At 52.5% G+C, this 57,671-nt stretch carries 47 protein-coding genes (1 of these 47 running past the window's edge); 34 read left to right on the forward strand and 13 right to left on the reverse strand.

Annotated elements, in window-relative coordinates; all coding sequences use genetic code 11:
- The first annotated feature begins 343 nt into the window (after window positions 1-343).
- Window positions 344-1,903: a D-aminopeptidase gene (locus tag BKD14_RS10430; RefSeq protein WP_075656342.1), complete on the forward strand. Its 1,560-nt coding sequence runs from the start codon at window positions 344-346 to the stop codon at window positions 1,901-1,903.
- 43 nt (window positions 1,904-1,946) lie between these two features.
- On the opposite strand, the gene BKD14_RS10435 is transcribed toward BKD14_RS10430, so the two are convergent.
- On the reverse strand, window positions 1,947-2,831 hold the full coding sequence (locus tag BKD14_RS10435) for a LysR substrate-binding domain-containing protein (protein ID WP_075655878.1): 885 nt from the start codon (window positions 2,829-2,831) through the stop codon (window positions 1,947-1,949).
- A gap of 224 nt (window positions 2,832-3,055) precedes the next feature.
- Between BKD14_RS10435 and BKD14_RS10440 the strand changes: the two genes are divergently transcribed.
- The 7 genes from BKD14_RS10440 to BKD14_RS10470 all read left to right on the forward strand — a co-directional run bounded on the left by BKD14_RS10440 (window position 3,056) and on the right by BKD14_RS10470 (window position 13,178).
- Window positions 3,056-4,249, forward strand: coding sequence for a 2-aminoethylphosphonate--pyruvate transaminase (locus tag BKD14_RS10440; RefSeq protein ID WP_075656344.1), 1,194 nt, complete (start codon window positions 3,056-3,058; stop codon window positions 4,247-4,249).
- 54 nt (window positions 4,250-4,303) lie between these two features.
- Window positions 4,304-5,563, forward strand: a complete 1,260-nt coding sequence (gene phnA / locus BKD14_RS10445) for a phosphonoacetate hydrolase (RefSeq protein ID WP_075656346.1) — start codon at window positions 4,304-4,306, stop codon at window positions 5,561-5,563.
- Between the two features lie 92 nt (window positions 5,564-5,655).
- Window positions 5,656-7,113 carry a phosphonoacetaldehyde dehydrogenase gene (phnY, locus tag BKD14_RS10450; RefSeq protein ID WP_075655880.1) on the forward strand — a complete coding sequence of 486 codons (1,458 nt, stop codon included), beginning with the start codon at window positions 5,656-5,658 and terminating at the stop codon, window positions 7,111-7,113.
- A 116-nt stretch (window positions 7,114-7,229) separates the two neighbouring features.
- Complete coding sequence (locus tag BKD14_RS10455; RefSeq protein WP_075655882.1) at window positions 7,230-8,582, forward strand: aspartate aminotransferase family protein; 1,353 nt, start codon at window positions 7,230-7,232, stop codon at window positions 8,580-8,582.
- A 201-nt stretch (window positions 8,583-8,783) separates the two neighbouring features.
- Window positions 8,784-9,806 carry a putative 2-aminoethylphosphonate ABC transporter substrate-binding protein gene (locus tag BKD14_RS10460; protein ID WP_022711017.1) on the forward strand — a complete coding sequence of 341 codons (1,023 nt, stop codon included), beginning with the start codon at window positions 8,784-8,786 and terminating at the stop codon, window positions 9,804-9,806.
- Window positions 9,807-9,993: 187 nt separating this feature from the next.
- Window positions 9,994-11,157, forward strand: coding sequence for a putative 2-aminoethylphosphonate ABC transporter ATP-binding protein (locus BKD14_RS10465; protein WP_075656348.1), 1,164 nt, complete (start codon window positions 9,994-9,996; stop codon window positions 11,155-11,157).
- Entirely contained in the window at window positions 11,154-13,178 is a 2,025-nt protein-coding gene (locus BKD14_RS10470; RefSeq protein WP_075655884.1) for a putative 2-aminoethylphosphonate ABC transporter permease subunit, read from the forward strand. The genes BKD14_RS10465 and BKD14_RS10470 overlap by 4 nt, the downstream gene beginning before the upstream one ends.
- Before the next feature lie 36 nt (window positions 13,179-13,214).
- Here the strand turns inward: BKD14_RS10470 and BKD14_RS10475 are convergent, their stop codons facing one another.
- Complete coding sequence (locus BKD14_RS10475; protein WP_075655886.1) at window positions 13,215-14,720, reverse strand: glycosyl transferase family protein; 1,506 nt, start codon at window positions 14,718-14,720, stop codon at window positions 13,215-13,217.
- Between the two features lie 233 nt (window positions 14,721-14,953).
- Here BKD14_RS10475 and BKD14_RS10480 point away from each other — a divergent pair, with 233 nt between their 5' ends.
- From BKD14_RS10480 to BKD14_RS10490, 4 genes are all read left to right on the forward strand, one after another.
- Window positions 14,954-17,146 (forward strand): TonB-dependent receptor, encoded by a 2,193-nt coding sequence (locus BKD14_RS10480; protein WP_075655888.1) that lies wholly within the window; start codon window positions 14,954-14,956, stop codon window positions 17,144-17,146.
- A 63-nt stretch (window positions 17,147-17,209) separates the two neighbouring features.
- The gene (locus tag BKD14_RS19105; protein ID WP_139316396.1) at window positions 17,210-17,560 is read left to right on the forward strand and encodes a hypothetical protein; all 351 of its coding nucleotides are present in this window, start codon (window positions 17,210-17,212) and stop codon (window positions 17,558-17,560) included.
- Window positions 17,561-17,791: 231 nt separating this feature from the next.
- On the forward strand, window positions 17,792-19,123 hold the full coding sequence (locus tag BKD14_RS10485; RefSeq protein ID WP_075655890.1) for an MFS transporter: 1,332 nt from the start codon (window positions 17,792-17,794) through the stop codon (window positions 19,121-19,123).
- Between the two features lie 143 nt (window positions 19,124-19,266).
- A complete protein-coding gene (locus tag BKD14_RS10490; protein ID WP_075656350.1) occupies window positions 19,267-19,809 on the forward strand; it encodes a DUF924 family protein in 543 nt (180 codons plus the stop codon).
- A 5-nt stretch (window positions 19,810-19,814) separates the two neighbouring features.
- Here the strand turns inward: BKD14_RS10490 and BKD14_RS10495 are convergent, their stop codons facing one another.
- Together BKD14_RS10495 and BKD14_RS10500 are read right to left on the reverse strand one after the other, a co-directional pair.
- Window positions 19,815-20,879, reverse strand: a complete 1,065-nt coding sequence (locus BKD14_RS10495) for a trifunctional transcriptional activator/DNA repair protein Ada/methylated-DNA--[protein]-cysteine S-methyltransferase (RefSeq protein ID WP_075655892.1) — start codon at window positions 20,877-20,879, stop codon at window positions 19,815-19,817.
- A gap of 70 nt (window positions 20,880-20,949) precedes the next feature.
- Window positions 20,950-21,663 carry an extensin family protein gene (locus BKD14_RS10500; protein ID WP_075655894.1) on the reverse strand — a complete coding sequence of 238 codons (714 nt, stop codon included), beginning with the start codon at window positions 21,661-21,663 and terminating at the stop codon, window positions 20,950-20,952.
- 204 nt (window positions 21,664-21,867) lie between these two features.
- Between BKD14_RS10500 and BKD14_RS10505 the strand changes: the two genes are divergently transcribed.
- Window positions 21,868-22,533, forward strand: a complete 666-nt coding sequence (locus tag BKD14_RS10505; RefSeq protein WP_075655897.1) for a pseudouridine synthase — start codon at window positions 21,868-21,870, stop codon at window positions 22,531-22,533.
- 8 nt (window positions 22,534-22,541) lie between these two features.
- A complete protein-coding gene (locus BKD14_RS10510) occupies window positions 22,542-23,156 on the forward strand; it encodes a class I SAM-dependent methyltransferase (protein WP_075655899.1) in 615 nt (204 codons plus the stop codon).
- Here the strand turns inward: BKD14_RS10510 and BKD14_RS10515 are convergent.
- A complete protein-coding gene (locus BKD14_RS10515; protein WP_139316411.1) occupies window positions 23,153-24,361 on the reverse strand; it encodes a TIGR03862 family flavoprotein in 1,209 nt (402 codons plus the stop codon). The genes BKD14_RS10510 and BKD14_RS10515 overlap by 4 nt on opposite strands.
- Before the next feature lie 97 nt (window positions 24,362-24,458).
- On the opposite strand from BKD14_RS10515, the gene BKD14_RS10520 reads away from it, so the two are divergent.
- Entirely contained in the window at window positions 24,459-24,794 is a 336-nt protein-coding gene (locus BKD14_RS10520) for a DUF4377 domain-containing protein (protein WP_075655903.1), read from the forward strand.
- A 382-nt stretch (window positions 24,795-25,176) separates the two neighbouring features.
- Entirely contained in the window at window positions 25,177-25,890 is a 714-nt protein-coding gene (locus BKD14_RS10525) for an autoinducer binding domain-containing protein (RefSeq protein WP_075655905.1), read from the forward strand.
- Window positions 25,891-25,944: 54 nt separating this feature from the next.
- On the opposite strand, the gene BKD14_RS10530 is transcribed toward BKD14_RS10525, so the two are convergent.
- Window positions 25,945-27,201, reverse strand: a complete 1,257-nt coding sequence (locus tag BKD14_RS10530) for a D-amino acid dehydrogenase (RefSeq protein ID WP_022712270.1) — start codon at window positions 27,199-27,201, stop codon at window positions 25,945-25,947.
- 54 nt (window positions 27,202-27,255) lie between these two features.
- Window positions 27,256-28,428, reverse strand: a complete 1,173-nt coding sequence (alr, locus tag BKD14_RS10535) for an alanine racemase (protein ID WP_075655907.1) — start codon at window positions 28,426-28,428, stop codon at window positions 27,256-27,258.
- A gap of 300 nt (window positions 28,429-28,728) precedes the next feature.
- Here alr and BKD14_RS10540 point away from each other — a divergent pair, with 300 nt between their 5' ends.
- Complete coding sequence (locus BKD14_RS10540; protein ID WP_075655909.1) at window positions 28,729-29,217, forward strand: Lrp/AsnC family transcriptional regulator; 489 nt, start codon at window positions 28,729-28,731, stop codon at window positions 29,215-29,217.
- 85 nt (window positions 29,218-29,302) lie between these two features.
- On the opposite strand, the gene BKD14_RS10545 is transcribed toward BKD14_RS10540, so the two are convergent.
- A complete protein-coding gene (locus tag BKD14_RS10545; RefSeq protein WP_022712267.1) occupies window positions 29,303-30,442 on the reverse strand; it encodes an alpha-hydroxy acid oxidase in 1,140 nt (379 codons plus the stop codon).
- 191 nt (window positions 30,443-30,633) lie between these two features.
- On the opposite strand from BKD14_RS10545, the gene BKD14_RS10550 reads away from it, so the two are divergent.
- The 8 genes from BKD14_RS10550 (at window position 30,634) to purU (ending at window position 40,984) form a co-directional block, all read left to right on the forward strand.
- Window positions 30,634-31,737 (forward strand): efflux RND transporter periplasmic adaptor subunit, encoded by a 1,104-nt coding sequence (locus tag BKD14_RS10550; protein WP_175576090.1) that lies wholly within the window; start codon window positions 30,634-30,636, stop codon window positions 31,735-31,737.
- Between the two features lie 68 nt (window positions 31,738-31,805).
- Window positions 31,806-32,840, forward strand: a complete 1,035-nt coding sequence (locus tag BKD14_RS10555; RefSeq protein WP_245293623.1) for an efflux RND transporter periplasmic adaptor subunit — start codon at window positions 31,806-31,808, stop codon at window positions 32,838-32,840.
- Window positions 32,840-35,938 (forward strand): efflux RND transporter permease subunit, encoded by a 3,099-nt coding sequence (locus tag BKD14_RS10560; RefSeq protein WP_075655915.1) that lies wholly within the window; start codon window positions 32,840-32,842, stop codon window positions 35,936-35,938. The genes BKD14_RS10555 and BKD14_RS10560 overlap by 1 nt, the downstream gene beginning before the upstream one ends.
- A gap of 212 nt (window positions 35,939-36,150) precedes the next feature.
- The gene (locus BKD14_RS10565; protein ID WP_022709351.1) at window positions 36,151-36,966 is read left to right on the forward strand and encodes a GntR family transcriptional regulator; all 816 of its coding nucleotides are present in this window, start codon (window positions 36,151-36,153) and stop codon (window positions 36,964-36,966) included.
- Complete coding sequence (locus BKD14_RS10570; protein WP_075655917.1) at window positions 36,963-37,994, forward strand: SIS domain-containing protein; 1,032 nt, start codon at window positions 36,963-36,965, stop codon at window positions 37,992-37,994. The genes BKD14_RS10565 and BKD14_RS10570 overlap by 4 nt, the downstream gene beginning before the upstream one ends.
- The gene (gene nagA, locus BKD14_RS10575) at window positions 37,994-39,166 is read left to right on the forward strand and encodes an N-acetylglucosamine-6-phosphate deacetylase (RefSeq protein ID WP_075655919.1); all 1,173 of its coding nucleotides are present in this window, start codon (window positions 37,994-37,996) and stop codon (window positions 39,164-39,166) included. The genes BKD14_RS10570 and nagA overlap by 1 nt, the downstream gene beginning before the upstream one ends.
- On the forward strand, window positions 39,163-39,891 hold the full coding sequence (locus BKD14_RS10580; protein ID WP_075655921.1) for an SIS domain-containing protein: 729 nt from the start codon (window positions 39,163-39,165) through the stop codon (window positions 39,889-39,891). Before nagA ends, BKD14_RS10580 begins: the two co-directional genes overlap by 4 nt.
- Window positions 39,892-40,099: 208 nt before the next feature.
- The gene (purU, locus tag BKD14_RS10585; RefSeq protein ID WP_075655923.1) at window positions 40,100-40,984 is read left to right on the forward strand and encodes a formyltetrahydrofolate deformylase; all 885 of its coding nucleotides are present in this window, start codon (window positions 40,100-40,102) and stop codon (window positions 40,982-40,984) included.
- A 159-nt stretch (window positions 40,985-41,143) separates the two neighbouring features.
- Here purU and BKD14_RS10590 read toward each other — a convergent pair whose 3' ends face one another.
- The 3 genes from BKD14_RS10590 to BKD14_RS10600 all read right to left on the reverse strand — a co-directional run bounded on the left by BKD14_RS10590 (window position 41,144) and on the right by BKD14_RS10600 (window position 44,794).
- The gene (locus tag BKD14_RS10590) at window positions 41,144-41,545 is read right to left on the reverse strand and encodes a hypothetical protein (protein ID WP_139316398.1); all 402 of its coding nucleotides are present in this window, start codon (window positions 41,543-41,545) and stop codon (window positions 41,144-41,146) included.
- Between the two features lie 50 nt (window positions 41,546-41,595).
- Window positions 41,596-43,131 carry an aldehyde dehydrogenase family protein gene (locus tag BKD14_RS10595; protein ID WP_075655927.1) on the reverse strand — a complete coding sequence of 512 codons (1,536 nt, stop codon included), beginning with the start codon at window positions 43,129-43,131 and terminating at the stop codon, window positions 41,596-41,598.
- 271 nt (window positions 43,132-43,402) lie between these two features.
- Window positions 43,403-44,794 (reverse strand): VOC family protein, encoded by a 1,392-nt coding sequence (locus tag BKD14_RS10600; RefSeq protein WP_075655929.1) that lies wholly within the window; start codon window positions 44,792-44,794, stop codon window positions 43,403-43,405.
- A gap of 391 nt (window positions 44,795-45,185) precedes the next feature.
- On the opposite strand from BKD14_RS10600, the gene BKD14_RS10605 reads away from it, so the two are divergent.
- The 7 genes from BKD14_RS10605 to BKD14_RS10635 all read left to right on the forward strand — a co-directional run bounded on the left by BKD14_RS10605 (window position 45,186) and on the right by BKD14_RS10635 (window position 53,791).
- Window positions 45,186-46,118: a LysR family transcriptional regulator gene (locus BKD14_RS10605; RefSeq protein WP_022709344.1), complete on the forward strand. Its 933-nt coding sequence runs from the start codon at window positions 45,186-45,188 to the stop codon at window positions 46,116-46,118.
- A gap of 365 nt (window positions 46,119-46,483) precedes the next feature.
- Window positions 46,484-47,767 (forward strand): FAD-binding oxidoreductase, encoded by a 1,284-nt coding sequence (locus tag BKD14_RS10610; RefSeq protein WP_075655931.1) that lies wholly within the window; start codon window positions 46,484-46,486, stop codon window positions 47,765-47,767.
- Between the two features lie 299 nt (window positions 47,768-48,066).
- Window positions 48,067-48,999, forward strand: a complete 933-nt coding sequence (locus tag BKD14_RS10615; RefSeq protein WP_075656352.1) for an ABC transporter substrate-binding protein — start codon at window positions 48,067-48,069, stop codon at window positions 48,997-48,999.
- 11 nt (window positions 49,000-49,010) lie between these two features.
- Window positions 49,011-50,711, forward strand: a complete 1,701-nt coding sequence (locus BKD14_RS10620) for an iron ABC transporter permease (protein WP_075655933.1) — start codon at window positions 49,011-49,013, stop codon at window positions 50,709-50,711.
- Window positions 50,699-51,772 (forward strand): ABC transporter ATP-binding protein, encoded by a 1,074-nt coding sequence (locus BKD14_RS10625; protein WP_075655935.1) that lies wholly within the window; start codon window positions 50,699-50,701, stop codon window positions 51,770-51,772. Before BKD14_RS10620 ends, BKD14_RS10625 begins: the two co-directional genes overlap by 13 nt.
- A complete protein-coding gene (locus BKD14_RS10630) occupies window positions 51,769-52,950 on the forward strand; it encodes an MBL fold metallo-hydrolase (RefSeq protein WP_075655937.1) in 1,182 nt (393 codons plus the stop codon). The genes BKD14_RS10625 and BKD14_RS10630 overlap by 4 nt, the downstream gene beginning before the upstream one ends.
- 82 nt (window positions 52,951-53,032) lie before the next feature.
- A complete protein-coding gene (locus BKD14_RS10635; RefSeq protein ID WP_075655939.1) occupies window positions 53,033-53,791 on the forward strand; it encodes a 5'/3'-nucleotidase SurE in 759 nt (252 codons plus the stop codon).
- Window positions 53,792-53,979: 188 nt separating this feature from the next.
- Here the strand turns inward: BKD14_RS10635 and BKD14_RS10640 are convergent, their stop codons facing one another.
- Window positions 53,980-56,289 (reverse strand): Tex family protein, encoded by a 2,310-nt coding sequence (locus tag BKD14_RS10640; RefSeq protein ID WP_075655941.1) that lies wholly within the window; start codon window positions 56,287-56,289, stop codon window positions 53,980-53,982.
- A gap of 7 nt (window positions 56,290-56,296) precedes the next feature.
- The gene (locus BKD14_RS19110; RefSeq protein ID WP_139316399.1) at window positions 56,297-56,515 is read right to left on the reverse strand and encodes a hypothetical protein; all 219 of its coding nucleotides are present in this window, start codon (window positions 56,513-56,515) and stop codon (window positions 56,297-56,299) included.
- Between the two features lie 126 nt (window positions 56,516-56,641).
- On the opposite strand from BKD14_RS19110, the gene BKD14_RS10645 reads away from it, so the two are divergent.
- Both BKD14_RS10645 and BKD14_RS10650 read left to right on the forward strand, forming a co-directional pair.
- A complete protein-coding gene (locus BKD14_RS10645) occupies window positions 56,642-57,145 on the forward strand; it encodes a hypothetical protein (protein ID WP_075655943.1) in 504 nt (167 codons plus the stop codon).
- Window positions 57,145-57,671, forward strand: partial view of an HlyD family secretion protein gene (locus tag BKD14_RS10650; protein ID WP_075655945.1) — the 5' portion only. Its footprint extends 706 nt past the window's final position; the window shows 527 of its 1,233 coding nt (coding positions 1-527); the start codon lies at window positions 57,145-57,147; its stop codon lies off the right edge, out of view. The genes BKD14_RS10645 and BKD14_RS10650 overlap by 1 nt, the downstream gene beginning before the upstream one ends.

The raw sequence follows: 57,671 nt of genomic DNA on the forward strand, positions 1-57,671 counted from the left end.
CAATCGATTTCTATACGCTCTCACCTCATCAGCCCCATAACCTGAAGGCGGAGGAGGAAAAGCAAGCGATACAATATCGATTGCACGACGAACGGTTCAAAGCCTGCCCCCGAAACTAAATCTCCCAATAAAACATCCCAAGCCATGGCAGAAATGCGCGGGGCTTTTTTGTGTTTAAAACATGCAAGAGGAGGGGAGGCGTGGGTAGTATTTTTAGCTGCTTTGCCTGCCGTTTAACAGTCATGTCTGATCCTGCGGCATTACAGGCAGATAATCCCTCTTGAGCTGTGAAGGTGAGTGGCTTATGCCTGAGTGCAAAGACACATAAGCGGGAATGAAATTTATGCAAGCCGTTGATAAATCAGCAATTGATACCGTGCTGCTGAGCCTCTCCGAACAATATAAAGGACCGGGGGGCGTCGCTGCGGTTCTTAAAGATGGTGAGGTTATAGCGAAGCGGGTTTGGGGTTATTCTGATCTGGAGAAAAGGGTGCCGATGAGTGCGGCGACCATGATGCCGATCTGTTCTGTCAGCAAAGAATTTACCTGCGCAGCCTTGCTGGATATCTTTGGTGAAGCCTCTGTTCTTGATGATGCGCTGGCTAGCTATCTGCCTGACTTTGAAGGTAAACGCCCTGCAATTGCTGATCTATGCAACAATCAGTCCGGCCTGCGGGATTACTGGGCGCTGACTGTAGTTAATGGCGCTGATCCGGAAGGTGTTTTTACGGCAGATAATGCTCGTCAGCTTCTTGGAAAAATCCGAACAACCCATTTTGAAACCGGTACACATTATTCCTATAATAACGGTAATTTCCGTCTGTTGTCTTTTTTGATTGAAGAGAAAACGGGTCGTTCACTGGATGAACTTCTGCGTGAGCGTATTTTCCTGCCTGCGAGTATGAAAACTGCCGGACTTTTCCCTGACACATCTATAACGCCTGGCGATGCAGTCGGTTATGAGGGCAATATTGTCTCCGGATTTACACCTGCTGTGAATAATATTCACTGGAGCGGGGATGCGGGGGTCTGTGCCTCTCTGGATGATATGATTGCGTGGGATCAGTTTATTGATGCAACGCGTGGTGATGAAAACGGTATTTATAACCGTTTGTCCCGTCCGCAATTTTACACGGACGGTAAACCGGCTTGTTACGGCTATGGCCTTAACCATGTCAATTTTGACAATGTTAAAATTACTGGCCATGGCGGTGCGCTGCGCGGCTGGCGTTGTCAGCGGTTCCATGCGGCTGATGCACGTGTGTCTGTTATTGTGATGTTTAATCATCAGGCCAGCGCCTATGGCGCAGCTGAGCAGTTGATGCGTGCTGCTTTGGGCATTCCTAAAGCAAAAACTGAAGCCCTGCCGGTCGATGCAGGTTGGTATGGAAATTATTTTGATCCGGCCACGAAACTGAGCCTTAGCCTTACACCGGCTGTCGGTGGGCAGGTTCATGCGCGGTTTGGTACATCACCTGAAATGATGGATATGCAGGCCGATGGCAGTCTGCAATCTTCGGGAATGGTTTTGCAGCGTAAAGGTGATGAGATTGCTCTTCGTCGCGATGGCGAAAACCTCTCCGCAAAATTACATCGTGTTTCCGGAAACGGGCGGCAAGATATTGCCGGACGCTATCATTGTGCGGAAATGGATGCTGATTTTGTCTGTGAAATTGCAGGAAGCGCTGTCTATGCAGCATTTGAAGGCTTTTTAGGTAAAGGCCCAATGCAGCCACTTTATGCGATTGCCGAAGATATCTGGCTTTTGCCATGTCAGCGCGGAATGGATGCTCCGGCACCGGGTGACTGGACTGTGGTGGCCGAACGCGATGCGTCCGGTGCGATCTCGGGGCTGACAATCGGCTGCTGGCTTGCCCGCGGCATAATCTATAAAAAAGTCTGATATTAAAACCCCGCCGGATCATTCCGGCGGGGTTTTTTACTTGTTAATTCTTGATAATATTATGCGTATCACTTTCGGAGGCAATTTTAAAAAATGCATTGATAAGTGTGCCATTGCTACGCTCTTGCAGGCAGATCAGTGTTTCATCCATCAGCTCTTCACGCGTATTGATCGAAAGCGGATGCAAGCGGCTGTCATTGCTGAATTCGGCTAATGAAACAAAGCCGATACCGGCACCGCCTGCAACAATCTCACGAACGGCCTCGCGTCCTTCTGCCTCAATAGCAGGTTTCAGCACGACATTCTTCTCAAGCGCGAGATCTTCCAGTTTCTGACGTGTTTTCGAGCCTTTTTCACGGAAGACCAGCGGCCATTGCAGCAGTTCTGCGAGATCAATATTAGAAAAACGGCTGAGCGGATGATCTCTGGCGACAAAGGCGATGATCGGCGAAGAGTTCAGCTTATGAATGAGAAAGTCCCGTGCTTTGGGTACTTCGCCCAGCACGCCGATGTCTGCTTCATAGCGATAGAGGCTGGAGATAACTTCCTCACTATTGCCGGTTTGCACGCTGATTTGCACGGAGGGATATTTCTCCCTGAAGGCTCCGAGAATACCAAGAATATGATGTGCTGCATCAGCCATAATACGCAATTTACCCGCACGCAGCACCCGCGATTCTGACAGGAAATCCAGTGCCTGCTGCTCCACTTCGAATAGCCGGTGCGTGATCTCCAGCAGTTTTACACCGGCATCGGTCAGGCTGACTTGTTTCTTATGACGGTTGAACAGCAGAACATCATATTCTTCCTCCAGCTTGCGCACCTGATCGGAAATAGCAGGTTGTGTCAGACATAAAGCTTCCGCCGCGCGGGAAAATCCGCCGGAAATTGCCACATAATGAAACGCCCGTAACTGAACATAGCGCATGGATTTCTCCTGATGCCGAGTGTTTTCTGACTGTAAAACGAACTCTAACACAGAGGAATTCCGGCACAAGTTATATCTGCAAAACTTATAGTTTGATTTGAAATAACGATTTTACAAATAATTACCTTTGCCCGAGGATGAAGCAAATCCGCATTTATGCAAGCTATCCGGAGGGACAGGAAATGCAATCAGCCGGTGAAAAACGACCGCAGTCAGGAGCAGATATGCTTCCGCACTGGAACGCCAATCAGTTTCTGGCACCGGCATTGGGAGAACCCTATTTGTTGACACCGGGGCCATTGACCACCGATTATGCGGTGAAGCAGGCGATGTTGCGGGACTGGGGCTCATGGGACGGTGATTTTCGGGCAATGACAGCCGAAATGCGTGAGCGTTTGCTGCGTGTTGCCGGTGATGACAAGCATGAATTTGATTGTGTGCCGATACAGGGCAGCGGCTCCTTTGCGGTTGAAGCCATGCTCGGGACATTTCTGCCGAAAGACAGCAAAATTCTGGTGCTGATGAACGGTGCCTACGGGCAGCGCATTGTGCAGACACTGAATTATCTGGGGCGTGCGCATAGTAAAATTGACAAGGGAGACTATCTCCCGCCGCGTGCGGATGAGGTTGCGCAGGCGCTGGATGCCGATCCGGCAATCACCCATGTGATTGTGGTGCATTGCGAAACCAGCTCCGGCATTCTCAATCCGGTCGCGGAAATCTCCGAAGTTGTTTATGCCAAGGGGCGCAAGCTGCTTGTCGACAGTATGAGTGCTTTCGGCGCGGTTGATCTGAGTGTGAATAAAATCCGCTATGAAGCCATGGTCTCCTCGGCCAATAAATGCATCGAAGGTGTGCCTGGTTTCGGCTTTGTGATTGCCCGCAAAAGCGTGCTGGAAGCCGCTAAGGGCAACTGCCATTCTCTGAGCCTCGACATATATGAGCAATGGGTAACGATGAATAAAACCGGTCAGTGGCGCTACACGCCGCCGACCCATGTGGTTGCTGCGTTTCTGGTTGCCTTGCGGATGCATGAAGCCGAAGGCGGTGCCGAAGGACGCTTGGCACGCTATACTAATAATCGTGATGTGATGGTGGAGGGGATGCGTCAGCTGGGTTTTGAAACACTGCTGCGTGATCGCTGGCTGTCGCCGATCATCGTAACCTTCTTCAATCCTGCTCATCCGAAATTCGAGTTTTCCCGCTTCTATGATCTGATGAAGGATAAGGGCTTCATCATCTATCCGGGCAAGCTGACCGTTGTCGACAGTTTCCGTGTCGGCTGCATCGGGCGGATGGACGCCAATATCATGCGACAGGTCGTTGCTGCCGCCGCAGACAGCCTGACAGAAATGGGTGTGGACACAGCTGCCCCGCCAGCCGCAGCACTGGATGAACGTGCCAAGCTCGCAGCCTGAGTTTTAAATTTAAAACAGCAGGTTAGCGTAATGCCGCCTGCGGAGGATAATGAAGTGAACAAGATGACCAAGGTAACCGTAACCGTGAACGGCCGTGATTATAACTGGCCGAATGTCCCCGCTATCGCGATCTGCCTTGACGGGTGCGAACCGGCTTATCTGGATGAGGCAATTGCTGCGGGGCTGATGCCGACACTGAAACGCATTAAAGAGACCGGAACGGTACGCACCGCCCATAGTGTTATTCCGAGTTTTACCAATCCGAATAATCTTTCCATCGCCACAGGGCGCCCGCCTGCAGTCCACGGCATTTGCGGTAACTATCTCTATGACCGTGAAACCGGTACGGAAGTGATGATGAATGATGTGCGCTTTCTGCGTGCGCCGACCATTTTCAAAGGCTTCTATGATGCCGGTGCGAAAGTCGCGGTTGTGACTGCTAAAGACAAGCTGCGGGCTTTGCTGGGGGCAGGCCTGCAATTCGGAGATAATCGCGCGATTTGTTTTTCGGCAGAGCGTTCCGATACGACAACGAAAGCGGAAAACGGCATTGATAATGCATCACAATGGCTGGGTATGCCGGTGCCTGAGGTCTATTCCGCAGAGCTTTCAGAATTTGTGTTCGCTGCCGGTGTGAAGCTGCTCAAAACTTTCCGGCCTGATGTGATGTATCTGACCACAACAGACTATGTGCAGCATAAATATGCACCGGGTGTGCCGCAGGCCAATGCGTTTTATGAAATGTTCGACAAATATCTGGCCGAGCTGGATGCTTTAGGTGCGGCCATTGTGGTGACTGCAGATCACGGCATGAAGCCGAAACATAAGGCTGATGGCTCACCGGATGTTGTCTATGTGCAGGATGTGCTCGACGACTGGCTGGGCAAGGATGCCGCGCGGGTTATTCTGCCGATCACTGATCCTTATGTAGTGCACCACGGCGCGCTTGGTTCTTTTGCAACGGCCTATCTGCCGGATGGTACGGATATCAGCGATATTATGAAGCGGCTGGCGGCCATTGAAGGCATTGATGTGGTGCTGAACAATGCTGATGCTGCTGAGCGTTTTGAACTGCCTCAAGACCGTATCGGCGATATTGTTCTGGTGTCATCGGAGAATAAAGCCATCGGCACCAGTGAGCATCGCCATGATCTTGCAGCATTGAATGAGCCTCTGCGCTCGCATGGCGGGCTGACAGAACAGGCCGTGCCTTTCATTGTGAACCGTCAGATGCCGGACCTGCCGGAAGCACCGGTTCTGCGTAATTTTGATGCGTTTTTCTATGCGGTTACAGCTGCGGTAGCTCAGTCGTAAATTGAGGAAAACATTCCCCCGTGCCGGTAAACCGGTCTCTGATTTTAAAATCAGACCGGTTTCCGGTGGGGTGAATTGAAGGGAGAGCCTTTGTGGTGAAGCCGGAAACAATCATTAAAACCAGACATGAGCCTATGCGGATCGCCGGTAAAAAGGTCGATGCGGATGCCGTTTTTGATGTGCATTATCCTTACACAAATGCGGTCATCGGCACGGTTCCGGCAGGGCGAGCTGAACATGCCCGCGAGGCTTTCAGAATTGCCGCAGCCTATAAGCCGAAGCTGACACGCTATGAACGGCAAAAAATCCTGCTGCGCACAGCTGAATTGCTGGTGGCGCGCAAAGAGGAAATGGCTGATCTGATTACTTCGGAACTGGGCATCTCCAAGATGGATTCCTATTACGAAGTCGGCCGTGCCTATGACGTATTTACGCTTGCAGGGCAGATGTGCCTGCATGATGACGGTGAGATATTCTCCTGTGATCTGACACCGCACGGCAAAGCCCGCAAGATTTTCACGTTTCGTGAGCCATTACGTGCGATTTCGGCAATCACGCCATTCAATCATCCGCTGAATATGGTTTCGCATAAAGTGGCACCGGCGATTGCCACCAATAACTGCGTGGTGGTAAAGCCGACCGAACTGACACCAATGACCGCATTGCTGCTGTGCGATATTATGTATGAAGCCGGATTGCCGCCGGAAATGCTGTCGGTGGTAACTGGCCTGCCGAAAGATATCGGCTCGGAAATGATTACCAATCCGGATATTGATCTGATTACCTTTACCGGCGGTGTTCCTGTGGGCAAAATGATTGCCAATACTGCGGGCTATAAACGCACAGTACTGGAACTCGGCGGTAATGATCCGCTGATTATTCTCAATGATCTGAGTGATGATGATCTGGCAAAAGCGGCCGATCTTGCTGTGGCGGGGGCGACGAAAAACTCCGGCCAGCGCTGCACGGCCGTGAAACGTATCCTGTGTCAGGAAAGCGTGGCCGACCGTTTTGTACCAATGGTGCTGGAACGGGCAAAGAAAATACGCTTTGGTGATCCGATGGATCCGAAAACAGAACTCGGTACCGTCGTCCATGAACAGGCTGCCGCACGGTTTGAAAAACTGGTCTATATGGCAGCCGAGCAGGGGGCAAAAATTCTCTATGATCCGGGTCGTCAGGGCGCTTTACTGCCACCGATTGTGGTTGACGAAGTGCCGCACAGCTCGGAGCTGGTGATGCAGGAAACTTTCGGGCCGGTCATTCCGATTATTCGTGCACCGGATGATGATGATGCGCTGATTGCGCTGTCTAACTCGACAGATTTCGGCTTGTCATCCGGTGTCTGCACCAATGATTACCGGCGTATGCAGAAATATATTCGCGGACTCAATGTCGGTACGGTCAATATCTGGGAAGTGCCGGGTTACCGTATCGAGATGTCGCCTTTCGGCGGGATTAAAGATTCCGGCAATGGTTATAAAGAAGGTGTGATTGAAGCGATGAAAAGCTTCACCAATGTCAAAACCTTCTCACTGCCATGGGAGTGAGACGCGGGAGAAGGGCTTAAAACAAGGTTCGCGATACGTAGAATGCAATAAAGTATAACAAGCATGCGTATCGCAACCGCCACATTATCTGAAAACCGTTCGGGGAGGCGGCGAGTATGAAACTGGCAGTGCACACAGAGGGCGAGTCCAACCGCTCCGAGGCAAGGCAGCGATGGCAGGCGCAGCAAAACAGTTCTCACATGGAGGAAGTGCTGCGCCGTGATGCGGATGTTTTTCTGCATCAGAGCCTTTCCAGCCCTTGTCTCACAGCGATTGTTAAGGCGCAGGGCATCTGGATTGAGGATGCGAACGGACGCCGTTTTATGGACTTTCACGGCAATAGCGCCCATCATATCGGTTATGCCCATCCCAGACTGATTGCTGCTGTGAAGCAACAAATGGATGATCTGAGTTTTGCACCACGCCGGTTTACCTGTGAACCGGCAATTGAACTGGCTGAAAAACTGGCAGAAATAGCACCGGGCAACTTGGGAAAAACTCTGTTTACCACCGGCGGCTCAGATGCAATTGAGGTGGCGCTGAAAGTGGCGCGGGCAGCCACAGGACGATTTAAAACCCTGTCTTTCTGGGATGCCTTTCACGGGGCAGGGTTTGGCGCATCATCTGTGGGCGGAGAAGCAACATTCCGTTCGGGTATTGCAGGGCCATTATTGTCCGGTGCCGAACATGTGCCGCCTTTTGCCTGTTATCGTTGTCATTACAAGCATAAAGGGCCTGAAAGCTGCGGTATTGCCTGTGCGGATATTGTGTCTTTTGTGCTGGAGCGTGAGGGTGATATTGCCGCTGTGGTGGCAGAGCCGATGCGTGCCACACCCTATCCGCCGCCGCCCGGTTTCTGGCAAAAAGTGCGTGAGGCTTGTGATCGTCACGGAACTTTGCTGATTTTTGATGAAATTCCGACCGGACTTGGCAAGACGGGCAAGTTTTTTGCGTCCGATCATGATGGTGTGACACCGGATATGATTGTGCTCGGTAAGTCGCTGGGTGGCGGTATGCTGCCGATCGCGGCGGCAATTGTGCGCCGTGATCTGGATGTATGTGGTGATTATGCGATCGGGCATTATACCCATGAGAAAAATCCGGTAACGACGCGCGCCGCGCTCACCACAATTCAGATTATTGAGGAAGAAGGGCTGGTTCAGCGTGCGGCCGAGCTTGGCCAATATGCGATGAACCGTCTTCGGGAATTGCAATTGCGCTCACCGCATGTGGGAGATGTGCGTGGTCGTGGCTTGCTGTTCGGCGTGGAGCTGGTGCGCGACCGGCACAGCCGTGAGCCGGATAATGCACTGGCTGAGGCGGTTTATTATCGCTGTCTGGAGGGCGGCGTCAGTTTTAAGATCAGTCAGGGCAATGTGCTGACGTTGTCGCCGCCACTCATCATTACTCAGCAGGAGCTTGAACAGGCACTGTCCGTTGTCGAAAGAGCGATATTGGAAGGCGCATAGATTTTTCTGTCCGGAGGAAACGCTCTCTAACCTATAAGTTTTGGAGGGCGATGTATAAAATAAATAGATTTTACTTATTGAACTGCGGTTCGCACTATGAGGAGCCATAAGAGGGAACAGCCTGCAAAAGCAGGTATAAAAATAAGCAATCAGCTATCAAACACATAACAAAAAGCTGATATAACAATGGGGAAATATGAAATGAAAAAGCATCGCGCTTTTATTCTGTCCCTTGCTGCCGGTATTGCTTTGGCATCAAGTGCTTATGCACAAACAGAACTGACTGTTTATACTGCTTTTGAAGCTGTTGATCTGCAACGCTTTGCAGAAGCTTTTAATAAAGATCATCCGGATATTAAAGTGAACTGGGTACGTGACTCCACAGGGGTCATGACCGCCAAGCTGCTGGCCGAGAAAAATAATCCGAAGGCAGATATTGTCTGGGGTATTGCGGCCACATCGCTGCTGATCCTTAAAAATGAAGGCATGCTAGAGCCTTATACGCCGAAAGATGTCGACAAGCTGGATCCGCGTTTTGTGGATAAGGATCGTCCGACCAGCTGGATCGGGCTTGATGCCTATGTGGCCGCGGTCTGTTTCAATACGGTTGAAGCAGAGAAACTTGGCCTGAAACCGCCGGCAAGCTGGAAAGACCTGACCAAGCCTGAATATAAAGGTCATGTGGTCATGCCTAATCCGGCATCGTCCGGCACCGGCTTCCTCGATGTTTCGTCATGGTTGCAGATGTTCGGCGAAAAGGGCGGCTGGGACTATATGGATGCCCTGCATGAGAATATCGCCAATTACACGCATTCCGGCTCCAAACCGTGCAAAATGGCCGGTGCGGGTGAAATACCGATCGGTGTTTCCTTTGAGTTTCCGGCCTCTCAGGTAAAGAGTGCCGGTGCGCCGGTGGATATTATCTTCCCTGAGGAAGGCTCCGGCTGGGAGTCCGAGGCCGTGGCGATTATGGCCGGTACAGCGAATATGGATGCCGCCAAAACCCTGATGGACTGGACACTGACACCGAATGCCATGGAAGCGCTCAATAAGAGTTTTGCCGTGGTCGCGTTGCCGGGCATTGCCAAGCCTGTGGAACATATTCCTGCTGATCTCGAAAAGAAGATGATTAAAAATGATCTGGAATGGGCGGCGAATAATCGCAAAGCCATTCTGGAAGAATGGTCGAAACGGTACGATTCAAAATCTGAATCCAAAGGCTGATCGGAACGCTGTCTCATTGAGCGGCAGAATTTCTGTCTTCATATGGTTTCGGACACAGGCCGGTTCCCGTGTTTTCCGAAGCTGCTCTAACAGACACGCATAATGCGACTGCGAACGCGGGCTTTTCCGCGTTCGTTCAGGGAGTGTGACCATGTCAGTCCAGAGGAATGAATTCGTGAAACATGAAATGGCTACAGATGCTGTTCGTATCGGTCAGCAGGCATATAATGCCGGCGATGCGTCAGCAAACAGACAGGAATATCTCAAGGTTGACGGCCTCTGGAAAGCTTTCGGAGAGTTTAATGCGCTGAAAGACATCAATCTGGAAATCAGAGAAGGCGAATTTATCTGTTTTCTCGGGCCTTCCGGTTGCGGCAAGACCACATTGCTGCGTGCCATTGCAGGGCTGGATCTGCAGACAAGGGGGACGGTTCATCAGGCTTCCAAAGATATTTCCTGCCTGCCGCCTGCCCAACGCGATTACGGGATTGTTTTTCAGTCCTATGCTTTGTTTCCCAATCTGACCATTGAAAAGAATATCGCCTTCGGGCTTGAAAATATGAAGAAATCGCGCGCCGAGATTACGCAGCGCGTTGCCGAATTGCTGGAACTGGTGGGACTGGCAGATCAGGCGAAAAAATATCCTTCACAACTTTCCGGCGGACAGCAGCAGCGCATTGCGCTGGCAAGGGCGATTGCGATTTCTCCCGGACTTTTGCTGCTTGACGAGCCGCTTTCTGCGCTTGATGCCAAGGTGCGCGTGCATCTGCGTCACGAGATTAAAGAATTGCAGCGCAAGCTCGGCGTGACAACAATCATGGTCACCCACGATCAGGAAGAAGCGCTTGCTATGGCTGATCGTATCGTGGTGATGAATAAAGGGACAATCGAACAGGTTGGTACGCCGCTTGATGTTTATCGCCAGCCGAGCAGCCTGTTTGTGGCGGATTTTATCGGAGAGACCAATAAATATCCGGTCACAATCGGTGCGGATGGTACCGCATTTTCCGGTGATCTGGTTCTGCAATGCAATGAACATAATCTGCCGGAGGGCAGCGAGGCTGTTGCAGTGATCAGGCCGAATGATGTGATCCCCCATGGCCGCGCTGTGGATGCGAGTTCCTCTGCCGGAAACGGGGAAAATCTGATTGAGGTGCAGATCGAAGCCATGGAATTTCTCGGCTCTTTCTGGCGCACGCATATGCGCAGCACCTATTTGCAAAACCAGCAGCTGATTGCTGACTTTTCCATCAATGCGGAACGACGCCTCGGCCTGACAGAAGGTATGACTATTCTTGTTGAATTGCCGAAAAGCCGTTTGCTGATTTTTGACGGAAAGGGCAGGCGATGAGTGCTGTAAGCGATTATTCTGCTGCGCCGCTCATGCCGGCGGGCAAGGCTATCCGTCAGAAGGTCAGTTCGGACGACTGGATCAAGCGCGGTATGATGCTAATTATCGGCGCTTACCTGCTGATTACACTGGCTGCGCCGCTCTATGTGATGCTGTCCAAATCTTTTGCCAGTTACCAGTTTCAGCTGGAAAATTATGAAGTGCAGGTTGGTGACGGCAAAGGCAACTGGGCTCCTGCTCAGTCTTTAAGTCAGTTGAATGCCGATCTGAAAACCATTTCAGAAGATGAGCTGGCAACCTCCAATAGCGGTCGTTTGTCGCCTGTGGCTTTGTTTCCGGAATTCAGCTTTCGCGGGCCAGAGCATTATCGCATCCGTGGTTTGACGGATAACAGCCGGTTTCTGATCGGCTCTGCTCCCTATCAGGGGCAGGAATGGCAGGAGGTGGATTCCAATAATTTCCGCCGTGTCATGCTGATGCCGCATCAAACGACAGGGCTGGATAATTATCGCACTTATTTTTCATCACCGGCGCTGTTTCAGTCGATCAGGAATTCTCTGGTGATCGCGCTGGTCAGCATGGTGCTCACCGTTTCACTGGCTTTTGGTTTTGCCTATGCGCTCAACCGTTCCAAAATGCGCTTTAAAGGCTTTTTCAAGCTGGTGGCGGTGATGCCAATTCTCGTGCCGTCATTGCTGCCGGGGATTGCACTGATCTATCTGTTCGGTAATCAGGGAATTTTGAAAGAGCTGCTGTTCGGTCTGCCGATTTACGGGCCTTTGGGCATCGTGCTGGGATCGGTGTTCTTTACGTTTCCCCATGCGCTGATGATTATCTCAACGGCTCTGGCTGTGTCGGATGCCCGTCATTATGAGGCGGCAGATTCCCTGCGGGCAAGCAAATGGCGCACATTCTGGACGGTAACTGTACCGGGTGCCCGCTATGGTTTGATTTCAGCAGCCTTTGTGGTGTTCAATCTGGTTATTACAGATTTTGGTCTGCCAAAGGTTATCGGCGGTCAGTATAATGTGCTGGCGGTGGATATTTATAAGCAGGTCATCGGCCAGCAGAATTTTGAAATCGGTGCGGTTGTCTCTGTAATGCTGCTGTTTCCCGCTGTGATTGCTTTTGCCGTCGACAGAGTTATCCAGCGCAAACAGGTTGCCCTGCTATCTGCACGAGCTGTACCGTTTGCTCCGAAAAAGAAACCGCTGTTTGACAATCTGTGCCTGCTTTATTGCGCTCTGATAGCTGTTTTCATCACCGGCCTTTTGCTGGTTTGCCAATTAGCGGCCATCGTAAAATTCTGGCCCTATGATCTGAGCCTCAGCCTGCGCAATTTTGAGTTCGGGCGTATGGATGGCGGTGGCTGGAGCTCCTATTACAATTCTATCCAGCTGGCTTTTCTGACGGCGATTATCGGAACCGTGGTTGTGTTTGTCGGTGCCTATGCGGTTGAGAAGACCGAGGGCTTTGCCAAAGGTCGCGCCTTGTTCCAGTTTTTGGCCATGCTGCCAATGGCTGTGCCGGGGATGGTGCTGGGGCTCGCCTATATCTTTTTCTTCAACAATCCGGCAAATCCGCTGAGCACCATTTACGGAACGATGATTATTCTTGTCATCTGTACCGTGACACATTTTTACACGGTGTCCCATCTGACGGCGCTGACCGCACTGAAACAAATGGATCCGGAATTTGAGTCCGTTTCGGCATCACTCAAACAACCATTCTACAAATTATTTGCGCGGGTGACCGTGCCGGTGTGCCTCCCGGCCATTCTGGATATTTCAATCTACCTGTTCGTCAATGCGATGACGACAGTATCCGCCGTGGTGTTCCTGTATTCCGCCCATACAACTTTGGCTTCCGTCGCCGTACTGAATATGGATGATGCAGGGGATGTGGCACCCGCTGCCGCTATGGGGATGATGATCTTCTATACCAATGTCGCGGCACGACTTGTGCATTATGGCTTGTCGCAAATGCTGCTGCGCAAGACACAGAAATGGCGTGGCACCTGAGAGTGATTAAACGGCACCTTCTGCGGGAGGTGCCGTTTATTTATTGTGGCGCTGCTGCCAGAGTTGTTTTGCTTTGGTGTGACAGCCGCTGAAGTCGGGATCATTGTGCAATGTCATCAGGCCGAGCGCCGCTGTTGCTGTGACAACGGTTTCAAGACGCGGGTCAATGGCAGTCCCTGCCCAGATAGCCTGCCAATATTCAAAAGAATCCATGCCGATACGGGGCAGGGCTTCCGGCTCATGCAGTGCTTTTATAATAATATCAGAGCTTTCCGTACCACTGAGACTTAAAAGTGTTGCCACACGGAAAGGATAAAACTCCGCTACATCGCGATTGCCGCTGAGAACAGTTAGTTGTCGCTGGCTGTTTCCATAAACAGCAGTGCTATGCACTTCCGGAAGTTCCTGCAACAGCTTTGCCGTATCTCTGTGCAGTTCCCTATAGGCCGGTCGGGATACACCCAGCAGGCTGGCATGCGCTTGCAACGGATTGAGAAGATGCACACAATCGCCCACCGGAGAGCGCGCGGCAAATAGCGGATAGAGCGCCATCATCGATGCAAGAGCAGGCGCAAAACCTGTTAATGGCATATAGACAATGTGGCTGTTCTTCAGTGTTTGGCGGGCATCGGCAAGGTTTTGTGCAACAGGAATGCCAAGCGCATGCGCTGCCTGTTCAATCTTACCGCTATTTACACCGCTGCCATTGCTGCCATGCAGCGCGATTTTATATCCGGTCTGAGCGAGCAGTTTGGCGGCCTGTAAAAACCATGGTGCACGCGGGGAGTTGGGGGAGAGATAGGCAGGCCAGTCCAGATCCGCCTGCGGACTGAACGTATCATCCAGCTGATAATATTGGCTTGCAGCCCTGACCATACCTGCCAGTTCCTGAGCGGCTGTTCCGCGATAATGGATCAGGCTGAAAAATGCGCTGGCCTGCATCGGATCAACCTGTTGCTGCAGGATCAGGGAAAAGGCTTCCTCTGCCTCCTCAATCGTCAGCGGACGGCTGTTTCCGGCACCACGGCCGAGTATGCCTAAAAACCGAGAAAACCGTAAAACAGGATCATGACTGCTGCTCAGATCAGCGAGCTGATTGGCCAGTTGTTTGGGGCTGGGTTGCCCGCCGATCAGCGGTGTTCTGAGAGATAAAGGCGGAACGGCGAGCAAAGCCTGTTGCTGCCAGCCGGTTTCCGCCGGTGTCTGCGTTGCCGGTATATCGGGGCTAAGCAGGTTTTCAGCCTCATCCGCAAGAGCACGCAGGCGCAGGCGCAGCATTTCCGCGCGCGGAGAGGGGATCATCCGGCGGCCGGAACGCACTAAAATGGGATCGTTGAAGGCTTCCCGAATCTGATTGAGCAGGCGACTCATCGCCGGAGCGCTGAGATTCATGCGCTTGGCAGCCTGTTGCACGCTGCCCTCCACAAGCAATGTATCCAAAGCTATCAACAGCCTTAACTGCCCTAAGCGGGACGCGGGCAAGGCGCTGTTTGTGCTGTCTTTGGCTGACTTCTTGTCATCAGGCACAGTCTTTTCACGCATTTAACTGTTCCTTCCGGCTTTGGTGCAGAGCAAAGCTTTTTTCAGGCGGTGCGGTATCTTCATTGTGCGGAATGCAAAAAGCTGATGTTGGAATAAGTCTGAAACATGGCGATTGACCTGTTACCTTGCCACACATAAGGGGAGTAAATAACTCATATTTGTGGCAGAGGGCAATTGAAATGACAGATAACGGACATTCAAGAGCGGAAATTCAGACAGTTTCCGGATCTGAAATGTTAAAACAGGTCAAAATGCGTCGTCTCGCAGCTCTTGCATGCGGCACAATTCTGGCCGGAACAATGCTGTCTTTCGCCCTTCCGGCTCAGGCACAGGCTGTTAAAAAGAAGCCGGTTGCGGCTGAAGCGCAGGCCGAACCGGTTGCGGATCAGTCCGCTGAGCAGGCTGCAGCGCCGGCAGGTACTGTGCGTCTGGATCAGATCGTTGTCACAGCTACCGGCTTTGAGCAGAATGTTAAAGACGCACCGGCCAGCATTACTGTTGTGCCACGCGAAGAGCTGGAAAAAGGTGCCTTCCGCAACCTGACCGATGCGCTTAACAGCGTGCAGGGTGTCAGCGTGACGGGTATCGCCAATGAGCAGGATATTTATATCCGCGGTTTGCCGGGTGCCTATACGCTTATTCTGGTTGACGGTAAGCGCCAGAGCACCCGTGATGCCCGTACCAATGGTAATGCCGGTTTTGAACAGAGTTTTGTTCCGCCTGCATCGGCCATCGAGCGGATTGAAGTGGTGCGCGGCCCGATGTCTTCGCTCTATGGTTCGGATGCCATGGGCGGCGTTATCAATATTATTACCCGTAAAGTTGACGATGCATGGCATGGTGAGCTGACCCTTGACGGTACCGTGCAGACCAAATCACGCTACGGCAACAGCGGACAGGCTTCCTTCTATGTCAGCGGACCACTGGTGCCTGACGTGGTTGGTGTTCAGGCCTGGGGACGGGGTCTGAAGCGCAGTGAGGATAAATTCCTCAATGGTACGCAGGAACAGCGCGACGGTGATCTGGGCGGAAAGCTGACAATTACGCCGAATGAAGATCATGACATTTTCATTGAAGGCGGTGTCACCCGCGTGCGTCGTGAAGGCAATGTCGGTGATACAATCGCTTTGACCGGAACAGATACTTATAATTACAATGACCGCAGACATTGGTCGATCAGCCATACCGGCCGCTGGGGCCCGACAACGTCTGATTTCTCGTTCTCGCAGGAATGGGCAGAACGCACCAATTTCAACTGGGATAAAGCCCGTGGTTCCTATGTGGAAAATCTGCGTTCACCGGAAATCCGTAACTCTGTTCTCGACGGCAAATTCACCACACCGTTTGAATTTTACGGCGATCATACGCTGGTCACCGGCGGTCAGTTTATTGATGCACAGCTGACAGACCAGAATCCGGGACGCCGTACCGGTCTTGATGAGACATTCAGCATTCGCCAATGGGCGGTCTTTGCTGAAGATGAGTGGTGGATTACACCGGACTTCTCGCTGACCGGCGGTCTGCGTATGGATGATCATGAAATCTACGGTTCCCATCTCAGCCCGCGTGCTTATGCCGTGTGGCATGCAACGGAGCAGCTGACGCTGAAAGGTGGTATTTCCACGGGCTTTAAAGCACCGGAAATCCGCACAATCGCACCGGGCTATGCTTATACAACCGGCGGCGGCGGCTGTTTCTATGGTCCTGAAGCGAGCCTGCCATCCGGCAAAAACCCTTGCGGTGTGATTATTGGTGATGAAAGTCTGAAGGCAGAAAAGAGCACAAGCTATGAACTGGGCGCCCTGTGGGACAATCAGGACGGTTTGCAGCTTGGGGCGACATATTTCTACACGGATTTCAAAGACAAAATCTCCAACAAGCAGATGCTTGATGCGAATGGCAAGCCGATCCGCTGGAGCGAAAATACAAATTACGTTCTGTGGAGCAGCTTCAATATCGATAATGCTGTGATGCAGGGTGTGGAACTGACTGCAAACTGGGAAGCCACATCTGACATCCGTTTGCGCGCCAGCTATACCTATACGCATTCCCGTCAGAAGGGCGGGGACTATGATGGTCTGCCGCTGACACGTACGCCGGAACATATGGGTAATATCCGCGCGGACTGGATCACACCGGTTGAAGGCTTGTCTGCATGGACAGCTGCCAATTACCATGGCTCGGAAACCAATGCCGGTGCCCGTATCGGCAGCAACGGCAAGCCGGTTTACAAAAACGGCAAGGTCATTGCCCGCAAATATGATGCCTATATGACTTTCGATATCGGTACGAGCTATGAGTTCAGCGAGAATGTTACATTCAATGCGGCACTCTACAATCTGTTCGACAAGCGTATTGAAGAGAGTGATTTCAATGCTTCGGTTGACGGACGTCGTCTCTGGGTCAGCATGACCTCGAAGTTCTGATTGTTCAGCCGTTGAAAAATGAAAAGCCCTTGTGTTCTGCACAAGGGCTTTTTTGTCAGATAAATGCTAGTTCACCAGACGCGGTTGACCGGCGCATTGACGGGCAGCGCTCTTTTTGTGTTGTGCGGTATCCAGCGCGGAAACCAGATGGCGGATGAGCAATTATTATTGCTTGATCTGACCGGTGGCGGTTGTTTTCTGCGATTGGTATTTTCCGAGGGCGGATGCATGACCGTAATCTCCGAAAAACAGGACTGCCGCATTCTCTGCAATTTCAATGAACAGCGCATGACTGTTGTGCAACGCATTTGTGATAAGTCCGGCACTCGTTCGCATCATTTGCATGGCCGGATTGAAATGTCGTTATCAGACTATTGCGCGAAAATGCATGTGACATGGCGAACTGCAAAATAAACGTGCATTTTGCGCAATTTTAAAAAGAAACCCTGATATTTTTGATAGTTTTCTTGCTTTTAATCGGATAGACCATTGCGATCAGAATGCGCCGGATTCCGGCTTTCGGTGTCGGTGGTGCATAATTCAGGTCAGTCCTTTTCTTTTTAAACGGCTGTTCTGCGTCGATATTTCAGCAGGTCTGCGGGATCGGATTTTACCCTCGTAAACTTGCGCAAACAGGATAAAAAAATGAGTGTTTCCGGTGCCCCCCGGAGTGCTGTTGCCGGTAAAAACGGTCAGGCAGCTCCGGCCTTGAATTCGCCCGCGCGTGTGCTGTTTGCCAGCCTCGTGGGAACAACAATCGAATTTTTCGATTTTTATGTTTATGCAACGGCTGCCGTTCTGGTGTTTCCGGCTGTGTTCTTTCCGGCCAGCGATCCGACTTCGGCCATGTTGCAATCTTTTGCTACATTCTCGATTGCTTTCTTTGCCCGTCCGTTTGGTGCCATGGTTTTCGGTCACTTCGGTGATAAAATCGGCCGCAAGGCAACATTGGTTGCCGCGCTGATGACCATGGGTCTTTCGACCGTTATCATCGGCTTGCTGCCAACCTATGCACAAATCGGTGTGGTTGCGCCGCTGTTGCTGGCACTGTGCCGTTTCGGTCAGGGACTTGGCCTTGGCGGTGAATGGGGCGGCGCGGTGTTGCTGGCAACCGAAAACGCGCCGGAAGGCAAGCGTTCATGGTATGCAATGTTCCCGCAGCTTGGTGCGCCGATCGGCTTCATCCTCTCTGCTGGTACATTCATTATTCTCGGTGCCACACTGAGCAATGAGCAATTCATGAGCTGGGGCTGGCGTATTCCGTTTGTCGGCTCAATCCTGCTGGTTGCTGTTGGTCTTTATGTTCGTATCAAGATCACCGAAACACCAGAATTCCAGAAGGCAATGGACAAGCAGGAGCGCGTTCAGGTGCCGCTGGCGGCAGTCTTCAAGCATCACAAGCGCGCGCTGGTTCTCGGTACTTTCTCGGCGCTGGCAACCTTTGTGCTGTTCTATCTGATGACCGTGTTCATGCTGTCATGGGCAACGCGTCCGGTTGAACAGGCAGGCATGGGCTATTCCCGTGAGCAATTCCTGTTCATTCAGATGGTTGGCGTTGTGTTCTTTGGTCTGTTGATTCCGGTTTCCGGTCTGTTGTCTGACCGTTTCGGACGCCGCTTCATCATGATCCTCACCACAGTCGGTATTGGTGTGTTCGGCCTGTTCATGGCACCACTGCTGGGTGCCGGTGTTGTCGGCGCTGTGATGTGCTCGATCATTGGTTTCGCGCTGATGGGCATGACCTATGGTCCGATCGGTGCGGCGCTGGCTTCGCCGTTCCCGACTGCCGTTCGTTATACCGGTGCTTCCATGACCTTTAACATGGCCAGTATTTTCGGTGCTTCACTGGCGCCATATATTGCGACATGGCTGGCTACAACCTACAGCCTTAGCTATGTTGGTCTGTATTTGCTGGCTGCGGCGGCAATTACTTTGCTGGCCATTCTCGGTCATAAAGACAAAGAGTTTTCTTCCTGATTGTTTCATGAAGATGATTTGCAAAAGGAGCCGCTTGCGGCTCCTTTTTTGTTGGTTTGCATAAGTAAAATTTCTGAAACTGGTAAGCTCGGAGATTTGCTCTATGTATATGTATGAGAATAAGACAGGAGAGATGATCTATGGTGCAGGTGACCCCGCAGGATATTCTGGATTTCTGGTTTTCTGATGCAACGGAAGCGCATTGGTTTGTTCGTTCTGATGATCTTGACCATCAAATCAAACAGCGTTTCAGCGCGGTATATGAGCAGGCCGTGGAAGGTGATCTTGCGCATTGGAAGAATGATGCCAAAAGCGCTTTGGCTCTGACCATTATTTTCGACCAGTTTCCGCGCAATATGTTCCGCGGTGATCCTAAGGCTTTTGCGAGTGATCCGCTTGCCTGTGCACTGTCAAAATATGCGCTGGAGCATGATTATGACATGGCTGTGGATGAGAAGGCACGGCAGTTTTTCTATCTGCCGCTGATGCATAGCGAAGTGATTGAAGATCAGGAGCAATGCGTGAAGCTTTATAAAGCGCTCGGCAATGATTTTGCTCTCGGCTTTGCCAAAGAGCATCGTGATATTGTCGAGGAATTCGGCCGGTTTCCGCATCGCAATGCCGTACTCGGCCGCAAAAATACGCCGGAAGAAACCGAATTCCTGAAAACCCATACAGGCTTTTAAACTATTCAGGCGGCGGAACGGGCAGCCATACGTTTCTCGTGCTCGAGCAGCCAGCGTTTGCGCCATAGACCGCCGCCATATCCCGTGAGTGATCCGTCCGAGCCGATGGTGCGGTGACACGGGATAATAATTGACAGCTGATTTGCACCATTGGCATTGGCCACGGCACGTATGGCATCAGGACGTCCGGTCAGTTCTGCCAGCTCGGCATAGGAGCGGGTTTCACCCAGCGGAATTTCCTGCAATGCATCCCAGACCGAGCGGGTAAAGGCCGGAGCATAGAGCGCCAGCGGCGTTTTAAAACCGGTAAAACCACCGGTGAAATAGAGCTTCAGCTCTGCTTCAATCTGATCGATTGGTGCAAGACGGCCAAAGCTAATGGATGATTTGGTGTAGAGGCGCAGTTTTTTCAGCTCATTGGGCAGGCCTTTACGCTCAAAAAACTCCAGCAAATGCAGATGATGCTGGTCGGCAACGGCGAGCATGGAGCCGATCGGTGTTTCCAGCCAGTCTGCTTTCAGCAGGTTGCGCCCTTTCAGCTGGGCAGGCGTATCACCGATCAGCTGCGTAATGGCTTCACGAAAACCGCTGCCGGAATCATAACCGGCCTCAAGCTGGGCATCGATCACGGAATGACCGGCAGCAATGCTTTCAAGCCCGCGTGCTTTCCGGCGCAGTCGTGCCATATCCAGAAAAGTCATACCCAGATGGCGTTTGAAAGCACGGCGCACTGTGGAAGGATCAAGTTGCATGGCAATCAGATCATCTTCGCACCAGAAATGATCCGGTCGGGCATCCAGACAATCAAGCAATTTGGCGACGACCGGTTCCTTGCCACGATAAAAATCCAGCGGACGACAGCGCTGGCACGGCCGGAAACCTGCTTCCATACAAGCGGCCGGATGATCGAAAAAGCGGCTGTTCTCGAATTTCGGTTTACGTGCCGGACAAGACAGACGGCAGAAGATGCCGGTGCTGGTCACACCGACAAAAACATGGCCGTCATAGGACTGGTCACGATCAAGAAGCGCCTGATAAAGAGTGTGCGGGTCGGGTAAAGAAAATAGCATAAACAGACTTTATCATGATTTGCTTCCGGTACCGCCGGAAATCGGGCGTCTATTTTTCTGTTTCATCAGATTACTGGCAGATGCGATAGGTACAGGATTTACCATGACAGCCCATATCAAGATGCAGATTGGTTTCATGGGCGCTGTCGGCTTCCGGCCCTAAAACTGTCATGAACAGCGTGCAGCTTGCCTTATGTAACTCACGCCAGAATTTCTTTTGTTTTTCACTGCCGTTCCAGTCTGTGGCAAGTGTGGTCTTTTCGCCATTGGCGAGTGTGAAAGACATGATATCCAGAGCATTGCCGAATGCATGTTCGGATACACGCCCTGCTGAGCCGTTATTCACCTTACGGCATTGATAATGCGAACCGGTGCCGATGGTTTTGATATCACTGCCGAGATGAGTTTTGGCCAGATTGTTAGCCTGCTGCACCCATTCAGTGAGAGCGACAGTCATCGTGCAATTGGTTGTAACCGGCTGATCCAGATCTATCGGGACAGGTTTGGTGAAGGCCGTGATTTCCAGCGGGCTTCTGATCTGGCATTGCCCTTCATTGACAGGCGGGATGACTTTACCGGTCACTTCATTTTGCACTAATGGCAGGCAGGCCGCCTGATAAACCCGCTCGGTTTTCGGTGTCTCCGGTTTTGATATATCCGGTTTTGGGGAAGCGGGCGGTTCTTTTAGTTCCGGTTTTGGGGCAGGGGTAATGGTTTTACTCTCTTCCACAGCGGGTTTTTGTGCAGGTATCGGAACAGTTTTCGCTGTGGCCGGTATTGTCATCAAAGTGCCGCTACTCAGCACTGCAAGCAAACAGAGGGGCAGAAAATATCGCATCAAAAGCCTTTCCGTGAGTGCAAAATCACGGCTGATTTTGCAGGGAGTGCCTGGGTAAACCGCTGAATTGCCGTTTCAGTTCCCGTTTTTCTTGGTTTCTCCTGAAAGTCAGCACTTCTATGCGGCGGATAAACTATGTTAGAGGGAGGCATGAGCACATACTCTTCCGCTTCCCCTGTTTATAATCCGCCTATGGATCCGATATCGGTGATCTATCAGGATGCGGATATTCTGGTGCTGGATAAGCCGAGCGGGCTGTTATCTGTGCCGGGGCGCGATCCGGCTTTGTCTGATAGTCTGGCAACACGGGTGCAGAAACAGTTTCCCAAAGCTTTGATGATCCACCGGTTGGATAAAGACACGTCCGGTGTGGTGCTGATGTCGCTGAACCGTAAAGCCCATGCACAGATTGCCAGACAGTTTGAAGAACGCAGCACGGAGAAATCCTATGTCGCAGTTGTTTGGGGCAATGTGGTCGCGGATGAAGGTCTGATTGATCTGCCGCTGGCGATTGATCCGGACAATAAACCGCGTCACCGTGTGGATTACGAACATGGCAAACCGGCGCAAAGCCGCTGGCAGGTGCTGGAACGCGGAGAGCAGACAACTCGTGTGCGTCTGTTCCCGCTGACTGGCCGGACGCATCAGCTGCGAGTGCATATGAAAGCCATCGGTCATGTGATGCTGGGTGATGAATTCTATGCAGAGGGCGCTGCTTTGCAGGCGGCAGATCGTTTGCTGCTGCATGCGGAAAGTCTGAGCTTTCGCCATCCTGATGGCCGTGCTGTTACTTTTACCATACCTTGCCCGTTTTGAGAGAACCTATGCAGCAAGCAGATGATAATGACCTGATTGTTGATTTTGTCGGCGGGGCTGTCGGTCATCGTTTCCGCTCCGGTGAGGGGCGCGGGCAGGCGCTTGCCAAAGCGGCTGGACTGGTGCGCGGTGCAACACCGGATATTGTGGACGCTACCGCAGGGCTTGGCCGTGATGCTTTTTTGCTGGCGTCGCTTGGCGCAAAAGTGACCTTGATTGAGCGGTCAGAAAAAATGCACGCTTTGCTGGCCGCAGGGCTGGAGCGTGCTGCGACAGAAGGCGGGCGCTTGGCGGAGACCGTGGCGCGGATGACACTGCTCTTTGGTGACTCTTGTGCCCTGTTGCCGGAACTGAAGCCGCAGGTAGTTCTGGTTGATCCGATGCATCCGCCACGCGGAAATACGGCACTGGTCAAAAAAGAAATGCGCCAGATCCGCGAGATTGTCGGTACCGATCCTGATGCGGAAAGGCTGATGCAGGTGGCGCTGGAAGCTGCGCAAAACCGTGTTGTACTGAAATGGCCGCTGCGTGCGGAAGCAATGGCAGGTATCCGCAAACCTTCGCACCAGATATTAGGTAAGAGCACCCGCTATGATGTGTTTGTGAAGGCGAAGATCGTTTAAGCCTGCAACCATTTAAGCATGCCGCGGGCAGCGGCACGGCCTGTTGCAAAGCAGGCGGTGAGCAGATAGCCGCCGGTCGGCGCTTCCCAATCCAGCATTTCACCGGCAACAAAAACACCCGGTAATTTGTGCAGCATATAATTGTCGCTGACCTCATCCCAGACAATGCCGCCGGCAGAGGAAATCGCCTCTGCAATCGGGCGCGGACGCAGCAATGGCACTGCGAGGTTTTTAATTTGCTGCGCAAGACCTTCTGCGGAGAGCATATGAGCATCCGGTACCAGTTCGCGCAATAATGCTGCTTTCACACCTTCAAGGTCGGTGGCTTTGCGCAGGCGGTTGGAGAAGCTGCTTTTGCTGCCTTGCTTGGTGAAATCGCGTATCAGCCGTTCAATTGACCGTGCCGGTGTCAGATCAAGATAGAGACTGGCGGTGGCGGTATTATTCAACTGATCGCGCAATGCAGCGGTGTGGGCATAGATCAGACTGCCTTCAATGCCGTGCTGCGAGATAACAAATTCGCCCTCAATCCGGCCTGCCGGAGATGTAGCCGCGACCGATTTGATCGGCGCGCCTGCAAAGCGCTCACGAAAGACTGTGCTCCAGTCAACATCAAATCCGCAATTGGCTGATTGGAGAGGTGCAATACTGATATTCTTTTCCTTAAGCCACGGCACCCATGTGGCATCAGAGCCAAGACGCGGATAGCTGGCACCGCCCAGAGCCAGTAATGTGGCATCAGGGCTGATCTGCTTTTCACCTTCCGGTGTGTCAAATAAAAGAGTGTCTCCGCTGAAGCCTTTCCAGCGATGACGTTTCAGGATTTTGATGCCTTGCGCTTCCAGCCGTGCGACCCAGTTGCGCAATAGTGGCGAGGCTTTCATCCGTTTCGGAAAGACGCGGCCGGAACTGCCGGTGAAGACCTCAATATCCAATGCTTCTGTCCATTGGCAGATATCAGCAGGCGTAAAAGCATCGAGTGCCGGAATAAGGCGCGAGCCGTTGGAACCATAGCGGGTACGAAAGCGTCCATAGGGTTCTGAATGGGTGATATTCAAACCGGACTTGCCTGCCAGCAGAAATTTGCGTGCAACAGTCGGCATGGCTTCATAAACAGTGACGTCATGCCCGTGCGCGGACAGAATTTCTGCCGCAGCAAGGCCTGAAGGGCCGCCGCCAATAATGGCAATGGTCTTGCCGTTGATATGTGTGTTTTGAGATGTCATCCGGTTCACCTGCTGTTCAGGTTGTTTTAGCTAAGTTCAGTGCTGACGCAAGTAAGAAGCGAAGACGGAGAAGCCTGTGAAAAAGACCTTTATTATACCTGTTGTAACTGCGGCCATTGTTGGTGCCGGTCTGTTGTCGATACAGCAGGCGAGTGCAGCCGGTAAGAATGAGGTGCTTTATATCAATAACAAGCTGGTTGATTGTGTTGGTGTAGGGCCGCAAAAATGCATGCAGGTACGCAAAAGCCCGAAAAGCGAATGGACATTATTCTATGGCGGTATTGACGGTTTTCGCTATGAGCCGGGTTATCGCTACAAGCTGAAAGTGAATGTGAGCAAAATCAAAAATCCGCCTATGGACAGTTCCAGCCTGAAATATAGTCTGGTGAAGGTGCTGAGCAAGAAAAAGTAATCAGCAACACGATTGCTCCATCAAATGAGCCCGCCTTTGGCGGGCTTTTTTATTGGCTCGCAATAAGAATCATTAGCGGGAATAGCGGCGTTAAAGGTCGCATTCGCCTTGTCAAAGCTCATGGCAAAAATGTCACGTCTTGTAAAAAGCGTTTCATGCAGCTTTTCATCTTTTAGAAAATTAGATTTATCAATCTATGTTATTCAATAAATTTTCATGGTTATTCTTAAATATTTGTATCTTTCTTAAGATGTGAACATATTTTGTGAAATTTATTCTAATTGATTGTCATTTTTTATTTGAATTGTTATTCTTTGGTTGTCCTGATTTTTTATACTGTTTTATTTTTATTGATATTTTAAAATAAGATAAGGTTTTTCCGATGAATATATCGCGGCCAATACTTTATGGTGTCAATTTAACAGATGTACAGGAAATTGAACTTGTCGATATTATCAGTAGTCATGCGGTGCGGCTTGGCTATGACTATTACAGTTTTGTTCTTCGTATCCCGCAGTCACTGACGCGCCCGAAAATTCAGGGTTTCGACAATTATTCTGAAGGCTGGCGCAGTTATTATGTGCGCAATGAATGTATTCTGACCGATCCCGCAATTCAGCAGGCGATGCGATCTTCCAAGCCGGTCGTCTGGACTGAGAAACTCTATCAGCAGAATAAAATTCTGTGGCAGGAAATGAGACGTGACGGCCATTCTGTGGGGATTACGCAGTCCTGCTGGGGGCCGCAATCGGTTGCCGGCTTTCTGTCTTTCAGCCGAACCAGCGATGCAATCAGCAAAGCCGAGTTGAAAGAGCTGGAGCCGGAATTGCGTGAGTTGAGCCTGTCTCTGTTCACAAGGTTTTATGATCTTTATCGGCTGGATGAGACCTATAATACTGAGGATCAGATTATTACACTGCGGGAGCGGGAAATATTGCGCTGGACCGGTGACGGTAAAACCGCTGAGGATATTTCAATCATACTCAATATCACGCCGCGCACGGTGCATTTTCACATGAACAATGTTCTGAATAAGCTGATTGTTTCCAACAAGGTTCATGCGGTGATGAAGGCGCATCTGATTGGTCTGCTCTGAAATGCAAAACGCCGCCGCAAAATTTGCGGCGGCGTTTAAGCGGAGGATGTAATTTTACTTGTAGCGTGACAGGCCGAGATCCGAAGTATCAATATCCGGTTTTTTGCCGGAGATCAGGTCGGCCATAACGCGGGCAGAACCGGCAGACATTGTCCAGCCGAGTGTGCCGTGTCCGGCATTGATATAAAGATTGTCGTATTTTGTGCCGCCGATAATCGGTGTTGAATCCGGTGTCATCGGACGCAGACCCGACCAGAAAGTTGCCTTGGACAGGTCACCCGCGCCGCCGAACAGGCCGCTGACGGAGAGTTCCAGCGTTTCGCGGCGTTCAGGCAGCAGACGTGTCACATAATCGGTGACTTCAGCCATACCGCCGACGCGGATACGGTCGCCGAGACGGGTAATCGCGATCTTATAGGTTTCATCCAGAATGGTGGAAACCGGTGCGCGGGATTCATCGACAATCGGAATGGTGATCGAATAGCCTTTAACCGGATAGATCGGCACATTGAGGCCGAGGCCTTTGACCAGCTGCGGCGTGAAGCTGCCGAGTGCGGCTACATAACGATCAGCAGTGAAGATACCTTTATTGGTTTCAACCGCAACAATCTTACCGCTGTTAAGCTGGAAGCCTTTAATATCCACATTATAGTGGAATTTTACGCCCAGTTCTTCAGCCATTTTAGCCAGTTTATTGGTGAATGTGAAGCAATCGCCGGTGCCGTCATCCGGCATGCGCAGGCCGCCGGTGATCATGTGCTTTACATTGGCAAGGGCTGGTTCTGCCTTGGTGCAGCCTTCGGCATCCAGCACTTCAAATTTGATGCCGTCCTGACGCAGGCTTTCAATATCCTTGGTCATTACCGCATCAAAATCTTTCTGACTGCGGAACAGCTGCAAAGTACCTTTTGAACCTTCATCATAGGTGATGCCGGTATCATTGCGCAGTTCGGTCAGGCATTCGCGGCTGTAATTGGAAATGCGCAGCATGCGGGCTTTGTTGGTTGCATAGGCCGATGCGGTGCAATTGGCCAGCATGGACATCAGCCAGCTATACATTGCCGGATTACAGGTCGGACGGAAAATCAACGGTGAGTGTTTTTTAAACAGCCACATTGCTGCTTTCTGCGGAATACCCGGAGCAGCCCATGGGGTCGAGTAACCATAGGAAAGCTGACCGGCATTGGCGAAACTGGTTTCGAGCGCCGGTCCTTCCTGACGGTCGAGCACAGTCACTTCATGGCCGGCTTTTGCCAGATAATAGGCGGTCGTTACGCCGATCACACCGCTGCCGAGTATTGTAACTTTCATGGTCTGCCTCTGTCATATCCTGTCTGATGCCGCATGTGCAGGCTTGTTTGTTCTTCAGGCAAGAATGTCGTTAATGTAATTGCGATGATATCTGTTCCCCAGAGATGTCAGAATCTCATAGGAAATTGTTCCGGCATCCTGTGCCACTTGTTCAAGGCTCTGATGTGCGCCGATCAGCTCTACAAGGCTGCCGAGCTTTAATGTGCCTTCCGGCAGGGCGCTGACATCCAGTGTAATGGAATCCATGGAAACACGGCCGATAATAGGCAGGCGCACAGCACCATAATATGCTGCGCCTTTATTGCTTAAATGCCGTGGCCAGCCATCTGCATAACCGACGGCAATCGTGGCAATCCGTGTCTCGCCCTGTGTTTCATAGCTGCCGCCATAGCCGACCAGAGTATGTGCCGGAACGGTGCGGCATTGAATGACGCGCGCCTGCAGTGACACAACCGGCTGCATCGGGTTCGGTGCATTTTCCTGTGGTGCGCCGCCGTAAAGTGCGATGCCCGGACGTGCCAGATCAAAATGATAGCCGCGCTCCATGAAGCTGCCACCGGAATTGGAAAAAGCAACGGCATAATGCGGCAGAAGTTTAAGAGCTGCCTGCATGCGCTCCAGCTGGGCGTGGTTCTGCGGGCTCTGCACATTATCAGCAGAAGCCAGATGGCTGATAATGAATTTTACATCAATGCCGTCCAGCAGGGAAATATCTGCCAGCAGTTCTTTCAGTTCCTGTTCGGAAAGACCGAGACGCGACATGCCTGTATCAAGCTGCAGCAGTGCCGGAAGCTTCCGGTTGCCGGCTTTGCCCAGAGCTGCCCAGTTGCGCAGCTGTTCCAGCGAATTCAGTACAGGGATAATATTATTATCCGCGCAGAGTTTTTCTGTCTGCGGCTGCAGGCCGTTGAGAACATAAATAACAGCATCTTTGCCGATATGCGGTTGCAGCTTCAGGGCTTCTCCCAGATGTGCAACGAAAAAATCGCGGCAACCGGCGGCATAAAATTGCGGGGCGACTTTATCCGCACCCAGACCATAGGCATCGGCTTTCACAACGGCTGCGGCTCTGGTCGGACTGAGTGCATCGGCGATCAGCTTATAGTTCGCGCGCAAAGCGGCCAAATCAACGGTAAGAATACCGCCGGCCGCGAGGATTTCCGGATTTTCACCGGCAGTTGTATCAACAGGCGCTGCCGCACGGGTTTCAGAAAAGAGTACAGACATAAGCAATTCCGCATTGTCATGTTCAACACGTTGGTTGGCTGCCAGTATGCATATCCGGAAAACTATAACACAGTTTCAGGTTATGCTCTGCATGCAGACCATGCCAGAGATGCCAAACAAATTTTATAAGAGGCAGCATCGTTCAGCGTCGTAACTTTACGAGCGGTATCACGTGCCGGAACTCTCTCCCTATTTCTCAGTGTAGTCGAATAGTCTTCGAATGTTTTTGCTATTTTTCGCAATTTATGCGAATTGTAGCTAAATCAGCACGATAAAATACTATGAATTGGAAGATTCTGCGTGTCGACCTTAGATGCTATTGATCGCAATATTATCCGCTGTCTGCGCCGGGACGGGCGTATGACCAATAGTCAGCTGGCCACAGAGGTCGGTTTATCGCAATCGGCGTGCCTGCGGCGTGTGCAATTGCTGGAGGCAAGCGGGGTTATTCGCGGCTATACGGCGATTGTTGCGGCACCTGATGCTGATGACCGGCTGGTGGCGCTGGTGCGCATTACGCTGGAGCGGCAGACAGAGGAATATCTTAACCGTTTTGAAGAAGCGGTGCGCCGCCATCCGGAAATTCAGGAATGTTATCTGATGACGGGGGATGCCGATTATATCTTGCGTGCCGAGGCAGAAAACACGGCAGCCTATGAGGTCATTCATAAAGAAATTCTCTCACGCCTGCCAGGCGTGGTGCGTATTCACTCCAGCTTCTCGATCCGTAGTGTACTGCTGAGCAGAGCGCCGGTACAAGCATTTCGCCATCAAGTTGAAACAACTTGATGGATACGATAATGCGTCAGCTAAAAATTAGAGCGGTTTTGCAACGAAGTTGCGTAACCGCTCTAAGAACGGCGCTCTGGAATTGTTAGTCTTTATGCAGGATTGAGGTATCCACATCCGTGATACGGCGTTTGCCACACAGAGCCATAGTCACATCTGCCTCACGGGCGATGATTTCCAGCGCCTTGGTCACACCGGCTTTGCCCATGGCACCCAGACCATAAAGAAACGGTCTGCCGATATAGGTGCCTTTCGCGCCGAGTGCCACGGCTTTGAGCACATCCTGACCGGAGCGGATACCGCCGTCGAGATGGATTTCCACCTTGTCACCGACCGTATCAACAATGCGCGGCAACATCGAAATGGATGATGGTGCGCCGTCGAGCTGACGGCCGCCATGATTAGAGACGATAATCGCATCGGCACCGGTTTTGGCTGCCATCAGTGCATCTTCTTCATCGAGAATGCCCTTGAGGATCAGCGGGCCGCCCCAGAGTTTTTTGATCCATTCCACATCATCCCAGTTCAGTTTCGGATCAAACTGCTCGGCCGTCCATGAGGACAGGGATGAGAGATCGCTGACACCTTTGGCATGACCGGCAATATTGCGGAAGGTGCGACGCTGGGTTGCCAGCATACCGAGGCACCATTGCGGGCGGGTCATCATCTGCCAGATGTGTTTCGGCGTGAATTTCGGCGGAGCCGACAGACCGTTGCGCAAATCTTTGTGACGTTGGCCGAGAATTTGCAGGTCGAGCGTCAAGACCAGAGCTGAGCAACCGGCGGCTTTGGCACGTTCAATCAGATTGCGGACGAAATCACGGTCTTTCATTACATAAAGCTGGAACCAGAAAGGCTTTTTCGTTGCTGCGGCGACATCTTCAATCGAGCAGATGCTCATGGTGGAAAGAGTGAAAGGCACGCCGAATTCCTGTGCGGCCTGTGCTGCCAGAATTTCCCCGTCCGCGTGCTGCATCCCTGCCAGACCTGTCGGAGACAGGGCTACCGGCATAGTCACATTCTGGCCGATCATGGTTGTTGCCAGAGAGCGATCGGTCATATCTACCAGTACACGCTGACGCAGTTTGATTTTGGCAAAATCGCTTTCATTGGCTCGATAGGTCGATTCTGTCCATGCGCCGGAATCTGCGTAATCGAAAAACATCTTTGGCACGCGGCGGCGCGCCAGTTTTTTCAGATCGGCGATTTCCAGAACAGTACTCATGTCAGTTGCTTTCTAAATTCAGTTTTAAAGAGTTATTATCATCCCGATTTTATAAAGTCAGGCTCAGAAAGACTATTAATACCGGAATGATCCGCTATGTTTGCTGTAATGCAATAGGTATTTTAAAGGTTGTGAATTTGATGGTCAGACGGCGCAGACACATTCTTCTTCCTGTTCCCCTCGCTTCCTTTATGTTTGCATCTGTTTGCAGTGTTTTTGCTCAGGCCAATCCTGCTTCGCAACAGCCTGTCACGAATGCCCATAGTGTTGCAGTCAGCGCGCAGACCGTTCGTGTCAGCGATTATCGCCCGAAACTGGTGCAGACTGGCACGATCGCAGCCCGCAATCTTATCAATCTTGCTTTTCGCGCTTCCGGTCAGGTGACAGAACGCAGCGCTGATGTGGGACAAAAAGTTGAAGCCGGTGAATTGCTGGCGCGTATTGATGCTGTGGAGCAGCAGGCTGGATTACGCTCGGCTCTGGCCTCTCTCAATGCGGCGCAGGCGCAATTAATACAGGCAACCGCCAATTATACACGCCAACAGGCATTGCTGGATCAGGGGTTCACCACACGCAGTCAGTTTGGCACTGCGGAGGAAACCAAACAGCGTGCCGAGGCGGCTCTTATCAGTGCGCAAAGTCAGATGAAAAATGCGCAGGATATGATGAGCTATACGGAATTGCGCGCGCCGCGCGCCGGTGTGGTGACTGCCCGTAATATTGAAACGGGACAACTGGTGCAGGCGGCACAAACCGCCTTTGTGATTGCTGCCGATGGTGAGCGGGATGCTGTTTTTGATGTGCAGGAAGCGCTGGCTGCCCATGCGGAATCCATGGAGCAACAAGGCGGGAAACAGGCGCTGCCTCAGGTGAGTCTGACACTGGTTTCCGATCCGTCTGTCACGGCAACCGGCCATGTGCGTGAGGTTGCGCCGGTGGTGAATGCCACAACCGGCACTGTGCGGATTAAGGTTGAACTGGATACGCCGCCACCTGCTATGACACTCGCGGCTCCGGTAACCGGCAGTCTGCAATTGCCGGTGGTGCGTGCTGTGATCTTGCCATGGAGCGCGATGACATCACAGGGCGGAAAACCGGCTGTATGGGTACTTGATCCGCAGACGAAAACGGTCTCTTCCGCTTTGGTGCGGATTATGGACTATGAGCGGGAAAAAATCATTATTTCTGAAGGTTTGCAGGACGGGCAAATGGTCATAACCCGCGGCGGGCAGTTGCTGAGTGAAGGCGCTGTTGTGGAGCTTCTGGTGGCTGATGAGCAGAAAGTAACACAGTGATGCGGGCGACGGGTTGGACGATGAGGCGCAGAATTTTCAGGTTTGCTGCGGCAGGATCAGTTTTGTTGATGCTGGCAGCCTGTGGTGAACAGGCTGATGAAGCGAAGGAGCCGGTTGTCCGGCCGGTATTGTTTGTTGTTGCAAAAGCGGAGGCCTCACAGCAAAGCGGTTTTGCCGGATCTGTGGAGCCGCAATTCAGCACGGATCTTGCCTTCCGCGTTTTGGGGCGCTTGATCCAGCGTGATGTGGATATCGGTGATTTTGTCAAAAAAGATCAGGTTGTGGCGATGATTGATCCCGCGCAGCTTGATCTGAATTTACAGGCAGCCAAGGCCGACATGGCCAGTGCCGAGGCACAATATGTGAATGCGCAGGCCACAGAAGACAGGCAGGCACGTTTGCTGGCGATGCGCAGTATTCCGCAGGCGGTTTATGACAGTGCCAAACAGGGGCGTGATACTGCGGCTGCCGGTCTGGAAAAAGCCCGTGCCGCCTTGCGAAAAGCTGAAGACGAGCGTGGTTTTGCACAGCTGGATCCGGATTTTGACGGTGTTGTTTCTGCGGTAAATGCCGAAGTCGGGCAGGTTGTGGCTGCCGGACAGAGTGTTTTGACCGTGGCGCGGCCGGATGTGCGTGAAGCTGTTGTCGATGTGCCGGACCACATTGCGGAGACGGTCAAAGACGGCGATAGATTTATGATTTTCCTGCAAGCTGATCCGACTGTGCAGGCAGAAGGTCATGTGCGGGAAATTGCACCGCAGGCGGATAATGCCACGCGTTTGCGCCGTGTAAAAATCACGCTTGATGATGCACCGGAAGCTTTCCGTTTAGGCACAACAATCACAGCGCTGCGCAGTAATGGCGACCATCAGGAACAGATTGCTCTGCCGCTATCCGCTTTGCTGGAACAGGAGGGCAAAACCTATGTCTGGATCGCTGATCCGCAGAGCCAGACTGTGCGCCGTCAGGCCGTCGAAGTTGTCAGCCGCAGGGACGGGCAATTCATTGCCAAAGGCGTGGAGGCCGGTCAGCGCATTGTCAGTGCAGGCGTGAACAGTTTGCAGGACGGCCAGAAGGTTAAGCTGCCGCAGGGAGAGCAATAATGAAGAAATTTAATCTCTCTGACTGGGCGCTTAATCACCGCTCGCTGGTCTGGTATTTCATGCTGGTGTTTCTGATTGCCGGTATTGCCGCCTATATCAATCTCGGGCGCGAGGAAGACCCGCAATTCACCATTAAAACCATGCTGATACAGGCCAACTGGCCCGGTGCATCGGTGGACGAGACGATCAATCAGGTGACTGACCGGATTGAGAAAAAACTGCAGGAACTCGACAGTCTCGATTTTACCAAATCGGTGACAACACCGGGTAAAGCGGTGATTTTTGTCAATTTGAAAGCGACGACCAAAGCGCGGGATGTGGAGAAAATCTGGCTCCAGACCCGCAATATGATTAATGATATCAAGGGGAATTTCCCTGAAGGCGTCTACGGGCCTTTTTATAATGACCGCTTCGGCGATGTGTTCGGTAATATTTACGCCTTCACGGCTGATGGTCTGAGCCACCGGCAGTTGCGTGATTACGTAGAGACTGTGCGCACACAGGTTCTGCAATTGCCAAGTGCCGGTAAAGTTGATCTGATCGGCGCGCAGGATGAGGTGATTTATCTCGAATTTTCATCCCGTCAGATTGCGGCGCTGGGGCTGGATCAGCAAGCGATTTTAAAAAGCCTTCAGGATCAGAATGCGATTACCCCGTCCGGTGTGATTAATGCAGGCCCGGAGCGGGTTTCTGTGCGGGTGAGCGGGCAATTTACCTCAGAAGAAAGTCTGAAAGCCGTCAATCTGCGGGTCAATAACCGCTTCTTCCGCCTCAGCGATGTGGCGGAAATCAAGCGCGGCTATACCAATCCGCCGGAAAGTCTGTTTCGCGTGAATGGTGAACCGGCAATCGGGCTGGCCATCGGTATGAAGCCGAATGAGAACCTGCTGGATTTCGGCAAGGCGCTCAATGATTTGATGGCGCGTGTTGAAGGGGAGCTGCCGGTTGGTATCAGTGTGCATCAGGTGGCCGATCAGCCGGATGTGGTGGATGAGGCTGTGTCCGGTTTCACCAAAGCCCTGTTCGAGGCGGTAATCATTGTTCTGGCTGTGAGCTTTATCAGCCTTGGCGCGCGAGCCGGTTTTGTGGTGTCGCTGTCCATTCCGCTGGTTTTGGCGATCACCTTCCTCACCATGCAATATATGGATATTTCGCTGCAGCGCGTGTCATTGGGCGCGCTGATTATTGCTCTCGGCCTGCTGGTGGATGATGCGATGATTGCCGTGGAGATGATGGTTGCACGGCTTGAGGCGGGTGATCCGATCAATAAAGCGGCGACCTATGTCTATTCTCACACCGCCTTTCCGATGCTGACCGGTACGCTGGTAACGATTGCCGGATTTATCCCGATCGGTCTCAACACCAGTCAAGCGGGTGAATATACTTATACTTTGTTCGTGGTGATTGCGGTTTCGCTGGTCGTGTCATGGGTGGTGGCTGTATTGTTTGCGCCGCTGCTTGGCGTGACGCTGCTGCCAAAAACGATGAAAAAACATGAGGAAAAGCCGCGCCGTGTCGGCAAGGCTTTTGCCGCGGCCTTGCTGTGGTGCATGCGTCATCGCTGGACAACAATCTTTGCCACAGTCGTGCTGTTTTTGATTTCTCTCGGTGGTATGACGCTGATTGAGCGCCAGTTCTTCCCGTCTTCTGATCGGCCGGAACTGGTGATTGACTGGAAATTGCCGGAGAACAGTTCAATTGCCGAAACGCAGGCGCAGATGCTGCGTTTTGAAGAGACGATGCTCAAAGGCAATGAGGATATAAACCACTGGAGCAGCTATATCGGGCAGGGCGCAGTGCGTTTCGTACTGACTTTCGATGTGCAGCCGGTCAATCCGTATTTCGGTCAGATGATTATTGTCGCCAAGGATGTGGAGGCGCGCGACCGGCTGAAGCAGAAATTCGATGCGGTGCTGCGCAAGGATTATATCGGCACCGATGCTTATGTGAAATTCCTTGAATTGGGACCTCCGGTTGGCCGTCCGGTGCAGTATCGCGTCAGCGGGCCGGATATTCAGGCTGTTCGCGGCTATGCGCATCAGGTTTCCACTATCATGGCGCAGGATCAGCGTCTGGGTGTTGTGGCCTATGACTGGAACGAACCGGCACGTGTGGTGCGGGTTGATGTATTGCAGGATAAGGCGCGTAAACTCGGTGTTTCTTCCAAAGACATCTCGATGACGCTCAACAGCGTGGTCGGTGGTCTGGCGATTACACAGGTGCGCGATGCTACCTATCTGATTAATGTGGTGGTGCGGGCACAGGCGCAGGAGCGTGATCGGATTGAAACTCTGCGTAATCTGCAGATTGGTACCGGCAACGGGGATTCCATCCCGCTCGCCTCGATTGCCAATTTCCGTTACGAGATTGAGCAGCCGGTTGTCTGGCGCCGGGACCGCCTGCCGACGATCACTGTCTCTGCCGGTATTCTCGACAAGACCATGCCGGATACGGTGGTGGAACAGATGAAGGGGCAGGTTGATGCATTTGCGCAGAAACTGCCGCTTGGTTATTCCGTCCATATTGCCGGTACTGTAGAAGAAAGCGCCAAAAGTCAGGGGCCGATTGCTGCCGTTGTGCCGCTGATGCTGTTCGTTATGGCGACGATTTTGATGCTGCAATTGCAGAGTTTTCAGCGGCTGTTTCTGGTGGTGGCGGTTGCTCCGCTCGGTCTGATCGGTGTAGTGGCGGCCTTGCTGCCAAGCGGCAAACCTCTGGGCTTCGTCGCTATTCTCGGTGTGCTGGCGCTGATCGGTATCCTGATCCGCAATTCGGTGATCCTGATCGTGCAGGTGGAGGATCATATCAAAGAGGGGATGCATCCGTGGGATTCTGTTTATCAGGCTTCCCAGCATCGTATGCGTCCGATTGCGCTGACCGCAGCGGCGGCCAGTCTGGCGCTGATCCCGATTTCCCGCGAAGTGTTCTGGGGGCCGATGGCCTATGCCATGATGGGCGGGATTATTGCCGGAACGGTCATTACACTGCTGTTCCTGCCTGCGCTTTATGTGGCCTGGTTCCGTGTGAAAGAGCCTGAGCATCCGGAGCCGGAAGATAGCTCCGAGGTGCCGCCAGTTGAACCGGTGTTAGTACAATAGCTCAAATGCTAGAGCGGTTTACGTCCAGATTGGATCATAGCGCTCGCGTCTCAATTCTTTATTTGGTCGCATTATCACGGGCGTCAAGTTGATCCAACTTGACTGTGAAATGCTCTAAAGGGCAGCTTTCTCAACAGAAGCTGCCCTTTTTATTTTGAGCTGACAGATAATTCCATTTGTCATTGGTATTAAAAAGGTATTATAGTCCGGGTATGGATAATACCAGATTACTTCCTCTTCTTCAGCGCGGATTAGCGGCGCAAACGACCGGCGGGCCGCTCTATAAGCAGGTTTCCGTGGTGCTGACCAATTTGATTGAGGATGGCAGTCTCGCCGCTGGCAGTAGTTTGCCGCCCGAGCGTGAACTGGCGCAGGCGCTTGGTCTGGCGCGGGTCACTATCCGTTCGGCCTATCAGGCATTGCTTGAAAACCGGCTGGTGGAACGCCGTCATGGCAGCGGCACCTATATTTGCGAACGTCCGAAAAAGATCAGTCAGCCGCTCTGGCAACTTACCTCATTCTCGCAGGATATGATCGCCCGTGGTAAAGTACCAGGGGTACGTATTCTATCCGGCGGTATCGGGCAACCGTCACCGGAAGAGGCATTCCAGCTTGGCATTTCCATGCAGGATTTGGTGGTGCGGGTAGAGCGCCTGCGCCTTGCCGATGATATGCCGATGGCAATTGAACGTGCAGTGGTGCCGCAGCGTCTGCTGGGTACCGCTACACTATCTGCTGCCGGACAGGAAACGGAACTGGCACAGGCTGTGCTCAGCGGTGCGCTGTCGCTTTATACAGCACTGGAACAACATGGCTACAAACCGGTGCGCGCTTTGCAGCGTCTGACCGCTGTTGTGCTTGATCCGGTCAATGCGCGTTTGCTTGGTGTGGCTGACAAGGCTGCTGCCCTGCAAATGGAGCGCGTGTCGCGCACACAGACAGACCGGATTGTTGAATATACCCGCTCGCTTTATCGCGGCGATGCTTATGACTTTATTGCAGAATTGAAAACGGGAGAGGTCCGATGACCGTATCACCAACACTCATGCTTCAGGAAACCGAACAGGCTGCTTCAGTTGTTGCAGCCATGTTAAAAGACCAGAAGCCGGTTTTTGAAGAAATCGCGGCGGTCTTTGCCTCCCGTAAGCCCGCGCTGATTTCGACCTGTGCACGCGGTTCCTCTGACCATGCAGCAACATTTTTCAAATATCTGGCAGAAATCCGTTTAGGCTTACCTGTGGCAGCAATCGGCCCGTCGGTGGCATCAGTTTATGATGCGCCGTTGCAGCTTGGTTCTGCTGTGCATTTTACCGTTTCGCAGTCCGGAGCCAGCCCGGATATCGTTGCCATGCAGCGCGCGGCTAAAAAGGGCGGTGCGGTCACTGTCGCCGTGGTCAATGTGACCGACAGCCCGCTCGGCAATGAGGCCGATATCGTGCTGGGGATCGGTGCAGGCCCTGAGAAAAGTGTTGCTGCGACCAAATCTTTTATCGCTTCTGCTGCGGCTCTGGCCGGTGTGATTGCTGCAGTGAGCAAAGACAGCACAATGCAGCGCGGGCTTGACCAGCTGCCGGAAGCACTGGGCGCGGTTCAGGTTGATGCAGGCAATGCGCTTGAGAATATTCTGGCTGAAAAACAGTCGCTGTTTATCGGCGGTCGCGGGCCTTCAATGGCGATTGCGCTTGAAGCGGCGCTGAAAGCCAAGGAAACTTCGGCGATTCATGCGGAAGCCTTCTCGCTGGCCGAGCTGATGCATGGCCCGATGCGTTTGGTGGAAAAAGGCTTCCCGATTGTGGCCTTTGTCTCGCTGGATCAGGCCTATCAGCATAATCTGCAGGCGCTGAAACATCTGGAAAGCATTGGCGGCAATATTCTGGCCATTTCCCCGCTGGATCTGCCATGGAGCCAGATTAAAACACCGGCAACCGGTTCGGCTCTGCTTGATCCGCTGGTATCGCTCGGCGCCTATTATCGTGTGATCGAAGCGGTGACGCGCCGCCGTGGTTTTAATCCTGATAAGCCGCTTAATCTGAATAAGGTAACGGAGACTGTCTGATGGGTTTTCAGCTGCTGCGTGGTGCGCGTGTTTTTGACGGTCATCGTTTTCATGAGCGGACAGCCGTTCTGATCGAGAAGGGCAGGATTGTCCGTCTGGTGCAGGATGGTGACGCATTACCGGAAAATCTGCAGATCATTGAACTGGAGGGCGGCATTCTCAGCCCCGGTTTTATTGATGCACAGGTCAATGGCGGCGGCGGGGCAATGCTCAATGACGGGCCAACGCCGGAAATCATGTGCACCATCGCAGCAGGTCACCGCCCATATGGCACAACCAGCCTGTTGCCAACCCTGATTACCGATACCGGTGATGTGACGGCGCAGGCTATGACTGCCGCCGTGGCTGCGGTGCAGGCTGACAAGGGCGTTGCCGGTCTGCATCTTGAAGGCCCGCATCTGGCACCGGCGAAAAAAGGTGCGCATCTGGCGGAGCTGATGCGCCCTGTAGAGGCAGCTGACATTCAGGCGCTGACTGCAGCGGCGCAGAAAATCGGTTGTCTGCTGGTGACAATGGCTGCGGAACAGGTCACACCCGATCAGGTGCGTGAGCTGACCGAAGGCGGTGTTATTATCAGCATCGGCCATAGTGACAGCACTTATGAAATGGCTATGGCGCGGTTCGATGCGGGCGCGCAGGGCGTAACCCATCTGTTCAATGCAATGAGCCAGTTCGGCCATCGTACGCCTAATCTCGTTGGTGCGGCATTGGATCATCCGTCCGTGTGGAGTGGCATTATTGCCGATGGTCATCATGCCGAACCTGCGGCTTTGCGTGTGGCATTGCGGGCAAAACGCGGGCAGGGTCGCCTGTTCTTTGTTACCGATGCAATGTCGCTGGTCGGTTCCGGTCGCGATACATTCCAGCTCAACGGCCGCACAGTTTATCGTGTTGAGGGTGGTTATTGCCCGAAACTAGTGCTGGAAGATCGAACTACGCTGGCGGGCTCTGATCTCGATATGGCATCGGGTATCCGCTATGGTATGGCAATGTTGGATCTCTCTTCCGAAGAAGCTCTGCGCATGGCAACATCCTATCCGGCCGCGTTTTTGCAGCTGAAGGATCGTGGGGTTCTGGCACCGAAAAAGCGCGCTGATCTGGTCTGGCTGGACGACCAGTGCCATGTTCGTTCCACATGGATTTCCGGTGAGCGACAGGATCAGCAGGCATGAGCATTATCAATGACTATTTCGACAAGCTGACCGCGCATCTCACGCAATTGCGTGACAGTCAGGCTGAGGCGATGAAGCAGGCTGTTGCCATGATCGGCGAAGCTGCACGCAATGATAAGCGTGTCTTTGTGTTCGGTACCGGCCATTCGCATATGCTGGCGGAAGAGGTGCATTATCGTGCGGGTGGTCTGGCGATTACCGTACCTGTTCTCTCGGCTTTCACAATGCTGCATGAAGGCGCATCTTCCAGCACCAAATTCGAACGTATCAGCGGCATGGTTCAGCCTTTGCTGCAACGCTATGATATTGGAGCCGGTGATATTTTGCTGGTGGTTTCCAATTCCGGTGTTAATGCCGCGCCGGTTGAAGCAGCGCGCTTTGGCCGTGAGGCTGGTGCAAAAATCATCGCGCTGACATCTGTTTCCTATTCTGCCAGCGCGGCCAATGGCCGTGTACGTCTGTCTGAACTCGCTGATCTGGTGCTGGATAATGAAATTCCGGCCGGTGATGCGATGATGCAGCTGCCAAACAGCGGGATGAAAGCGGGCGCGGTTTCCACCGCGGTTGGTGCCACCATTCTCCATGCGATCTTTACCGCGGTTGCTGCGGAACTGGCTGCAGAGGGCGGAGAAGTTCCGGTCTATCGCAGTGCGAATATGCCGGGTGCCACGGAAATCAATGACCGGCTGATCGAAAAATATAAGACCCGCAATCCGCATTTGTGAGTTTTACATACCACCCATAAGTCAGGAAATCATCACCTGTAACCTGAGATTATGGGTCATGCAGATTTGTCTGCAAATGGCAGGAATCCGTCAAACAAAAGCGTAATCGGGACTGTTAAGCGCTGAAATTCTGTGTAAGAGCTTCATATGGAACCGGAATTTTCCGGTTCATTCTCATTTGAACTGTTGAAGCTTAAGGGACACTCCCATGCAGAATTATGTGTTGACCGTCAGTTGCCAGTCACGCCTCGGTATAGTTGCCGCTATTTCCGGATATCTCGCGGGTATGGGGTGTAACATCGTTGACAGCGCACAGTTCGATGATCTCGGTGCTGATAAATTCTTTATGCGCGTTAGCTTTATTACCGAGCAGGGCAAGAGTTTCGAAGAAATCGCCGGTGGTTTTCAGGACACTGCCGACAAATTCGGCATGGTCTATGATTTCCACGATACCCGCAAGCCGGTGAAAACATTGCTGATGGTTTCCCGTTTTGGTCATTGCCTCAACGATCTGCTCTATCGCTGGAAAATCGGCGGTCTGCCGATTGATATTGTGGGTGTGATCTCCAACCATTTTGACTATCAGAAGGTTGTTGTGAACCACGATATTCCTTTTCACCACATTGCGGTGACTAAGGAAAATAAGATCGAAGCTGAAGCCAAGATGATGGATATCGTCAACCAGACCGGCACGGAACTGGTGGTTCTGGCGCGCTATATGCAGGTTCTGTCTGATGAACTGAGCCAGAAAATGTCCGGCAAGATCATCAATATTCACCATTCCTTCCTGCCGTCTTTCAAAGGCGCCAATCCTTACAAGCAGGCCTATGAGCGTGGCGTGAAGCTGATCGGCGCCACCGCGCATTATGTCACCGCTGATCTGGATGAGGGGCCGATTATCGAGCAGGATGTTGCCCGTATTACCCATGCGCAGTCGGCTGCCGATTATGTTTCCATTGGTCGTGATGTGGAAGCGCAGGTTCTGGCACGTGCCATTCATGCGCATATCCATCACCGCGTGTTCCTCAATGGCAACCGGACAGTTGTATTTCCGGCATCGCCAGGGTCGTACGCCTCTGAACGCATGGGCTGATCAACCCACCGTTATTCACGCACTGACGGTCTGCAAACGGAGCATTCCTCCGCTTCCGGTGCTCATGTACCTCAAAGTACATTCCGCTCCGGTTCTCGGAATAACTCCGTTTTCGCCTCGTCATTGCAAAAATTCCGGCAGGTTGAGAACGTCGCGCTTTTATTTTTGCAGAGACGATTGGCATTTCTCTTCAACCGCATTTCTGAAGTCAGACATATTTCTCACCCACGCATTTTCTCCCTCAACCAGAGGTCTGGAATAGGCATCCAGAATGACTGTCTGAAAAATCTCATGCACCGCCGGATCAAATTTGACCTGCAAAAGATCAGCCAGCGGCTTTCCCTGTAAACGTGCCGCCATCGACCGTCCCGCAAGCTCTCCGAGCTTGGTGCAAAATACCGCATTATTCTCGCTCGCATGCGCTGCGGGCAGAGGAGCGGTATAAATAATAGTCGTCAGGGCTGCTAAAAATAAACGCATGTAGGCCTCCAAGGCGGAGAAGTCTGACAGGATATGCGTGATTGCTGCGTCTAATAGAGACCTGCGTGTGATTTTAGTCAATAAAAAAGCCCCTCGTGAGAGGGGCTTTTCTTTGTCATCAGTACTGATGATTAGTCGATGTCGAAGGATACGCCCTGTGCGAGCGGCAGTGCCTTCGAGTAGTTCACAGTGTTGGTTGCACGGCGCATGTAAGCTTTCCATGCATCCGAACCGGATTCACGACCGCCACCGGTTTCCTTTTCACCGCCGAATGCGCCGCCGATTTCAGCACCGGATGTACCGATATTGACGTTGGCGATACCGCAATCCGAGCCGGATGCAGAGAGGAAACGCTCAGCTTCCTGCAGATTCAGTGTGAAGATCGAAGACGACAGACCGGCACCAACTGCGTTGTGCAGTTCGAGTACGTTGTCGAAATCGCTGTATTTCATCACATAGAGGATCGGTGCGAAGGTTTCTTCGAGAACCGGACCTGTCTGTTCTGGCATTTCAACGATGGCTGGCTGTACGTAGTAACCTGTATCCGGACCTACGGAAACGCGTTCACCGCCGACAACTTTACCGCCGTGAGCTTTGGCTTCTGCCAGAGCTTTCTGCATACCGTCGAAAGAAGCTTTGTCGATCAGCGGGCCGATTAGTGCAGGGGTTTCCAGCGGGTTGCCGATGGATACGCTCTGATAGGCTTTGACCAGACGTGGTACCAGTGTGTCGTAAACGCTTTCGTGTACGAACAGGCGACGCATGGTGGTGCAACGCTGACCTGCAGTACCCATGGCACCGAAAGCAATCGCGCGCAGAGCCATGTCGAGATCGGCTGACGGGCAGACGATACCGGCATTGTTGCCGCCGAGTTCGAGGATAGCGCGTGCGAAACGCTTGGCCAGACGAGGGCCTACATCGCGACCCATGCGGGTTGAACCGGTTGCGGAAACCAGCGGAACCTTCGGATGGTCAACCAGAACTTCACCGATTGTGCGGTCACCGATGATAACAGCGGACAGACCCTTAGGAGCATCTGCGCCGAAACGGGCAGCTGCACGGTTGAAGATCGCTTCACAAGCAAGCGCTGTGAGAGGGGTCTTTTCGGAAGGTTTCCAGACAACAGAGTCACCGGCAACCAGTGCCAGAGCCGCGTTCCATGACCAGACAGCTACAGGGAAGTTGAAGGCGGAGATAACGCCGACAACACCAAGCGGATGCCATGTTTCCATCATGCGGTGACCGGCGCGTTCAGTCGCAATTGTCAAACCGTAAAGCTGACGGGACAGACCAACTGCGAAATCGCAGATGTCGATCATTTCCTGAACTTCGCCGAGACCTTCGGAGATGATCTTACCGGCTTCGATCGAAACGAGACGGCCGAGATCAGCTTTGGAAGCGCGCAGTTCTTCACCGAGCAGGCGGATCAGCTCACCGCGGCGAGGAGCCGGAACATCGCGCCATGTGCGGAATGCTGCATCAGCTTCTTCGATCATGCGGGCAGTGTCTGCAGCCGAATGAGTCTTGAGGGCGCCGATCTGTTCGCCGGTAACCGGGCTGAACGAGGCAAGATCACCGCCTGTATAGGCAGCGCTGTCAACGCCAAGCTTGGCGAGAATGTCAGCAGCTTCCTGCTTAACGTTCACTTTTTTATTTTCGGTGCTCATAAATCGCATTCCCTATTGTTTATCGTTCAGAATATCAGGCGCTACGCTCGGGTAAGTGAGCAGACCTGATATTCTATCTGGTACGGTGGAGCAGTAATCTGCTCCGGAGCATTTCGCAGTTAACTGGCTTCAGTTAACGACCGCGATAATGCGACAACTCAAGAATCTAGAGCGAGTGTTGTGGATCAAATGAAGCGCGACACGCTCTAGTATAAACAGCTGAACGGCAATCCGCTTTGAGGGCAGATTGCCGTTTTCATATGTTATCTAGTTATTCTGCTGCAGCTTTAAAGGCGAGAGCCTTCAATGCACCCTCAACAGATTCGCGCTCGATGCGGGCATAGTGTTCAAATTCATTGAGCACGGTTGCGCCGAGATCAGCTTCAAAACGCTTCTGGTTCGGGCTTTCAGTGAATTCCTGTGTATCATCGTCGCCGAGATTGGACTGGAAGATACCAGCGGCGCTGACCGGCAGGAAGTCTTCATAGACAATCGGGTCAAACTGGATTGCGCCTTCAGCAATCAGGCTGTCGAGATTGGCGGCGGTCAGTTCGCTCTTGGCTTTCGAGCGGTCTGCAACGCTGTAAGCGAAGTAGCCGAGACCCTGTTCACGGATTTCTGCCCATGTATCCGGGAATTCTTCGAAAACTTCACCGAGAATACGAACATATTCAGCAGCATTCGAACCATCCGGCGCAGGGCGGATACGTGCACGGGTCTTGTCGAGCAGCGCATCATAAAGGCCACGGCCCTTTGGTGTCAGAGCGATACCGCGCTGTTCAATTTCACCAAAACGGGCAGTGTGTGTACCGGCTTTCCATTCGCCTGCAGCATCGGTGAAAGAAACGGATTCTTCGAGCGCTTTAAACGAGGTCTGACGCAGCAGAACCGCACATTTACGGGTTGGCGGGCCTTCAACAACAGCTTTAGGCGAAATATTGCGCGCCGGCATCTGAGCCTGCACGGCATCGATGTCGAGTGTGCGTGGTGTCAGGTGGTTGATGTGCGGGCCTTTGAAAGACACAACGTCAGCAATCAGACGGTGGGCATCATGCAGACGATGATAGAGTTCTGCACTCACATTGGCTTTATCGTGCCAGCGGAATGTTTCCAGAACTTCAGCAACAAACTTGTCAGCCTGTTCCTGTGTAAGACCGCCCTGTTTTTCAGCAATCTCGATCAGCTCAATCGCACCGGCAGTGAAGATGTTGCGCTTTGCGAGTGTTTCTTCCGCTTCCTTGCGCAGTTTTTCGTCAGCGATCAGGTCGAGACGCAGCAGCGAAGTGAAAACGCGAAACGGATTGATCTTCAGCGATGCATCATCAACCGGACGGAAAGCTGTGGAATGCACAGGCACACCGGCAGCGGACAGGTCGTAGTAACCAACCGGGAACATGCCCATAACGGCATAAGCACGGCGCATCATGGAAAGTTCAGCGGCGGTGCCGAGGCGGATCGCGCCGTGACGCTCTTCGGAAATACGATCCAGAGAATCGGTATCCTCGAGACGGGCGAGCAGTTCAGGCTGGGCTTTCAGGGTCGCAGCATTAACATCTGCAACCAGTTCCATCAGCGTGCCGTAAGCAGGCACTTCTGTACGGTACATTGCGGACATTGCGGCTGAGAATGCAGCGCGGATGCTGTCGGCTGATACGAAATTCATGGTTTGCCTCCTTGAGGGCTTTCCGTATGCGAGCTGTTATCTGTCTTGGGAGAAGATAAAGCCCTGTCTGTTTTGCTCTTGGTGCAGTTCCATAAAGAAAAGCGGATGACGTTTTTCCTGAAACTGCCCTAAAACTGCTTCGTGTGGTTGATTTGTGCTCTTTGGGAGTCGCACAAAACCATCCTGATGTTGTTATAAAGGCCTATCTGATCCGAAAAATGTCAGCCAGTTTTCGGGATATGCTTTAAATTTGATGCGTAATTTCTTTTTAAATCGATTTTCGACTATCAGAAACACGTATCAGATGTTGATATCATGACTAAAATTGATCATATCAGCTGTAGTGGCCGCATGATTGCGACGAAACCGACTATGTTTATGCGAGGCAGGAATGAAGCTCAGCCGACGACTGATACCGGATATCGCCATTTTGCAGGCTTTTGAATGCGCTGCACGTCACGGAAGTTTCACGCAGGCAGCCCACGAGCTGAACCTGACGCAAAGCGCGGTGAGTCGTCAGATCAAGGATCTGGAAGGCCAGCTCGGCGTTTTGCTGTTTGAGCGAATCCGTCAGCGCATCCTGCTTTCCGATGCAGGACGCAAGTTTTTGCCGGAAGTGCGCCGTCTGCTGAACCAGACCGAAGACACGATGCTGCGGGCGATGGCTTCAGCACAGTCGTCTTCAGCTTTCAGCGTGGCGACATTGCCGACATTCGGCGCGCGCTGGCTGATGCCGCGTATTCCGAATTTCATCGAAGAAAATCCGGGTGTGGCTTTTAATGTCGGCTCACGCACCGGCGTGTTCGATTTTGAAGAATATCCGTTTGATATGGCTATTCACTATGGTCAGCCGGTTTGGGCACATGCCACCTGCAATTATCTGTGCAGTGAGATGGTGGTGCCTGTTGCCAGCAATGCTTTGATCGAAAGCCACCGCATTGTTGAGCCGGAAGACCTGCAAAAAGAGCCTCTGCTGCATCTGACAACGCGTCCGAAAATGTGGACGCAATGGTTTGAACTTTGCGAAGTGGATGCGCGCAGCACTTATAGCGGCCATCGTTTCGATCAGTTCTCTATGGTGATCGAGGCCGCTGCCGCAGGGCTTGGGATTGGTTTGTTGCCGGTTTATCTGATTGAGCAGGAATTGCAGGAAGGTCGCCTGCGGATTCTGTTTGATAAGCCTATGCGTACCGAGAATGATTATTATCTGGTGGTGCCGGAAGGCAAACATGAAAATCCGCTGATACAGACATTTTCCAGCTGGATTCGCGGGCAGGTCGGCCAGCATGACTATATGGCGCTGGTGCATCTGAACGCAGAATAAGATATGTAATGCAATTTAAGTGGAACAGGTCATTCCGCAAATGAATGATCTGTTGCGCAAAAATTGCTACTTTTGCCAAAACCGAAAGGTGTATGGCTACTCAGGCGCCAGAAGAAAAAGACGATAATAACACTGGTAAATAACAAGCCGGATGATTTTCCGTGTTGTGCTTCAAATTTCAAACACTCAGAGTGTTGTGTGTGTATCCGCATTATATATACGGCGCTCTTTATCCATTTTGATCGTTGACCTTTTGTCTGAGCCGCTTTTGCGTGGTGCGTATATTTCAGACGCATAATCGTAGGCTTGTTGCTGCAATCCAGGCTGACATAAGTGGCAACGTTGTTTTTGAGAAATGAACTGACATGTTGAATAATCCCCGTTCTCACGGTCTCTGGGAAAAATCCGCTCCTGCCGCTCCGGTTACATCTGCCCTGCAAGGCGAGTTAAACGTTGACGTGGTTGTTGTAGGCGGTGGTTTTACCGGACTTTCAACCGCACTGAATTTGAGCGAACGCGGCAGCAAAGTTGCCGTGCTTGAAGGCGTTGAAATCGGTTTTGGCGGCTCCGGCCGCAATGTCGGTCTGGTCAATGCCGGTATGTGGGTTATGCCGGATGATCTGCCGGGAGTGCTTGGTCAGAAATATGGTGACCGTCTGCTTGAAGCGCTCGGCAATGGCCCGAAAATGGTTTTCGAGCGTATTGAAAAACACAATATCGCCTGTGAAGCGACCCGCACGGGTACATTGCATTGCGCTGTCGGTCAGAAAGGCCTGCGCGAATTGCAGGATCGTGCGGAACAGTGGCAACGCCGTGGTGCGCCGGTCACTCTGCTGAGCGCCGAAGAAACTGCAAAGAAAGTCGGCACCAAGGCCTATAGCGGCTCGCTGCTGGATATGCGTGCAGGCACCATTCAGCCGCTGGCCTATGTGCGTGGCCTTGCCCATGCGGCCATTGCTGCAGGTGCACAGATTTTCACCGGTTCTCCGGTGACTTCCACTGAACGTGTTGGCAATGACTGGGTGGTTCGCACAGCCAAGGGTTCGGTGCGCGCGCAATGGATCGTGGTGGCAACCAATGCTTATACACAGGCACCATGGCCGCAGATTCGCGCAGAAATTATGCATCTGCCTTATTTCAATCTGGCAACCAAGCCGCTGACCAAAGAGCAGCAGGCACAGATTCTACCGGAACGTCAGGGTGTATGGGATACCAAACAGGTGCTGTCGTCTTATCGTTACGATCAGGCTGGTCGTCTGGTGTTCGGTAGCGTTGGTGCATTGCGCAATACCGGCACAGGCATTCATACGGCATGGGCAAAACGCGAAATGAAGCGTCTGTTCCCGCAGCTTGGTAAAGTCGAATTTGATTATGAATGGTACGGCCTGATCGGCATGACCAATGACAGCCTGCCGAAATTCCATCGCTTTGATAAGAATGTGATTGGTTTCAGCGGTTATAACGGTCGCGGCATTGCCACCGGTACAGTATTCGGCAATGTGCTGGCACGTCATATCAGCGGTGAAATCAGCGAAGCTGATCTGCCATTGCCGGTGACTGAGCCGGAAACACAGTCCTTCCTCGGTATCCGCGAAGCCTATTATGAAACCGGCGCACAGATCGCGCATTTTGCCGGCGCTCGCTTCTGAGCGCCTAAATCAAAGAGCATGCTCGCTTCTGAGCGCCTAAATCAAAGAGCACGCAAGATTCTGAGCCAACTGCCAGAATAGATGAGGTTTTAACAGGGCATTGCTGGTTCAATGCCCTGTTTGTTTTTGTTTTCTGTGGTGACTTTATTCTTTGTCATAAACTTGTAGTGTTCATTTAATAAATGAACGGCGAGTAACCGGCTCGCTCCGGTGTCGGATGAATGATTTCAGGGATAAGAATCATGTTGCAGAAACGCACGTCACGTAAAACAGTTCTGGCTACTGCTCTGGCAGTGTTTATGGGCGCAACTGCGGTGAATGCAGAAACGCTCAATCTTTATACCTCGCAGCCGGAAGCTGATGCGACCAAAACCGTTGAAGCATTCCGCAAAGCCAATCCTGATATTGATGTGCAGGTATTCCGTTCCGGCACCAGCGATATCCTCAGCAAGCTGGCTGCTGAATTTGCTGCCGGTGCGCCGCAGCCGGACGTGCTGCTGATTGCCGATGCCGTGTCGATGGAACTGCTGAAAAAAGACAATCGTCTGAAAGCCTATGAAGGTGCGAAGACTGATGGTCTGACCGAAGGTTCGTTCGACAAGGACAAAACCTATTTCGGTTCCAAGCTGATCACCACAGGTATCGCCTATAACACACAGGCGAAAAGCAAGCCTGAAAGCTGGGCTGATCTCGGCAAAGAAGAATATAAAGGCCAGATCGTGATGCCGAGCCCGCTTTATTCCGGCGCGGCGGCTTATCTGCTCTCCGGTTTTGCACTGAATTCGGAACTTGGCTGGGATTATTTCGAAAAGCTGAAAGCCAATGAGCTGATCAGCGTGCGCGGCAATGGTGCTGTGCTGAAATCCGTTGCCAGCGGTGAAAAACCTTATGGTATCCTCGTAGATTTCATGGCGCTGAATGCCAAGGCAAAAGGCTCGCCGGTTGAGTTCGTATTCCCGAAAGAAGGCGTGCCTGCGGTGACTGAACCGGTTGCAATCATGGCGACTGCCAAGAATGTTGCCGGTGCAGAGAAATTCGTTGATTTCATTCTCTCCGACGATGGCCAGAAACTGGCGCTGGAGCAGGGTTATCTGCCTGCCAAGGAATCTGTTGGTCGCCCGAGCTGGTTGCCGGAAGGTACAAAAATCAACATCATGTCGATTGATACGCTCAAAGTTCTGGGTGTGACAGAAGCCGACAAGAAGCGTTTTTCTGAACTGTTCGGCGGTTAAGGCATTATTGGATGTCAGACAAAATATTTGGTCAGAGCCGGGATACGGCTCTGATTTTTCTTGTGGCGGCAGTGGTGTTCACGCTGTCTCTGTGGCCGATGTTGCGGCTGGCCAGCGAGATCATCGCGCCGAATGGTCAGCTCTCTGACAGTGCAGTACGGTCAGCACTTTCTTCAACCTCCACATGGGTTGCCACCCGTAATTCTTTAATCACCGGATTTGGCGGTACACTTGCTGCTGTTATCCTTGGCAGTGCCGTGGCGCTGCTGGTGAGCCTGACCAATATTCGTGGACGCGGCGTGTTCGTGCTGATGTTTGTGGTGCCGCTGCTGATTGCGCCGCAAGTGACTGCGCTGGCATGGCTGCAACTCTTTGGCCCCGCGAGCCCATTTCTCAAAATGATCGGCATGGCGCCGGAACTGGGCAGCCGTAATCCGCTCTATTCGACCACCGGCATTATTGTCCTGCTCGGCATTCAATATGCGCCGCTGGTGTTTCTGATTGTACGTGCCGGTTTGCGTAAATTACCGCGCGAGTTGGTCGAAGCCGCGTTAAGTAGCGGTGCCAGCAAATGGCAGGTAACGCGCACAATCATTGTGCCGCTGATGACACCATCGGTAATCGGTGCTTCTGCACTGGCTTTTGTTTCCTGTGTCGGTAATTTCGGTATTCCTGCTTTCTTGGGCATTCCGGCTAATGTGCTGGTGCTGCCAACATTGATTTATCAGAAACTCGCTGGTGGTGGCCCGTCTGTATTGTCAGAAGTTGCTGTGCTTTCACTGCTGATCGGTGTGATCGCAATGGCGGGTATCCTCTGTCAGGATTATATGGCGCGCCGCCGCGATTACCGTATTGCCTCAACCTCGCTACCTGCTGCGCCTTTTGAACTCGGCGCATGGCGTTTGACAGTTGAGATTGCCTGCTGGTTGTTGATTGCGGTGGTGCTGGTACTGCCAATGTTCGGCCTGTTGCTCACCGCATTGGTGCCTGCTTTTGGTATTCCGCTGAGCTGGCAGACGGCCACACTGGATAATCTAAAGTTTGTGCTGTTTGACCATGCAGGGGCTCGCCGTGCGTTGGTCAATTCATTCACCCTGTCGCTGGCCGCGGCCGGTTTTGCAGTGCTGGTGGCAGTGCCGCTCGGTTATCTCATCACATGGCGGTCGCGCTGGTGGACACGCTTGCTCAATCTCGCAGCCGAACTACCCTATGCTTTGCCTGGTGTGGTATTGTCGATCGCCGCATTGCTGATGTTCCTCAAGCCTTTGCCGGTTGTAGGACTGCATCTCTATAATACGATCTGGATTATTCTCTACGCCTATCTGGCACGGTTTCTGGTGCTGGCACTGCGCCCGACCATTACCGGTCTGCATCAGATTGACCGCGCTCTGGAAGAGGCGGCGCAGGTGGCCGGTGCAGGACTGCTGACACGCCTGCGCACCATTGTGTTTCCGCTGGTAGCACCGGCAACTTTGGCCGGCGGTGTGCTGATTTTCATGACAGCCTTTTCGGAGCTGACAGTTTCTGCGTTACTATGGTCATCAGGGTCGGAAACGCTGGGCGTGGTGATTTTCTCTTTTGAACAGGGTGGCGATTCACCCTATGCGGCTGCAATATCTGTGCTGGTCGTTTTGATTACATTCTTACTGATGCTGGTGACCAATATGTTCGCCAGATATCTGCCTGACGGAGTTCTGCCATGGCGGGATTGACTATCTCTCAGCTTTCCAAAAGCTTTAATGACACAAAAGTTTTGACCGATGTGTCGCTGGATATCGCCAATGGTGAATTCATTGCGGTGCTGGGGCCTTCCGGCTGCGGCAAGACCACATTGCTGCGTATGATTGCCGGATTTGAACAGGCGAATGACGGTGTAATCTATGTCGGCGATAATCTGGTGACCGGCAAAGGACAATTTGTTCCGCCGGAAAAACGCCGTGTTGGTATTGTGTTTCAGAACTATGCTCTCTGGCCGCATATGACTGTTTCGGAAAATGTCGGCTATAGCCTGAAAATCGCTAAGGTGGAAAAAGCCGAGCGTGAGCGCCGTGTGCAAGAGGCACTGAAGCTGGTTGATCTGCAGGGCTATGGGGATCGTCGTCCGGCCAATCTTTCCGGTGGGCAGCGTCAGCGCGTAGCATTGGCACGTTGTCTGGTGGCTGCGCCGTCGCTGGTATTGTTTGACGAACCTTTGGCCAATCTGGACGTGCATCTGCGTGCTTCGATTGAAGATGAGTTTGCGCGCTTCCATAAGCGCACCGGCACAACGATTGTGTATATTACGCACGATCAGGCCGAGGCGATGGCGCTGGCCGACCGTATTGCGGTGATGGACAAAGGCAAGCTGATGCAGTTTGCTTCGCCGAAAACGCTTTATAATGAACCGGCCAATGCGATGGTTGCGTCCTTTATTGCGCAGGGTATGGTGCTGCCTGCGGAGATTTTGAGCGTCAATGGCAGTGGCTTCTGTGAGGCCGTGGTGCTGGGGCAGCAGGTGCGGTTGCGCTGCCGTGCCGATGAAGTGGTGCGTAAAGACGCACAGATTTGTATCCGTGAAGATGATCTGGAACTGGTGAAACAGGACGGATTTGCCGTGCGGGTGACACGTTCGGTCTATCAGGGCGGTGCATCACGGATTGAAGCTGTTGCTGAACAGGCACCGGAGCTGAACCTGCATTTCAATCTGCCGGACCCGCTGCATCTCAAAGCGGATGATGTGGCGCAATTACGTATCCGGTCAGGCTGGGTAATACCGGAAGCAGGTGCGGTATGAAGATCAATCTCTATGGCGGTTTTGGTGAAAAAGGACGCTTAGGCGTTGGTATCAGCACAACGGCTACCAAGCTGCTGTTTGATATTGGCATTAAAGTCGGAGCCACTGGGCGTGATTATTATCCGTTGATTGAGGTGGATGCGATTGCTGCACTTGATGCTGTGTTGATCTCTCATGCCCATGAAGATCATGTCGGCGGGCTCTTGTGGTTGCTGGCGCAGGGCTTTCAGGGGTGTATCCTGATGACTGCAGAGACTTTGGCGGAAACAGCTCAGGCTCTGAAGAATTATGCCGAACAACAACATCTCGAGAATGTTGCATTTCCGCAGGAGCGTATTGAACTGTTCAAAGCTGGGGATGTGCTGACCATTGGTGATGCGGAAATCATCACGGGTCGTTCCGGTCATGTGGCTGGCGGCGTGTGGTTCTGTGTTGAGGCCGAAGGGCACAAGGTGCTCTATAGCGGTGATGTCGTGCCGGACAGTCCGGTTCTGGAAATGAATGCATTTCCGCAATGCGATCTGTTGTTGCTGGATGCCTCTTATGGTGCTGATGCGGTTTCGGGGGACACACGGGCACAGCAAATTCGCGAATGGATTTTGCAGAACCGTGACGGGTGTCTGCTGCCGACCCCACTCTCCGGTCGCTCGCTGGAACTGATGGCGCTGATGCCGGTTAATTTTGCTATTCATGCGGATATGCGTGCCGCACTGGCAGAGCAGATTGCAGCATCTGGTGCCCTGCGGGACGGCGTGGCCGGACGGTTGAAACAATTGCTGCATAATGCACAGGATTGGCGGGAAGATCAGGCGCTGCCGCGCTGTCCGCTGCTGACATTTGATGCGATGGGGCAGGCAGGGCCTTCCGCCTATGCGATGAACCGTGCGCTACGCACCGGCTGGCCGGTCTTGCTGACCGGCCATGTGCCGGAAGATACACCGGCTTTTGATATGCTGCGGGATGAACTGGCGGATTGGATAAGACTGCCGACCCACCCGACTTTGAGCGGTATGGTCGCGCTTTGGGAGCAGGCGGGTAAACCTGACATGCTTGGGCATTCCTGTTCCGCTACGTTGCTTAGCGAACTGGCAGAGCATATCCCGGTTGTGCGTCAGGATGTGAAGAGCGGTGATGTGATAGAGCGCATTCCGAAAAGTGTGAAGCGGTTTTCGGATTAAAATGCGCGTTAATTTAAAAAAAACAAAGCATTTCTAACAATGCAAACTCAACTGGAAATGCTTTGGAATTGGGAGAAGCCTGATGCGTATTTTGCTTTGTAACGATGACGGTATTGATTCGGAAGGTCTGGCTTTTCTGGAACGTGCTGCACGGGCGTTGAGTGATGATGTGTGGGTGGTGGCACCGGATGGTAAGCGCACAGCTGCGGGTGCATCCATCACCATCGGCAAACCACTGACCATGGTGAAACGTAGTGAGCAGCGCTATTCATGTTCCGGCACCCCCGCAGATTGTGTTGTGTCGGCGATGAGCTGGTTGTTCAAAGATCAGGCCAAGCCTGATCTGGTGTTGGCAGGGATTAATGACGGGCGCAATGTGGCCGAAGATCTGGCTTATTCCGGCACGCTCGGTATTGCCCGTGAGGCAACATTCTGGGGTATTCCTGCCATTGGTTTTTCACAGGTCAAACAGCCGCGCCGTGGCGAAGACGATCTGGCGGCGCTGGTGCAATTGTTACGCAACCTGTTAGAACAATGTGCTGACTGGCAGCGTGAAGGGCACTGGCTGAGCATTAATCTGCCGCATAGTTTGCCTGCGTCGGTGGCTCAGCCGCGCATTGGTCGGGACAAGATTGCATCCGCTTCTGAAGTGGTCAGCACAGATGGGGCCGAGACAGTGCTGCTGGTGCCGCGCGGTCGCCCGCATTCATCTTCTGAAGGCGATGATAATGATCTGATTGATCGCGGGTTTATCTGCATCAACCGGCTCAACTGGTTTGGTGAGACGGAACTAAGTGAGGGGCTTATCAGGTCTTTCGTGTCTGATCCAAAAGTCGCCTGACATGGCTGCAAATGGCGCTTTTCTGTGCTTCGGTACTCACGTACTCTTTGTACGCTCCGTTCCGATGCTCGCAAATCGCCATTTTCGCTCACGTCATCCGCTTTTTGATTCAGACACTTAGACAGATAAATTCGTCTTTTGATTCAGATATGAAAAAGGCCGCTGTTTTCAGCGGCTTTTTTATTTGGTTATTTACGTTTCATGGCTTCAAGCAGTGCTGCACCAAAACCACCCTGAGCTTCAGCAGGCTTTTCCTGCGGCTTGGGTGTGAAATGTTTCTGTGCCGGACGCTGTCCGCGTTCACCCATAGGCTTGGGGGCGGCTTCACCGCCGCCGTCTTTGCGCATAGTCAGACCGATACGCTTGCGCGGCACATCCACTTCTGTCACACGCACTTTCACCACATCACCGGCTTTCACCACTTCATGCGGGTCCTTGACGAATTTATCCGCAAGCTGGGACACATGCACAAGACCATCCTGATGCACACCGATATCAACAAAAGCACCAAAGGCGGCAACATTGGTCACAGTACCTTCCAGTAACATGCCGGGTTTGAGATCTTTAATATCGTCAATGCCATCGGCAAAGGTGGCGGTTTTGAATTCCGGGCGCGGATCACGCCCCGGCTTTTCCAATTCCGACAGAATGTCTTTTACGGTTGGCAGACCAAAGCGCTCATCGACAAAGAGCTTCGGATCAAGCGCACGCAACGCATTGGCGTCGCCCATCAGCGAGCGCACATCGCGGCCGCAGGCGGCAACGATTTTAGCAGCCACGCCATAGGCTTCAGGGTGCACAGATGAGGCATCAAGTGGCTCGGTACCGTTCGGGATACGCAGAAAGCCTGCGGCCTGTTCAAATGTGCGGTTGCCGAGACGGGCGACTTTGAGCAGGTCTTTACGCTTCTTGAACGGGCCGTTTTCATTGCGATGCGCAACAACGGCTTCGGCAAGCGATGTGCCAAGGCCGGACACACGGGCGAGCAGTGAAGCGGAAGCAGTGTTGAGATCAACACCGACAGCATTCACCGCATCTTCCACAACGGCATTCAGCATATGGGCAAGGCGTGCCTGATCCACATCATGCTGATACTGACCGACACCGATGGATTTTGGTTCGATTTTCACCAGCTCTGCCAACGGGTCTTGCAGGCGGCGGGCAATGGAAACCGCGCCGCGCAGCGACACATCAAGCTGCGGGAATTCTGCGGCGGCTGTTTCCGAGGCTGAGTAAACCGATGCACCGGCTTCTGAAACGATCACTTTAAGAGGCTTTGGTGCAGGCATGTCGCCCAATAAGTCAGCAACCATACGCTCGGTTTCACGGCTTGCGGTGCCGTTGCCGATAGCGATCAGCTCTACTTTATGCTTACGGATCAGCGAGGCGATTTCAGCCTGTGCACCGCGCAGATCGTTGCGTGGCTGGAACGGATAGACCGTTGCAGTGTCCAGTAGCTTGCCGGTACCGTCAACGATCGCCACTTTCACACCGGTGCGGATGCCCGGATCAAGACCCATGGTAGCACGGGAACCGGCAGGCGCTGCCAGCAGCAGGTCTTTCAGATTGCGGGCGAAAACATTAATCGCTTCTTCTTCCGCACGCTCGCGCAGATCGCGCATCAGATCGAGGGAGAGGGATAGCGAGAGTTTCACACGCCAGGTCCAGCCGATCACTTCCATCAGCCATTTATCACCGGCCAGCGTGCCGCCGACCTGATAGCTATGGGCGATCATCCGCTCAACCGGCTTGACCGGTGATGTATCTTGCTGATCAACAACAATGTCCAGTGTCAGGAAATCTTCATTGCGGCCACGCAACATGGCAAGCGCACGGTGACCGGCAACTTTGTTCCACTGTTCGCTATGGGCAAAATAATCGGAGAATTTTGCACCTTCAGTCTCTTTTCCGGCAACGACACGGGACTGCAGAACCGCATTGTCCTTCATGTAGCTACGCAGACGGCCAAGCAGATCAGCATTTTCGGTAATACCTTCGGCGATAATATCGCGCGCACCTTCAAGGGCGGCTTTTACATCGGCCACATCCGGTGTGATATAGGCAGTTGCCAGTTCGGCAGGCACAGCAGCGCGGTTATCGAGAATAGCCTGCGCCAGTGCACCAAGGCCACGCTCACGCGCGATCTCGGCACGGGTACGGCGCTTTGGTTTATAGGGCAGATAGATATCTTCAAGCTCAGCTTTGGTGCTGACCTTGGCGATTTTCAGCTCCAGCTCCGGTGTGAGCTTTTCCTGTGTACGGATGGAGTCCAGAATGGAAGTGCGGCGGGTTTCCAGTTCACGTAAGTAAGTCAGACGCTCGGACAGGTTACGCAATTGCGTGTCATCAAGACCACCGGTCACTTCTTTACGGTAGCGGGCGATAAACGGCACGGTCGAGCCTTCATCAAGCAGGCCGATAGCGGCAACCGCCTGTTCCGGTTTTGCATTGATCTCACCGGCAATGATGGCGGCAATCCGTCTGGTAATGTCTGTCATAAGAATCTCATGCTGATAATAACGCCTTTATCATAGAGCTTTGATGCGGCGCATTGAAGGCGGGAATCATATCCTTGCCGGAATATGACGCAGAGAGTTTCACGACTGAGCAATATTGTTTTGTGTATTGCAAAATTCTGATAAAATATTTGCTGTACTCATGATGAGGACGCACGGAACTTTTCAACTTAGAGTTATCAGCAGCCGTTAATGCCGTTTTACTCATATGCGCCTTGTTCTGGCACTAAAACCAACATTTTTTGGCCTTGTTTGCACAGGAAGTGCGGCCTGTTTTTCGCTGAGTGTATTTAATCACTGAAACTTAATCTTCAGATCAGGAGACAGGCAAATTATGGATGTGAGTAAACACCCCATAGCCATTGATCATGTGCCCGCATTTATTACGGCACCGGGACAGACCGATATTCTGTTTAATTTCGTCATTGTTTTTCTCATTTGCATGATCTTTGCCGTTGGCACCCTCTATCTCCGGCTTCATGCTTTGCCGGAGCAAATGGCACATCGTACCAATAAGGTGCAGTTGCAGGTTGTTGCGGTTCTGGCGCTGATTGCGCTCTTTACCCATAATCAGCTTTTCTGGATTGCTGCCCTGTTGCTGGCGATGATTGAACTGCCGAATTTTATTACGCCGGTAACCTCAATGGCCAAGTCTCTGAACAGGATTGCGCGCAGTACTTATGTGCCGCAGAACTATCCGCCTGCATCAGCGCCAGCCGCGCAACAGCCTGCTCCTGTAGCGGAAGCTGCCGCTAAACCAGTGGAAACAGTGCAGCCGCAGGCAGCTCAAGGCGGGCATTCATCTCATAATCCGGATCAGAACGGGGAGAAGCAATAATGTTGGAATTTCTTCTCTGTTCAATGGTGACGATTTTGCCGGATTATCTGTTCCGGCGTTATGGTCAGGGTAAACTTATCGGTCACCATATCACGCTTTATTCGGTGTGGTTTGAGCTGCGCTGGGGGATTACAGCCTGTCTTATTCTGACAATCTCTCTGATTACGATGATCTTTTATTATCATCCTTCCACATCCAATGTGACCGCCGCTTATCGCACGGTGACAATCCTGCCGGAAATTCCGGGGCGTGTTGAAGAGGTCTATGTGACCCGCTTTCAGAAAGTGAAAGCCGGTGATCCGCTGTTCCGCCTTGACAGCAGCAAGCAGGAAGCTGCGATGAAAACTGCAGAGCAGCGTATTGTTGAAGTGCAGGCAGAAACTGAGGTGGCGAAATCTGAGATTGCTGCAACAGATGGTGCGATACAGTCAGTTGAGGCCGCCTATTTGCAGGCGCAGATTGATCTCAATACACAGACTGAGTTGCAGCGCCGCAATCCGAATGTGGTTGCCCAGCGCGAGATTGA

Origin of the sequence: Pseudochrobactrum sp. B5, from assembly GCF_001939785.1 — a bacterium.
In the GTDB taxonomy this organism is placed as follows: domain Bacteria; phylum Pseudomonadota; class Alphaproteobacteria; order Rhizobiales; family Rhizobiaceae; genus Pseudochrobactrum; species Pseudochrobactrum saccharolyticum.

Bases quoted from the DNA above. Each gene is read 5' to 3' on its own strand.
- BKD14_RS10430 (WP_075656342.1), top strand. From the start codon at position 344: ATGCAAGCCGTTGATAAATCAGCAATTGATACCGTGCTGCTGAGCCTC.
- BKD14_RS10435 (WP_075655878.1), bottom strand. From the start codon at position 2,831: ATGCGCTATGTTCAGTTACGGGCGTTTCATTATGTGGCAATTTCCGGC.
- BKD14_RS10440 (WP_075656344.1), top strand. From the start codon at position 3,056: ATGCTTCCGCACTGGAACGCCAATCAGTTTCTGGCACCGGCATTGGGA.
- BKD14_RS10455 (WP_075655882.1), top strand. From the start codon at position 7,230: ATGAAACTGGCAGTGCACACAGAGGGCGAGTCCAACCGCTCCGAGGCA.
- BKD14_RS10460 (WP_022711017.1), top strand. From the start codon at position 8,784: ATGAAAAAGCATCGCGCTTTTATTCTGTCCCTTGCTGCCGGTATTGCT.
- BKD14_RS10465 (WP_075656348.1), top strand. From the start codon at position 9,994: ATGGCTACAGATGCTGTTCGTATCGGTCAGCAGGCATATAATGCCGGC.
- BKD14_RS10470 (WP_075655884.1), top strand. From the start codon at position 11,154: ATGAGTGCTGTAAGCGATTATTCTGCTGCGCCGCTCATGCCGGCGGGC.
- BKD14_RS10475 (WP_075655886.1), bottom strand. From the start codon at position 14,720: ATGCGTGAAAAGACTGTGCCTGATGACAAGAAGTCAGCCAAAGACAGC.
- BKD14_RS10480 (WP_075655888.1), top strand. From the start codon at position 14,954: ATGTTAAAACAGGTCAAAATGCGTCGTCTCGCAGCTCTTGCATGCGGC.
- BKD14_RS19105 (WP_139316396.1), top strand. From the start codon at position 17,210: ATGCTAGTTCACCAGACGCGGTTGACCGGCGCATTGACGGGCAGCGCT.
- BKD14_RS10485 (WP_075655890.1), top strand. From the start codon at position 17,792: ATGAGTGTTTCCGGTGCCCCCCGGAGTGCTGTTGCCGGTAAAAACGGT.
- BKD14_RS10495 (WP_075655892.1), bottom strand. From the start codon at position 20,879: ATGCTATTTTCTTTACCCGACCCGCACACTCTTTATCAGGCGCTTCTT.
- BKD14_RS10500 (WP_075655894.1), bottom strand. From the start codon at position 21,663: ATGACAATACCGGCCACAGCGAAAACTGTTCCGATACCTGCACAAAAA.
- BKD14_RS10505 (WP_075655897.1), top strand. From the start codon at position 21,868: ATGAGCACATACTCTTCCGCTTCCCCTGTTTATAATCCGCCTATGGAT.
- BKD14_RS10510 (WP_075655899.1), top strand. From the start codon at position 22,542: ATGCAGCAAGCAGATGATAATGACCTGATTGTTGATTTTGTCGGCGGG.
- BKD14_RS10525 (WP_075655905.1), top strand. From the start codon at position 25,177: ATGAATATATCGCGGCCAATACTTTATGGTGTCAATTTAACAGATGTA.
- BKD14_RS10530 (WP_022712270.1), bottom strand. From the start codon at position 27,201: ATGAAAGTTACAATACTCGGCAGCGGTGTGATCGGCGTAACGACCGCC.
- alr (WP_075655907.1), bottom strand. From the start codon at position 28,428: ATGTCTGTACTCTTTTCTGAAACCCGTGCGGCAGCGCCTGTTGATACA.
- BKD14_RS10545 (WP_022712267.1), bottom strand. From the start codon at position 30,442: ATGAGTACTGTTCTGGAAATCGCCGATCTGAAAAAACTGGCGCGCCGC.
- BKD14_RS10550 (WP_175576090.1), top strand. From the start codon at position 30,634: ATGTTTGCATCTGTTTGCAGTGTTTTTGCTCAGGCCAATCCTGCTTCG.
- BKD14_RS10555 (WP_245293623.1), top strand. From the start codon at position 31,806: ATGCTGGCAGCCTGTGGTGAACAGGCTGATGAAGCGAAGGAGCCGGTT.
- BKD14_RS10560 (WP_075655915.1), top strand. From the start codon at position 32,840: ATGAAGAAATTTAATCTCTCTGACTGGGCGCTTAATCACCGCTCGCTG.
- BKD14_RS10565 (WP_022709351.1), top strand. From the start codon at position 36,151: ATGGATAATACCAGATTACTTCCTCTTCTTCAGCGCGGATTAGCGGCG.
- BKD14_RS10570 (WP_075655917.1), top strand. From the start codon at position 36,963: ATGACCGTATCACCAACACTCATGCTTCAGGAAACCGAACAGGCTGCT.
- nagA (WP_075655919.1), top strand. From the start codon at position 37,994: ATGGGTTTTCAGCTGCTGCGTGGTGCGCGTGTTTTTGACGGTCATCGT.
- BKD14_RS10580 (WP_075655921.1), top strand. From the start codon at position 39,163: ATGAGCATTATCAATGACTATTTCGACAAGCTGACCGCGCATCTCACG.
- purU (WP_075655923.1), top strand. From the start codon at position 40,100: ATGCAGAATTATGTGTTGACCGTCAGTTGCCAGTCACGCCTCGGTATA.
- BKD14_RS10595 (WP_075655927.1), bottom strand. From the start codon at position 43,131: ATGAGCACCGAAAATAAAAAAGTGAACGTTAAGCAGGAAGCTGCTGAC.
- BKD14_RS10600 (WP_075655929.1), bottom strand. From the start codon at position 44,794: ATGAATTTCGTATCAGCCGACAGCATCCGCGCTGCATTCTCAGCCGCA.
- BKD14_RS10605 (WP_022709344.1), top strand. From the start codon at position 45,186: ATGAAGCTCAGCCGACGACTGATACCGGATATCGCCATTTTGCAGGCT.
- BKD14_RS10610 (WP_075655931.1), top strand. From the start codon at position 46,484: ATGTTGAATAATCCCCGTTCTCACGGTCTCTGGGAAAAATCCGCTCCT.
- BKD14_RS10615 (WP_075656352.1), top strand. From the start codon at position 48,067: ATGGGCGCAACTGCGGTGAATGCAGAAACGCTCAATCTTTATACCTCG.
- BKD14_RS10620 (WP_075655933.1), top strand. From the start codon at position 49,011: ATGTCAGACAAAATATTTGGTCAGAGCCGGGATACGGCTCTGATTTTT.
- BKD14_RS10625 (WP_075655935.1), top strand. From the start codon at position 50,699: ATGGCGGGATTGACTATCTCTCAGCTTTCCAAAAGCTTTAATGACACA.
- BKD14_RS10630 (WP_075655937.1), top strand. From the start codon at position 51,769: ATGAAGATCAATCTCTATGGCGGTTTTGGTGAAAAAGGACGCTTAGGC.
- BKD14_RS10635 (WP_075655939.1), top strand. From the start codon at position 53,033: ATGCGTATTTTGCTTTGTAACGATGACGGTATTGATTCGGAAGGTCTG.
- BKD14_RS10640 (WP_075655941.1), bottom strand. From the start codon at position 56,289: ATGACAGACATTACCAGACGGATTGCCGCCATCATTGCCGGTGAGATC.
- BKD14_RS19110 (WP_139316399.1), bottom strand. From the start codon at position 56,515: ATGAGTAAAACGGCATTAACGGCTGCTGATAACTCTAAGTTGAAAAGT.
- BKD14_RS10645 (WP_075655943.1), top strand. From the start codon at position 56,642: ATGGATGTGAGTAAACACCCCATAGCCATTGATCATGTGCCCGCATTT.